At 51.5% G+C, this 57,671-nt stretch carries 59 protein-coding genes (2 of these 59 running past the window's edge); 58 read left to right on the top strand and 1 reads right to left on the bottom strand.

Translation table 11 applies throughout. The annotated features are described in order from the left end of the window. The 25 genes from fabG to E6C60_RS12455 all read left to right on the top strand — a co-directional run. Nucleotides 1–471 carry the 3' portion of a 3-oxoacyl-[acyl-carrier-protein] reductase gene (gene fabG / locus E6C60_RS12570; RefSeq protein WP_138226160.1) on the top strand. It extends 279 nt beyond the left edge of the window, so the window shows 471 of its 750 coding nt (coding positions 280–750); the start codon falls outside the window, past its left edge; the stop codon is at nt 469–471. Between the two features lie 114 nt (nt 472–585). Then, nucleotides 586–819 carry an acyl carrier protein gene (gene acpP / locus E6C60_RS12565; protein ID WP_046677908.1) on the top strand — a complete coding sequence of 78 codons (234 nt, stop codon included), beginning with the start codon at nt 586–588 and terminating at the stop codon, nt 817–819. Between the two features lie 160 nt (nt 820–979). After that, nucleotides 980–2,218, top strand: coding sequence for a beta-ketoacyl-ACP synthase II (gene fabF, locus E6C60_RS12560; RefSeq protein ID WP_138226159.1), 1,239 nt, complete (start codon nt 980–982; stop codon nt 2,216–2,218). 12 nt (nt 2,219–2,230) lie between these two features. Beyond that, on the top strand, nt 2,231–2,929 hold the full coding sequence (rnc, locus tag E6C60_RS12555; protein WP_138226158.1) for a ribonuclease III: 699 nt from the start codon (nt 2,231–2,233) through the stop codon (nt 2,927–2,929). Between the two features lie 176 nt (nt 2,930–3,105). Beyond that, nucleotides 3,106–6,675, top strand: a complete 3,570-nt coding sequence (gene smc, locus E6C60_RS12550) for a chromosome segregation protein SMC (protein WP_138226157.1) — start codon at nt 3,106–3,108, stop codon at nt 6,673–6,675. 112 nt (nt 6,676–6,787) lie between these two features. Continuing rightward, on the top strand, nt 6,788–7,783 hold the full coding sequence (gene ftsY, locus E6C60_RS12545; protein ID WP_138226156.1) for a signal recognition particle-docking protein FtsY: 996 nt from the start codon (nt 6,788–6,790) through the stop codon (nt 7,781–7,783). A 117-nt stretch (nt 7,784–7,900) separates the two neighbouring features. After that, the gene (trhA, locus tag E6C60_RS12540; protein ID WP_138227789.1) at nt 7,901–8,548 is read left to right on the top strand and encodes a PAQR family membrane homeostasis protein TrhA; all 648 of its coding nucleotides are present in this window, start codon (nt 7,901–7,903) and stop codon (nt 8,546–8,548) included. 129 nt (nt 8,549–8,677) lie between these two features. Further along, complete coding sequence (ylxM, locus tag E6C60_RS12535) at nt 8,678–9,028, top strand: YlxM family DNA-binding protein (protein WP_138226155.1); 351 nt, start codon at nt 8,678–8,680, stop codon at nt 9,026–9,028. A 39-nt stretch (nt 9,029–9,067) separates the two neighbouring features. Continuing rightward, a complete protein-coding gene (gene ffh, locus E6C60_RS12530) occupies nt 9,068–10,450 on the top strand; it encodes a signal recognition particle protein (RefSeq protein WP_138226154.1) in 1,383 nt (460 codons plus the stop codon). Nucleotides 10,451–10,497: 47 nt separating this feature from the next. Then, the gene (gene rpsP / locus E6C60_RS12525; protein WP_138226153.1) at nt 10,498–10,770 is read left to right on the top strand and encodes a 30S ribosomal protein S16; all 273 of its coding nucleotides are present in this window, start codon (nt 10,498–10,500) and stop codon (nt 10,768–10,770) included. A gap of 21 nt (nt 10,771–10,791) precedes the next feature. Beyond that, a complete protein-coding gene (locus E6C60_RS12520) occupies nt 10,792–11,022 on the top strand; it encodes a KH domain-containing protein (RefSeq protein ID WP_138226152.1) in 231 nt (76 codons plus the stop codon). 209 nt (nt 11,023–11,231) lie between these two features. Further along, the gene (rimM, locus tag E6C60_RS12515) at nt 11,232–11,756 is read left to right on the top strand and encodes a ribosome maturation factor RimM (RefSeq protein WP_138227788.1); all 525 of its coding nucleotides are present in this window, start codon (nt 11,232–11,234) and stop codon (nt 11,754–11,756) included. Between the two features lies 1 nt (nt 11,757). Further along, nucleotides 11,758–12,507 (top strand): tRNA (guanosine(37)-N1)-methyltransferase TrmD, encoded by a 750-nt coding sequence (gene trmD, locus E6C60_RS12510; protein WP_138226151.1) that lies wholly within the window; start codon nt 11,758–11,760, stop codon nt 12,505–12,507. 139 nt (nt 12,508–12,646) lie between these two features. Then, nucleotides 12,647–12,793: a hypothetical protein gene (locus E6C60_RS20955; RefSeq protein ID WP_175415286.1), complete on the top strand. Its 147-nt coding sequence runs from the start codon at nt 12,647–12,649 to the stop codon at nt 12,791–12,793. Nucleotides 12,794–13,045: 252 nt separating this feature from the next. Beyond that, a complete protein-coding gene (gene rplS, locus E6C60_RS12505) occupies nt 13,046–13,390 on the top strand; it encodes a 50S ribosomal protein L19 (protein ID WP_138226150.1) in 345 nt (114 codons plus the stop codon). Nucleotides 13,391–13,486: 96 nt separating this feature from the next. Beyond that, nucleotides 13,487–14,101 carry a signal peptidase I gene (lepB, locus tag E6C60_RS12500; protein ID WP_407669163.1) on the top strand — a complete coding sequence of 205 codons (615 nt, stop codon included), beginning with the start codon at nt 13,487–13,489 and terminating at the stop codon, nt 14,099–14,101. Nucleotides 14,102–14,148: 47 nt separating this feature from the next. Then, nucleotides 14,149–15,015 carry a ribosome biogenesis GTPase YlqF gene (ylqF, locus tag E6C60_RS12495; protein WP_138226148.1) on the top strand — a complete coding sequence of 289 codons (867 nt, stop codon included), beginning with the start codon at nt 14,149–14,151 and terminating at the stop codon, nt 15,013–15,015. Nucleotides 15,016–15,210: 195 nt separating this feature from the next. Then, nucleotides 15,211–15,861 carry a ribonuclease HII gene (locus E6C60_RS12490; protein ID WP_138226147.1) on the top strand — a complete coding sequence of 217 codons (651 nt, stop codon included), beginning with the start codon at nt 15,211–15,213 and terminating at the stop codon, nt 15,859–15,861. Between the two features lie 75 nt (nt 15,862–15,936). Continuing rightward, entirely contained in the window at nt 15,937–18,009 is a 2,073-nt protein-coding gene (locus E6C60_RS12485) for a M14 family metallopeptidase (RefSeq protein ID WP_138226146.1), read from the top strand. Continuing rightward, the gene (locus tag E6C60_RS12480) at nt 18,006–18,314 is read left to right on the top strand and encodes an EscU/YscU/HrcU family type III secretion system export apparatus switch protein (RefSeq protein WP_138226145.1); all 309 of its coding nucleotides are present in this window, start codon (nt 18,006–18,008) and stop codon (nt 18,312–18,314) included. The genes E6C60_RS12485 and E6C60_RS12480 overlap by 4 nt, the downstream gene beginning before the upstream one ends. Next, the gene (locus tag E6C60_RS12475) at nt 18,304–18,696 is read left to right on the top strand and encodes a YraN family protein (RefSeq protein WP_138226144.1); all 393 of its coding nucleotides are present in this window, start codon (nt 18,304–18,306) and stop codon (nt 18,694–18,696) included. Before E6C60_RS12480 ends, E6C60_RS12475 begins: the two co-directional genes overlap by 11 nt. 377 nt (nt 18,697–19,073) lie before the next feature. Then, entirely contained in the window at nt 19,074–20,477 is a 1,404-nt protein-coding gene (locus E6C60_RS12470) for an alpha/beta hydrolase-fold protein (protein ID WP_138226143.1), read from the top strand. Beyond that, a complete protein-coding gene (locus E6C60_RS12465; protein ID WP_138226142.1) occupies nt 20,452–21,876 on the top strand; it encodes an acyl carrier protein in 1,425 nt (474 codons plus the stop codon). The genes E6C60_RS12470 and E6C60_RS12465 overlap by 26 nt, the downstream gene beginning before the upstream one ends. Beyond that, nucleotides 21,866–23,209, top strand: a complete 1,344-nt coding sequence (locus E6C60_RS12460; RefSeq protein WP_138226141.1) for an ANL family adenylate-forming protein — start codon at nt 21,866–21,868, stop codon at nt 23,207–23,209. Before E6C60_RS12465 ends, E6C60_RS12460 begins: the two co-directional genes overlap by 11 nt. A 63-nt stretch (nt 23,210–23,272) precedes the next feature. Next, on the top strand, nt 23,273–24,031 hold the full coding sequence (locus E6C60_RS12455) for a phytanoyl-CoA dioxygenase family protein (RefSeq protein ID WP_138226140.1): 759 nt from the start codon (nt 23,273–23,275) through the stop codon (nt 24,029–24,031). Nucleotides 24,032–24,103: 72 nt separating this feature from the next. On the opposite strand, the gene E6C60_RS12450 is transcribed toward E6C60_RS12455, so the two are convergent. Then, a complete protein-coding gene (locus tag E6C60_RS12450) occupies nt 24,104–25,726 on the bottom strand; it encodes a YifB family Mg chelatase-like AAA ATPase (RefSeq protein ID WP_138227787.1) in 1,623 nt (540 codons plus the stop codon). A 596-nt stretch (nt 25,727–26,322) separates the two neighbouring features. Here E6C60_RS12450 and sucC point away from each other — a divergent pair. The 33 genes from sucC to E6C60_RS12285 form a co-directional block, all read left to right on the top strand. Then, entirely contained in the window at nt 26,323–27,483 is a 1,161-nt protein-coding gene (sucC, locus tag E6C60_RS12445; protein ID WP_138226139.1) for an ADP-forming succinate--CoA ligase subunit beta, read from the top strand. 104 nt (nt 27,484–27,587) lie between these two features. Next, the gene (sucD, locus tag E6C60_RS12440; RefSeq protein ID WP_138226138.1) at nt 27,588–28,517 is read left to right on the top strand and encodes a succinate--CoA ligase subunit alpha; all 930 of its coding nucleotides are present in this window, start codon (nt 27,588–27,590) and stop codon (nt 28,515–28,517) included. Between the two features lie 131 nt (nt 28,518–28,648). Then, nucleotides 28,649–29,782 carry a DNA-processing protein DprA gene (gene dprA, locus E6C60_RS12435; protein ID WP_138226137.1) on the top strand — a complete coding sequence of 378 codons (1,134 nt, stop codon included), beginning with the start codon at nt 28,649–28,651 and terminating at the stop codon, nt 29,780–29,782. A 32-nt stretch (nt 29,783–29,814) separates the two neighbouring features. Beyond that, nucleotides 29,815–31,914 (top strand): type I DNA topoisomerase, encoded by a 2,100-nt coding sequence (topA, locus tag E6C60_RS12430; RefSeq protein ID WP_138226136.1) that lies wholly within the window; start codon nt 29,815–29,817, stop codon nt 31,912–31,914. A gap of 25 nt (nt 31,915–31,939) precedes the next feature. Continuing rightward, nucleotides 31,940–33,268, top strand: a complete 1,329-nt coding sequence (gene trmFO / locus E6C60_RS12425; protein ID WP_138226135.1) for an FADH(2)-oxidizing methylenetetrahydrofolate--tRNA-(uracil(54)-C(5))-methyltransferase TrmFO — start codon at nt 31,940–31,942, stop codon at nt 33,266–33,268. A 68-nt stretch (nt 33,269–33,336) separates the two neighbouring features. Continuing rightward, complete coding sequence (gene hslV, locus E6C60_RS12420) at nt 33,337–33,879, top strand: ATP-dependent protease subunit HslV (protein WP_138226134.1); 543 nt, start codon at nt 33,337–33,339, stop codon at nt 33,877–33,879. 47 nt (nt 33,880–33,926) lie between these two features. Further along, complete coding sequence (gene hslU / locus E6C60_RS12415) at nt 33,927–35,333, top strand: ATP-dependent protease ATPase subunit HslU (RefSeq protein ID WP_138226133.1); 1,407 nt, start codon at nt 33,927–33,929, stop codon at nt 35,331–35,333. A gap of 405 nt (nt 35,334–35,738) precedes the next feature. Beyond that, entirely contained in the window at nt 35,739–36,146 is a 408-nt protein-coding gene (gene flgB, locus E6C60_RS12410; RefSeq protein WP_138226132.1) for a flagellar basal body rod protein FlgB, read from the top strand. 5 nt (nt 36,147–36,151) lie between these two features. Further along, nucleotides 36,152–36,604: a flagellar basal body rod protein FlgC gene (flgC, locus tag E6C60_RS12405; RefSeq protein WP_138226131.1), complete on the top strand. Its 453-nt coding sequence runs from the start codon at nt 36,152–36,154 to the stop codon at nt 36,602–36,604. Between the two features lie 36 nt (nt 36,605–36,640). Continuing rightward, entirely contained in the window at nt 36,641–36,946 is a 306-nt protein-coding gene (gene fliE, locus E6C60_RS12400; RefSeq protein WP_138226130.1) for a flagellar hook-basal body complex protein FliE, read from the top strand. 31 nt (nt 36,947–36,977) lie between these two features. Next, nucleotides 36,978–38,552: a flagellar basal-body MS-ring/collar protein FliF gene (gene fliF, locus E6C60_RS12395; protein WP_138226129.1), complete on the top strand. Its 1,575-nt coding sequence runs from the start codon at nt 36,978–36,980 to the stop codon at nt 38,550–38,552. Between the two features lie 32 nt (nt 38,553–38,584). Further along, nucleotides 38,585–39,580 carry a flagellar motor switch protein FliG gene (gene fliG, locus E6C60_RS12390; protein ID WP_407669162.1) on the top strand — a complete coding sequence of 332 codons (996 nt, stop codon included), beginning with the start codon at nt 38,585–38,587 and terminating at the stop codon, nt 39,578–39,580. Then, nucleotides 39,573–40,421, top strand: a complete 849-nt coding sequence (locus E6C60_RS12385) for a FliH/SctL family protein (RefSeq protein ID WP_138226127.1) — start codon at nt 39,573–39,575, stop codon at nt 40,419–40,421. Before fliG ends, E6C60_RS12385 begins: the two co-directional genes overlap by 8 nt. Continuing rightward, nucleotides 40,414–41,733: a flagellar protein export ATPase FliI gene (gene fliI, locus E6C60_RS12380; RefSeq protein ID WP_138227786.1), complete on the top strand. Its 1,320-nt coding sequence runs from the start codon at nt 40,414–40,416 to the stop codon at nt 41,731–41,733. The genes E6C60_RS12385 and fliI overlap by 8 nt, the downstream gene beginning before the upstream one ends. A 9-nt stretch (nt 41,734–41,742) precedes the next feature. Beyond that, nucleotides 41,743–42,186, top strand: a complete 444-nt coding sequence (fliJ, locus tag E6C60_RS12375; protein WP_138226126.1) for a flagellar export protein FliJ — start codon at nt 41,743–41,745, stop codon at nt 42,184–42,186. Nucleotides 42,187–42,242: 56 nt separating this feature from the next. After that, nucleotides 42,243–43,151, top strand: coding sequence for a MotE family protein (locus E6C60_RS12370; RefSeq protein ID WP_138226125.1), 909 nt, complete (start codon nt 42,243–42,245; stop codon nt 43,149–43,151). Nucleotides 43,152–43,194: 43 nt separating this feature from the next. Further along, nucleotides 43,195–44,613, top strand: a complete 1,419-nt coding sequence (locus tag E6C60_RS12365) for a flagellar hook-length control protein FliK (RefSeq protein WP_138226124.1) — start codon at nt 43,195–43,197, stop codon at nt 44,611–44,613. A 21-nt stretch (nt 44,614–44,634) separates the two neighbouring features. Further along, entirely contained in the window at nt 44,635–45,216 is a 582-nt protein-coding gene (locus E6C60_RS12360; RefSeq protein WP_138227785.1) for a flagellar hook capping FlgD N-terminal domain-containing protein, read from the top strand. Further along, a complete protein-coding gene (locus E6C60_RS12355; RefSeq protein WP_138226123.1) occupies nt 45,213–45,602 on the top strand; it encodes a TIGR02530 family flagellar biosynthesis protein in 390 nt (129 codons plus the stop codon). Before E6C60_RS12360 ends, E6C60_RS12355 begins: the two co-directional genes overlap by 4 nt. Nucleotides 45,603–45,680: 78 nt before the next feature. Beyond that, nucleotides 45,681–46,499 (top strand): flagellar basal body rod protein FlgG, encoded by an 819-nt coding sequence (flgG, locus tag E6C60_RS12350; protein ID WP_138226122.1) that lies wholly within the window; start codon nt 45,681–45,683, stop codon nt 46,497–46,499. A gap of 57 nt (nt 46,500–46,556) precedes the next feature. Next, nucleotides 46,557–46,784, top strand: a complete 228-nt coding sequence (locus E6C60_RS12345) for a flagellar FlbD family protein (RefSeq protein ID WP_138226121.1) — start codon at nt 46,557–46,559, stop codon at nt 46,782–46,784. Beyond that, nucleotides 46,781–47,242 carry a flagellar basal body-associated FliL family protein gene (locus tag E6C60_RS12340; protein WP_138226120.1) on the top strand — a complete coding sequence of 154 codons (462 nt, stop codon included), beginning with the start codon at nt 46,781–46,783 and terminating at the stop codon, nt 47,240–47,242. Before E6C60_RS12345 ends, E6C60_RS12340 begins: the two co-directional genes overlap by 4 nt. 39 nt (nt 47,243–47,281) lie before the next feature. After that, complete coding sequence (fliM, locus tag E6C60_RS12335; RefSeq protein ID WP_138226119.1) at nt 47,282–48,280, top strand: flagellar motor switch protein FliM; 999 nt, start codon at nt 47,282–47,284, stop codon at nt 48,278–48,280. Beyond that, complete coding sequence (gene fliY / locus E6C60_RS12330; RefSeq protein WP_138226118.1) at nt 48,270–49,565, top strand: flagellar motor switch phosphatase FliY; 1,296 nt, start codon at nt 48,270–48,272, stop codon at nt 49,563–49,565. Before fliM ends, fliY begins: the two co-directional genes overlap by 11 nt. 27 nt (nt 49,566–49,592) lie before the next feature. Beyond that, nucleotides 49,593–49,958: a response regulator gene (locus tag E6C60_RS12325; protein WP_138226117.1), complete on the top strand. Its 366-nt coding sequence runs from the start codon at nt 49,593–49,595 to the stop codon at nt 49,956–49,958. 3 nt (nt 49,959–49,961) lie between these two features. Further along, nucleotides 49,962–50,480, top strand: a complete 519-nt coding sequence (locus tag E6C60_RS12320; protein ID WP_138226116.1) for a FliO/MopB family protein — start codon at nt 49,962–49,964, stop codon at nt 50,478–50,480. After that, a complete protein-coding gene (gene fliP, locus E6C60_RS12315; RefSeq protein ID WP_138226115.1) occupies nt 50,477–51,229 on the top strand; it encodes a flagellar type III secretion system pore protein FliP in 753 nt (250 codons plus the stop codon). The genes E6C60_RS12320 and fliP overlap by 4 nt, the downstream gene beginning before the upstream one ends. A gap of 37 nt (nt 51,230–51,266) precedes the next feature. Further along, on the top strand, nt 51,267–51,536 hold the full coding sequence (gene fliQ, locus E6C60_RS12310) for a flagellar biosynthesis protein FliQ (RefSeq protein ID WP_138226114.1): 270 nt from the start codon (nt 51,267–51,269) through the stop codon (nt 51,534–51,536). Nucleotides 51,537–51,547: 11 nt separating this feature from the next. Continuing rightward, entirely contained in the window at nt 51,548–52,336 is a 789-nt protein-coding gene (gene fliR / locus E6C60_RS12305; protein WP_138226113.1) for a flagellar biosynthetic protein FliR, read from the top strand. Nucleotides 52,337–52,373: 37 nt separating this feature from the next. After that, nucleotides 52,374–53,444 carry a flagellar biosynthesis protein FlhB gene (gene flhB, locus E6C60_RS12300; protein ID WP_138227784.1) on the top strand — a complete coding sequence of 357 codons (1,071 nt, stop codon included), beginning with the start codon at nt 52,374–52,376 and terminating at the stop codon, nt 53,442–53,444. Between the two features lie 24 nt (nt 53,445–53,468). Continuing rightward, nucleotides 53,469–55,502, top strand: coding sequence for a flagellar biosynthesis protein FlhA (gene flhA / locus E6C60_RS12295; RefSeq protein WP_138226112.1), 2,034 nt, complete (start codon nt 53,469–53,471; stop codon nt 55,500–55,502). Further along, nucleotides 55,499–56,932 carry a flagellar biosynthesis GTPase FlhF gene (flhF, locus tag E6C60_RS12290; protein WP_138226111.1) on the top strand — a complete coding sequence of 478 codons (1,434 nt, stop codon included), beginning with the start codon at nt 55,499–55,501 and terminating at the stop codon, nt 56,930–56,932. Before flhA ends, flhF begins: the two co-directional genes overlap by 4 nt. Then, nucleotides 56,929–57,671: the 5' portion of a MinD/ParA family protein gene (locus E6C60_RS12285; protein WP_138226110.1), read on the top strand. The gene runs 139 nt beyond the window's last position; 743 of the gene's 882 nt are visible here — the first part of the coding sequence; the start codon lies at nt 56,929–56,931; its stop codon lies off the right edge, out of view. The genes flhF and E6C60_RS12285 overlap by 4 nt, the downstream gene beginning before the upstream one ends.

The following is a 57,671-nucleotide window of genomic DNA, read 5'->3' as shown; positions in this document are numbered from 1 at the left end:
GGCATCACGAGAGACAACCTCATCATGCGTATGAAGGAAGAGGAGTTTGATCAGGTCATTGAAACGAACCTGAAGGGAGTATTCAATTGTCTGAAGGCTGTCACTCGTCCTATGATGAAGCAGCGCTCCGGAAGAATTATCAACATCTCCTCTGTAGTAGGTGCCTTAGGGAATCCGGGGCAGTCGAACTATGTTGCAGCCAAGGCCGGTGTGATCGGTCTGACCAAGTCTGCGGCTAGGGAATTGGCTTCCCGCGGTATTACGGTCAATGCGGTAGCCCCCGGCTTTATCGATACCGATATGACGCGGGAGCTGCCGGAGGAGATGCGCCAGAAGCTGTTGAACGATATTCCGCTGGCTCGCTTGGGACAGCCGGAAGAGATCGCTTCGATCGTAGTGTTCCTGGCTTCTGCCGGTGCTTCCTACATGACGGGACAGACCCTTCATGTGGACGGCGGAATGTATATGTAACGACCCTGTCAGCTATGATGAATAGCGGGGGCTTGGACAGCCCATGAATTCACAGGGCTTCTATGGTAATTTGAAGTCATATCTCGTATAATGTCCAAAGAGGAGGTGAGCCGGATGTCCGATGTATTAGAACGCGTGAAACGCATCGTTGTCGACCGCCTGGGTGCTGACGAAGCCGACGTTACACTAGAAGCATCTTTCAAAGATGACCTTGGAGCTGATTCTCTCGACGTAGTAGAATTGGTTATGGAATTGGAAGATGAGTTTGATATGGAGATCTCTGATGAAGATGCGGAGAAAATTACAACCGTAGGTGAAGTTGTGAAGTACATACAATCTCATACCTAAGGAATCAATTGGGTCCCGTTCTTTTGGATGAAAGGCGGGACTTCTCCTCATTCTCAGACTTTTTAAAACTCCACTCATGCTTGATGCATGCAGCACATGAAAGATTATTACTGCAGCCCTTCCGATTGCGGAAGTGCAGTCTATATAGAGGTGATCTGTTTTGAAACAGAGAGTAGTAATTACAGGTATGGGCGTTATGACCTCATTGGGTCAGGACCTGGATACCTTCTGGAACAGCCTGATGGAAGGGAAATCCGGTATTTCGGTGGTAGAGGCTTTTGATGTCAGCGACTATCCAACGCAGATTGCGGCGTCGGTGAAGGATTTCAACCCTGAGGATTATATGGACCGGAAGGAAGCGCGGAAGATGGACCGGTTCGTGCAGTTTGCGGTAGCTGCCGGCTCCAAGGCGCTGGAGGACAGCGGCATTGTGATCGGCGAGAATGCAGAAGCGGAGCGCGTAGGCGTGTCGATCGGCTCCGGCATTGGCGGCCTAGGCACCTGGGAGGATCAGCATAATGTCCTGCTGGAGAAGGGTCCGAAGCGGGTTAGCCCGTTCTTTATCCCGATGATGATCGCTAATATGGCGTCCGGCCAGATGTCAATCAACCTGGGTGCCAAGGGGCCGAATACGACGCAGGTTACGGCCTGCGCTACAGGCACGCACTCGATCGGGGACTCTATGCGTATGATCCAGCGGGGAGACGCAGATGTCATGGTGTGCGGCGGTGCTGAAGCGACAATCCGTCCTACCGGCATGGCAGGCTTCTGCTCCATGAGAGCGATGTCGACACGCAATGAGGAGCCGGAGAAAGCCAGCCGACCGTTTGATACGGGCCGTGACGGCTTTGTTATGGGCGAAGGAGCCGGTGTGCTGATTCTGGAATCGCTGGAGCATGCGGAGAAGCGCGGCGCCAAGATTTATGCAGAAGTGATTGGCTATGGCTTGAGCGCTGATGCTCACCATATCACGGAGCCGAATCCGGAAGGTGCGGCACGCTGTATGAACATGGCGATCCGTGACGCAGGCATTGCGCCAGAGCAGGTGGATTACATCAATGCGCACGGAACGTCTACGCCGGTCGGTGACCGCTCGGAAACGCTGGCGGTTAAGAAGGCGTTCGGTGATCATGCGTACAAGCTGGCGGTCAGCTCTACGAAGTCCATGACCGGGCATCTGCTGGGCGCAGCCGGCGGCGTGGAAGCGGTCATTTGTGCACTGAGCCTGACTCATCAGACCATTGCGCCGACGATCAATCTGGAGGATCAGGATCCGGAATGTGATCTGGATTATGTTCCAAACCATCCAAGACCAAGCGACCTGGACGTAGTCATGTCCAACTCCTTTGGATTCGGGGGCCATAACGCCACCATTATTCTTAAAAAATTCAGTAAGTAAGGGGACAGTGCGTTGAGTGGAGATCTGAAGCAGTTACAGCATAAACTCCAGATCCGGTTTCGTAACGGCACGCTGCTGAAGCAAGCCTTTACCCACGCCTCGTATGTCAATGAACACCGGTTCACCCAGAATCAGGACAATGAACGGCTTGAATTTCTGGGTGATGCCGTGCTTGAGCTCACGGTCAGTGAATTTTTGTACAATCAGTATCCGGATCGGCCGGAGGGCGAATTAACCAAGCTGAGGGCGGCTATTGTATGTGAGCCTTCGCTGGTCAAATTTGCCGAGAAGCTGGATTTCGGCCGGTACGTACTGCTGGGCAAAGGCGAGGAAATGACGGGCGGCAGAACCCGCCCGGCTCTGCTCGCGGATGTGTTCGAATCCTTTGTGGGAGCGCTCTATCTGGATCAGGGCCTGGAAGCCGTCAGTGTTTTTTTGAATGATCATGTATTTCCTTCCATTACGCTAAACGGACGCCCGCAGATGAGCGATTACAAGACCGAGCTGCAGGAATTGACACAGCATCACGGCATGGGAACACTGGAATACCGGATTGTAGAGGAGCGGGGACCTGCGCATGAGCGGGAGTTTGTCTCTGAGGTACACATGGGAAGCGAATGTCTTGGACGAGGCAGCGGACGCTCCAAGAAGGAAGCAGAGCAGCAGGCTGCAGCGGTCGCGTTAAAGCGCATCCGAGCCACTGAGGCCTAGCAGCGGTCCTTGCGGACAAACAAAGAGCAAAGAGCAGTCGCGCGAATCATTGGTAAGAGAGAGGCGACGACTGTTTTTTGCTCTTTTTCGTTGTCTGGGAACAAGCAAAGACAGGGGATCGCAGGTGAAGAAAGATCGGGGTATGGTACAATAACGTTTGAGGTGATAGGGAAGATATGTTCTTGAAAAGAATCGAGTTAGCGGGCTTTAAATCGTTTGCCGATAAGACGGAGATGGATTTTGTCCGGGGCATTACCGCGGTCGTTGGACCGAACGGCAGCGGTAAAAGCAATATATCCGATGGGATTCGCTGGGTTCTCGGAGAACAGAGTGCGAAATCGCTTCGGGGCGGAAAGATGGAGGACATCATTTTTGCCGGAAGTGATGCTCGTAAAGCGGTCAATTATGGGGAGGTATCTTTAACCCTGGATAATGCTGACCATGTGCTTCCGCTCGACTTCAGCGAGGTGACAGTGACCCGGCGGGTCCACCGCAGCGGCGATAGTGAATATCTGATTAATCGCCAGCCCTGCCGGCTGAAGGATATTACCGAGCTGTTTATGGATACGGGAATTGGCAAGGAAGCGTATTCCATCATTGGCCAGGGCCGGATTGAAGAGATTTTAAGCACCCGCTCGGAGGATCGCAGAGGGATTTTTGAAGAAGCCTCGGGCATTGTCAAATATAAATCACGCAAGAAGGAATCGGTGCGCAAGCTGGATGAAACCGAGCAGAACCTGCTTCGAATTCATGACCTGGTGACCGAGCTGGAGGATCAGATTGGTCCGCTGAAGGAACAGTCCGCGAAGGCTATGCGATACAAAGAGCTGAAGGAACAGCTCAAATATAAAGAGATTTCTCTGTATGTGTACCAGATCGAACAGATTCATACCGCCTGGAGTGAGGCAGGAGAGAAGCTGGAGCTGCTGAAGCAGGAGCAGCTGTCTCTGTCAACGGTTGTCTCGGCCCATGATGCGAAGCTGGAGAGCGACCGTCTGGCCTTAAAGCAGCTGGAGGAGGAGGTCGAAGGCATTCAATCCCAGCTGCTCCAGTTCAGTCAATCCTATGAGAAGAGCGAAGGCTATGCAGAGGTGCTGAAGGAACGGCGCCGGAATCTCGAGCGTACTAAGGAGCAGCTCACTAGCAGTGTGGATCAAGGAGACTCCCGCCTCAGTGAGCGTCAGGCCGAGCTGGTGTTCATGGAGGAGAAGCTGAAGTCGCTGCACCAGGAGCTTTCCCAGCTTCGGGACAGCCTCTCTGCCGAAGAAGCCAAGCTCGTGGGGGTTAACGGAGGTATCAGTCAGCAGCAGGAGGAGAGCCTGAAGGGCAGCCTGCTGGAGCTGATGAACCAAATGGCACAGGCTCGCAATGAAATCCGGTACGCAGATCAGCGAATGGAAGCGCTGGAGAAGCGAATGAGCCGGGCGCAGGAGGAATCCGGAAAATGGGATGAGCAGAAGGAACAGCTGCTTCAGCGCAAAGAAGACATTGAGCGCAGCATCGAGCGCTGTGCGAAGGAGATTGCGGAGCTTCGGGGCGGCTACATATCGGAGAGCGAGAGATACCACTCGCTGAAGAAGCTGGTGGACGAAAGTCAGCAGGCGCTCCGTAAATGGGAGCAGAAGCGGGAGGCCCAAATCGCAAGACGCGATACTATGCAGGAGATGCAGGATGACTTTGACGGGTTTATGCTCGGCGTCAAGGAGGTTCTCAAGGCCGCGCGCAAGTCGGCACTATTGGGTGTTCATGGGGCAGTTGCGGAGCTGATCACAGTGCCGGAGAAGCTGGAGCTTGCCATGGAAACAGCACTGGGAGTTTCCGTACAGCATATCGTAATGGAAAATGAAGCCGTGTCGCGCCAGGCGATCCAGTTTCTAAAGCAGCGTCAGCTGGGGCGGGCCACCTTCCTTCCTTTGGACGTCATCCGTCCAAGGCAGGTATCCTCTCAGGACCGGTCGCTGGCTGAAGGTGAGCAGGGCTTTGTAGGCTTTGGCTCAGAGCTTGTAAAGTTTGACCCCGCATATAGCAGCATTGTTGGCAGCCTGCTGGGCAATGTGGTCATTGCTGAAACGCTGGAGCAGGCGAACAAGATTGCCGCCAGGTTTCATTACAGATACCGGGTGGTTACCCTGGAGGGAGATGTGGTCAACGCCGGGGGCTCCATGACCGGGGGCAGTCACCACAAGAAAAGCAATAATTTACTGGGTCGTAAACGCCAGCTGGATAGTCTGGATCAGGAAATCCAGGAGTCAGAGGCTCAGCTGTCCAAGCTTCGCCAAGGCATTGACAAGGTGCGGCGGCAGATGACTGAGGCTCAGGAGAAACTCGACCAGCTGCGTCGTGACGGAGATGAGCGGCGTCTGGAAGAGCAGCAGGCTGCAAGTGACCGAAAGCAGCTGGAGCATGAGCTGCGCCATGTTCTGGAGCAGGCCGAGCTCGCGGGCCAGGAGAAGAGCGGCCAGGAGCAGGAAGCGAAGGAGATCGGAGACGCCCGGGAGCGGGCAGTCAAGCTGCTGGCTGAGCTGGAGGAGAAAGAAAAACAGACGCACCAGGCGATCCAGGCAGCGGCGTTCGCCCGCAAAGCGAATGAATCCGCCAAGGAGGAGCTGCAGGGCAGTCTGACTTCTATGAAGGTTCGCGAGGGCAAGCTCGACCAGGAAATCTTCTCACTGGAGGAGAGCTTCAAGCGCCTGAGGTCCGATGTCAGCAACCATGGCCGGGAGCATCGCCAAAACCGGGAAATGCTAACCTCTGTAACCGCTGAGCTGGAGCAAAATGCGCTAGAAAGTGTGAAGCAAACCGAGAATCTGAACCACTACCGCTTGAAGAAGGAAGAAGCGGCAGAGCAGCTGGAGTTTAAGCGGGCTTCAAGGGCGCAGCTGAGCCAGAAGCTGGAGCTGGCCGAGAATGAGACCCGGGAGCAGCGCAATCAGCTGAAGTTTGTAGAGGACCAGCTGAGACAGACGGAAATCGGTGTAAACCGGCTGGATGTGGAGCTGGAGAACATTTTGAAAAAGCTGAGTGATGATTATGAGCTCAGCTATGAGCTGGCGAAGCAGCGTTATGCGGTGCCGGAGGATGTTCCCGCTGTTCAGCTGGAGGTACGGGAGCTGAAGCGGGACATTTCCTCGCTGGGCGAAGTCAATCTCGGTGCGATCGAGGAATACCAGCGGGTGAATGAACGTTATCAGTTCCTGCATGAACAGAAGGAGGATCTCATTGAGGCCAAGACTACGCTCTACCAGGTCATCAAGGAAATGGATGATGAGATGTCCCGGCGCTTCAAAACGACATTCGATGCGATCCGCAAGGAATTCGTCACGGTCTTCGCGAAGCTGTTCGGCGGCGGGCGAGCTGATCTCATTCTGATGGACCCGGAGCGGATGCTGGAAACCGGCATCGACATTGTGGCCCAGCCACCCGGCAAGAAGCTGCAGAACCTTCAGCTGCTCTCCGGCGGTGAGCGGGCTTTGACAGCCATGGCGCTTCTGTTCTCGATCCTCCAGGTCAAGCCGGTGCCATTTTGCGTACTGGATGAGGTGGAAGCAGCGCTGGATGAGGCGAATGTGGTCCGCTTTGCACGTTATCTCCGTGAATTCTCGGAGCAAACTCAATTTATCGTAGTTACGCACCGCAAGGGAACGATGGAGGAGGCGGACGTGCTGTACGGTGTCACGATGGAGGAGGGCGGCGTTTCGAAGCTCGTCTCCGTCAAGCTGGAAAATGAAGAAGCAGTGATTGCTTGACCTGGACAAACAAAAGTACAAATTTTAGGTTGAAGGAGCTGGAACCGTCTGTCTTTGATGTGTTCAGGGCGGTCAGCGGCTTTCACGTAACTTACAGACACGGAGGGAAACCATGAGCTTTTTCAAAAAACTGAAAGAAAGCATCTCCAGCAAAACGGAAAGCGTCACGAAGCAGTTCCGCGACGGCCTGGAGAAAACCCGTAAAGGACTGGTCGAGAAGGTATCTGACCTCGTCATTCGCCGCAAAAAAATAGATGAGGAATTTTACGAGGAGCTGGAAGAAATCCTCATTGGTGCTGACGTTGGCGTCTCAACTGTCATGGAGCTGATGGATGAACTGCGGGCCGAGGTGAAGAAACGCCGCATTGAGGACGCTGCTGATCTGCAGCCGGTGCTGTCCGAGAAATTAATGGGGCTGCTGCGCGGCGACGACAATAACGAGCTGCGGATGAATCCGGATGGAATTACGGTCATCCTGTTCGTCGGCGTCAACGGTGTCGGCAAGACGACAACCATCGGCAAGCTGGCCCACCGCTTCAAGCAGGAGGGCAAGAGGGTCGTACTCGCCGCAGGGGATACCTTCCGCGCAGGTGCCATTGAGCAGCTGGAGGTGTGGGGCCAGCGTGTCGGCGTTGAGGTGATCAAGCAGCAGGCGGGGTCTGATCCCGCGGCGGTCATGTATGATGCCGTGCAGGCTGCCAAGCAGCGCAAAGCGGACGTGCTGCTCTGCGACACTGCCGGCCGGCTGCAGAACAAGAGCAATCTGATGGATGAGCTGAACAAAATCTTCCGGGTCATTCAGCGTGAAATTCCGAGTGCTCCTCATGAAGTGCTGATGGTGCTGGACGCTACTACGGGCCAGAACGCGCTGAGTCAAGCGAAGCTGTTCGGAGAGAAGAGCGGTGTGACCGGACTCGTGCTGACGAAGCTGGACGGGACAGCGAAGGGCGGTATTGTCGTCGCAATCCGCCAGGAGCTGAACCTGCCGGTGAAGCTGGTCGGTCTCGGTGAGAAGGCCGATGATCTCCAGACCTTTGACTCGGAGCAATTCGTACATGCCCTGTTTGCAGGCTTGATCAAGGAAGAAGCACAGGATGAGCCGATCTAGCGTATTCCTGCAAGAAGCTGCAGTCATCAGAGGATCGTCCGCCGGGCAGCTTGCTGGAAAGTGACCGGGGAACCCCTTATAATGAAACCATCGAGCTTTGATGAAAGGACTGTAGATATGGCGAATACGCATACTTATCCCCGCCGTGAAGAAATTGCGAACGCGATTACTCACGGGATCGGGGCCGCGCTCAGTGTAGCTGCCCTGGTGCTGCTGATTGTGTTTTCCAGCCTGAAGGGAAATGCCTGGCATGTCGTCAGCTTCACCATTTACGGCACTACGATGCTGCTGCTGTACATGAATTCAACGCTGGTGCACAGCTTCAAGGAAGGAAAGGCGAAGGATATCTTCGAGTTTCTGGATCATTCCTCCATCTATTTGTTTATTGCCGGAACCTACACGCCCTTCCTGCTGGTTGCCATCCGCGGACCGCTGGGCTGGAGCCTGTTCGGCATTATTTGGGGAATTGCGCTGTTCGGCTGCATTTTCAAAGCCTTCTTCGTCAAAAAGTTTCTGTTCATGTCCACTGTATTTTACGTCGCAATGGGCTGGCTTATTGTTATAGCCTGGGCTCCGCTGAATGCGGTTGTGGCGCAGCAGGGCATGAACCTGCTCGTGGGCGGCGGCGTGCTGTATACGCTGGGGACGATCTTTTATGTATGGAGAGGCTTTCCGTTTCACCACGCGATCTGGCATTTGTTTGTCCTGGCCGGGAGCGTGCTGCATTTCTTTGCCGTACTGCTTTATCTGCTGCCGATTTCCTAATGCTGATGCCTGAAAAAAAACCAAGAGGATGACAAGGAACTTTGCTTGACATCCTTCTTGGTTTTTTGTATGATAAGGTTCGTCAAGTGAACTGTAAAGTATTTACCCTTGACGAGGGGGTGCTTTTACATGAGTCAGCCGACTCGGCTCGAGAAGACGAACCGGATTAATTTGCTCTTTGATTTCTATGAGCCACTGCTCACAGAGAAGCAGCAGATGTTTCTGAAGCATTACTTTCATGAAGACTTTTCCCTTGGCGAAATCGCCGCTGAATTTCAGATCAGCCGACAGGCTGTGTATGAGCATATCAAGCGTGCGGAGCAGGCGCTGGAGGTTTATGAAGACAAGCTGGGACTGCTGAGCAAGCATGAGTCCCGGACCAGAGCCATGGATCAGTTAAAGCGAACCTTAGAACAGAGTTCCCTCAATGACAGCGACAAGCAGGCTGCCAGAGAATGGATGAACGAATTGATGATATAATAGCAGCGTATCCCATCAAGAAAGGATGGAGGTGGAATTATGGCATTTGAAGGCTTGAGCAGCCGGCTGCAGAATGTGTTCAGCAAGCTGCGCGGCAAAGGCAAGGTTTCGGAGGAGGATGTGACCGAGGCTATGCGTGAGGTGCGCCTGGCTCTCCTGGAGGCAGACGTAAACTTCAAGGTCGTCAAGGAGTTTGTGGCGAAGGTGAAGGAGAAGGCTGTCGGCAAAGAGGTGATGGACAGCTTCACCCCGGGCATGGTTATTATCGACATCGTGAACAAGGAGCTCACGGAGCTGATGGGCGGAACTCAGTCCAAGCTCGCGAAGAGCAGCAAGCCGCCGACCGTCATTATGATGGCTGGTTTGCAGGGCGCGGGGAAGACGACGACAACCGGGAAGCTGGCCAAGCTCCTTCAGAAGCAGAACAGCCGGCCGCTGCTGGTAGCAGCAGATATTTATCGTCCGGCCGCCATTAAACAGCTCCAGGTTCTGGGGGAGCAGATTAAAGTGCCGGTGTTCTCGCTCGGAGACCAGACCAGTCCGGTAGAGATTGCCAGACAGGGTCTGCAGCACGCCAAGGATAATCATCATGATTATGTCATTATCGATACTGCAGGCCGACTGCATATTGACGCAGATCTGATGGAAGAGCTGAAGCAGATTCACAGTGAAGTGAAGCCGGATGAGGTGCTTCTCGTTGTGGATGCCATGACAGGTCAGGACGCGGTTAACGTGGCTGAGAGCTTTAACGCTCAGCTGACCTTGACCGGTGTCGTTCTGACGAAGCTGGACGGAGATACCCGCGGCGGAGCGGCGTTGTCTGTCAAGGCTGTGACCGGATGTCCGATCAAATTCGCCGCATTGGGCGAGAAGATCGATGCCTTGGAGCCGTTCCATCCGGAGCGGATGGCTTCGCGGATTCTGGGTATGGGCGATATGCTGTCTCTCATTGAGAAGGCACAGTCGAACATTGATACCGAGAAGGCCAAGGAAATGGAACGTAAGATGCGCAATGCGGAATTTACCTTCGAGGATTTCCTGGAGCAGATGGATCAGGTGAAGAAGCTCGGTCCACTGGATCAGCTGATGGACATGATTCCGGGCATGGGCAAGATGAAGCAGACTAAGGATTTGAAGGTGGATGAGAAGCAGATGGGCCGCATTGAGGCGATCGTGCATTCCATGACCACAGAAGAAAAGCAGCAGCCGGACATTATTAACCACAACCGCCGCAAGCGGATCGCGGCCGGTAGCGGCACTTCGCTGGCGGAGGTCAACCGCTTGATCAAGCAGTTCGATGAAATGCGCCGTGTGATGAAGCAGTTTTCGGATATGATGGGCCCTAAGGGCGGCAAGAACAAGGCGATGAAGCAATTGAAGAGCTTGACAGGTGGTAAAGGCATGAAGTTCCCGTTCCGTTGATTTTGGCGTGACAGGAGGATATTTTTTGAAGGAGGTGAATGTTCAAAATGGCAGTACGTATTCGTCTGAAACGTATGGGTGCTCACAAGGCCCCTTTCTACCGCGTGGTGGTATCGGATTCCCGTTCCCCGCGTGACGGCCGCTTTATCGAGGAAATCGGCTACTACAATCCGGTTGCTCAACCGGCTGAAGTAAAGATTGATGAGGAAAAAGCGCTGAAATGGCTTCAAAACGGTGCGCAAGCATCGGATACCGTTCGCAACCTGCTCAGCAAAGCAGGCGTAATGAAAGCATTCCATGAATCCAAGAACCAGAAATAAGTTGGATCGTGAGGGTTATCTATGGAAGAATTAGTTCGCGTTATTGCTAAGGCTTTGGTGGATCATCCGGAAGATGTAGCCGTCACGGCGGTGGACAAAGGCAATCTGGTCGTTTATGAGCTGAGTGTGCATCCTGACGATGTCGGGAAGGTTATCGGCAAGCAAGGCCGGATCGCCAAGTCCCTCCGAACGGTGGTTGCATCGGCAGCCGTGAAAATAGACAAGCGGGTTACCGTGGACATTATCTCTTGATTGCCGGTCACAGTCAGGCTTCTAAGAATATCATCTCGGCAGTCAAGTGGTTTTTGCGGTCTAAGCGTTCTTTCTACAAGAGATACATGGGCATTTTCTTAAAAATATACGAAAGGGGGTTAGGATGCATGTCCTAGCCCCTTTTCGTACATGCTGAAGAAATCATAATAATATCAGAATGATTATTTTTACCAGGCAGGAGGATTATGATGGCACCAAAGTTGTTTACTGTAGGCAAAATTGTAAATACCCACGGCATCAAGGGTGAGCTGAAGGTGGTTTCTCACAGTGATTTTGCAGAGCAGCGGTTTGCCAAGAACAGCCAGCTATATATCGTATCTCCCCGGGGCGGTGCTCCGCTACCGGTCACCGTGGATACCTCACGGGTGCATAAGAATATGTACATGGTGAAATTTAAGGAAATTGATGGGATTAATGAAGCGGAGAAATACAAAGAGAGCCTGCTGAAAATTGACGAAGCCCTGCAGGAAGAGCTGCCGGACAACGAATATTATTTTCACGAGATTATTGGCTGCAAGGTCATTACAGATGAAGATCCCCCTCAGGAGCTGGGCGTAATTACGGAAATTCTTACCCCGGGGGCCAATGATGTGTGGGTGGTGAAGACCCCGAACGGGAAGGAGCTGCTGCTTCCATCTATTCCTGATGTCGTGCTGGAGGTAGACAAGACCAGCAAGCAGGTACGGGTGCACCTGATGGAAGGGCTGTTATAGGATGAAGGTAGATGTACTGACATTGTTCCCGGAGATGTTTACCGGAGTATTCGGGACAAGCATCCTGGGAAAAGCGGCCGAAAAGGGAATCGTATCTCTCCAGGCTATTAATTTCCGCGACTATGCCGGCAATAAGCACGGCCAGGTGGATGACACGCCTTACGGCGGCGGCGGGGGGATGGTGCTGAAGCCGGACGCAATTTTCGCAGCGGTAGAGGCTTTGCAGCAGTCTTCTTCCCCGGCGCGGATTATTCTGCTCTGTCCTCAAGGGCAGCCCTTTACGCAGTCTAAGGCAGAGGAGCTGTCCAAGGAGGATCATTTGGTGTTTATATGCGGACACTATGAAGGCTATGATGAGCGCATTCGTAAGCATCTGGTGACTGACGAGCTGTCCATTGGGGATTACGTGCTTACCGGGGGAGAGCTGCCGGCGATGGTGATGATTGATTCAGTCGTCCGTCTGCTTCCCGGTGTGCTGGGCAATGAATCCTCGGCGATCACAGACTCCTTCAGTACAGGGCTGCTGGAGTATCCGCATTATACGCGTCCCGCAGAGTTCCGGGGCTGGAAGGTGCCGGATGTGCTGCTTAGCGGCCATCACGCTCATATTGAGACCTGGCGCCGGGAGCAGGCATTGAGACGCACCTGGGAGCGTCGTCCGGAGCTTTTGGAGAAGCTGGAGCTGTCCCCAAAGGATTTGAAGTTTCTGGCTGCCTTGAAGGCGGAAGAGCAGAATCAGCAGAATGAATAGAAAAGAGCCGGGTTCCGGGCTGCTGCAAAAGTATCATCGTTTTAGCAAAATATGATTCAGCTTCCTCGTATGGTGCAAGTAATCAGCAGGTGGGTAATATACTTTTGCAGATGCTTCACCACACTAGGAGGAAAATAAGATGAACGAGAATCAATCCATGAACGAAGCCTATACATCCGCGAAGCCGAAGGAAGACACGTCTTTTCAGTCGGTAGATGATATTTTAGCCTATTATGGCGATCTTCACGGAAGAGACTATAGCGTGCCTGATAAAAGCTCCCGCTAGGGATCATTCACGATCAACGCGTCAGAGTCCGTATTGAAGATGGACGGATATTACAAATGAACAGTGCCGTAAGAGATGCTCTCGTCTCTTTGGCACTTTTTATATGTTTTAATACATTAATAGTTGATTTCGCAATATAGATGTGGTAAAATTCTTTTGTTGTGAATACGGTGGTCCGCTGCAAATGATGATGGAAGACAAACGGTTTTCCGGAAGAGGCAAGAACGCCTGTGTGAGAGGAGGGAGTCCTAGATGAATATCGTTCAAGCGATTACTCAAGAGCAACTTCGCAGTGATATTCCGAGCTTTCGTCCTGGCGACACTTTAAAAGTGCACGTTAAGGTTATCGAGGGATCTCGGGAGCGTATCCAGCTGTTCGAAGGTGTTGTGATTAAGCGTCGCGGTGGCGGAATCAGTGAGACTTTTACAGTACGTAAAGTGTCTTACGGTGTAGGTGTGGAAAGAACTTTCCCCATCAACTCGCCTAAAATCGAGAAAATCGAAGTGGCTCGCCGTGGTAAAGTGCGTCGTGCGAAGCTTTATTATCTTCGTGAACTGCGCGGTAAAGCAGCGAGAATTAAAGAAATTCGTCGTTAATCATCAGACGATCAGAAAAGGGCTTGTTATACAAGCCCTTTTTGTATATTTCAGATACATAGGTGTCCGTGAAACATCATGGCAGGAGGACGGTGAATTATGCAGGAATCCAATCAGGATGCTGTCAGCTCCCATCAAGCTGGCAAGCCGAAGGCCAAGAATGAGCTGCTGGAATGGATCAAGGCCCTTCTCATTGCGTTGATTCTGGTGGTTCTCATTCGCTGGCTGCTTTTTAAACCCTTTGTGGTGCAGGGGCCGTCCATGGAGCCCACCTTTGTCTCCAATCAAAAGCTGATAGTCAACGAGATTTTGTACGATATACGCAAGCCGGAGCGTGGTGAGGTCATCGTCTTTCATGTTCCATCCGAGGGCAGAGACTTTATCAAGCGAGTGATTGCGGTGGCGGGAGATACGGTGAAGGTGGAAGGCGACCAAGTGCTTGTAAACGGAAAGCCTGTGGAGGAAAGCTACATCCAGGAAGCGGTCGATGCAGCAAATGCTGAAGGACGGCTGTACAATCCAGTGACGAATTTCCCGAATGAATATGTTTCTGAAGATACAGTGCCGGAAGGGCACGTTTTTGTTCTTGGCGATAACCGCTCGAACAGCACGGACAGCCGTATGATCGGCTTTGTACCGCTGGGGGATATCGTCGGACGAGCTGATGTTATTTTCTGGCCGCTGAAGGACATCGGATTTATTAGCCAATAGAGGGGTATAGTACTCCTAAAGCAGCAGGATTGTGAGGTGGTCACAGCATGGCGATTCAATGGTTTCCGGGACATATGACCAAGGCACGGCGCCAAATCGAGGAGAAGCTCAAGCTGATTGATTGTGTTATTGAATTGATCGACGCTAGATTGCCCTTGTCCAGTCGAAACCCGATGATCGATGATATTTTACAAGGAAAGCCGCGGCTGATTCTAATGAATAAAGCCGATCTGGCGGATCCGGAAGTGACCCGGCAGTGGATTCAGTATTTCAAGGAAGCCGGAACTCCGGCATTCCCGATTTATGCAGCTACCGGAACCGGGGTCAAGGACATCCCGGGTCAGGTGAAGCTTCTCTTGAAAGAGAAGATTGACCGGCAGATTGCCAAGGGTATGATTCCCCGGGCCATGCGGGTGCTTATTGTAGGCATTCCGAACGTAGGCAAGTCTACACTGATTAATCGTCTTGCAGGGCGCAGTATCGCCTTGACGGGTGACCGGCCAGGTGTGACAAAAGGACAGCAATGGATCAAGGTGACCGGCGGAGAAATGGAGCTGCTGGATACCCCGGGTATTCTGTGGCCGAAGTTTGAGGATCAGAACGTTGGATATCGGCTGGCCGTGACCGGAGCGATTAAGGAAGAAATATTAAATGTGGAAGATATCGCGTTTTTTGCGGTGAAATACTTCTCCAGATATTACTGGGAACCGATGAGTGAACGTTTTGATCTGAAGCGCCGTCCGGAGGATTTCGAGGATGGCGATCAAATCGTGACCGTAATGGAAGATATCGGACGCAAACGGGGCTGCATTGTCAGCGGCGGCCGAGTGGATCTGGAGAAAGCCTCCAGCCTCTTTTTGAGAGAGCTGCGGGCAGGCAAGATGGGACGCTTCTCGATGGAAGCCCCTTATTAATAGAATGCTGAAATATGGCCGCTGCCTTGCTTCGCGAGGTGGCGGCTGTTTTGTTGTGCACCCTTATGCTCTCGTCTCATTGTCAGAAGGTAGTAGAACCTTTCCGTTAAAATAGATGCAAACCTGTGTTAAGCTAGTAAGTAGCCCGCATGAAGGCGCTAGATTAGAAAAGCTTGAGAGAGTAGGCGTTCAAGAATGAAAAAAAGAGCGGAAAACAGCAAAGGTGAAGCAGTTGATCTGCTGGCCTATGAAAAAGAATACGGAGATCGTTATGTACATATAGCAGGCATTGATGAGGTAGGGCGCGGCTGCTTATTCGGAGACGTCGTTGCGGCGGCGGTGATTCTTCCACAAGGACTGCTCATGGAAGGGATCAACGATTCGAAGAAGCTGACTGCCAAAAAAAGAGAGGTGCTTTACGAGCAAATTATGGAGGAGGCTCTGGCAGTCGGTGTGGGACGCGTGGATGCGGCGAGGATTGATGAGATCAATATCAAGCAGGCGGCAAGAGAAGCGATGAAGCTGGCTCTGGATGCACTGCAGGTGCAGCCTCAGTTTCTGCTCGTAGATGCAGAGCATGTTGACAGCCGCATCCCGCAGCTGGCGATCGTCAAAGGCGACGCCCGCAGCCAGTCTATAGCGGCAGCTTCCATTGTAGCGAAGGTAATCCGGGACCGGCTCTGTGAGCAGGAATGGGAGCAGGCTTATCCGGAATATGGCATTGCTGTTCACAAAGGCTATGCCACGAAGCAGCACCGGGAGCAAATCTTGCTGCACGGACCGACGGCAATGCATCGGCGAAGCTTTTTGAAAAACATAGAAGCGGAGCAGCTGGCCTTATTCTGAAGACGGCAGCAGCCCTTTCCAAAAGGGAGGCTGCTGCCGATATATAGGTAAACGAAATGTTTGGAGGTTTGGGGCGTGAACATCGGATCTTTAATTCGCGGACTGCTCGGAGAGCAAAAGCCGGGAGATGCCAAAGCCTTGGAGATGAAGCCCGGCCAGGTTGTCAGAGGCTTGATTGTTCATGTTTCAGAGGATAGCCAGGAAGCGGTCGTGCAAATTCAAGGGGTGCATGTCAAAGCCCGTCTGGAGGCTAATTTGCGTCCGGGAGAATCAGCGATGCTGCAGGTACAGCAGCCAGGCGCAGACGGTGCCATCGTGCTGAAGCCGTTTACAGGTCAGGGAGCAGCCCTGACCACAGCCTCCATAGCAGATTTACTGCGGCAGGCGGGTCTGCCGGATACGCCAGAGGTGCGTGAAATTCTGCGCAGCATTCAGCATGCGGGAGTAACCTTGAATAAGGAGAATGTTACGGTACTGAAGGAAGCCTTGGCGCTCAGGCCGATACAGCTTCCGGCCGCAGAATGGGCTGAGTCGGCTGCGATCGCTCTACAGCGCGGCTTACCCGTAACCCGGGAAAGCGTAATAAGCCTGCATCAGGCTGTGTTCGGCCCTCCGCTGCACCAGCTGCTTCAGGACGTGGAGCAGCAGCTGAGGACGGCTGTAAATCAGCTTCAGCAGCAGGCAGGGGCGGCTGGTGGCAGTGCAACGACAGGAGCGGTGGCTGGCGGTAGTGCGCTGACGGGACAGGTGTCTGGCGGTAGTGCGACGGCGGGAGCGATGGCTGGGGGGAATGCGCTGACGGGAGCGGTGGCTGGCGGGAATGCGCCAGCGGGAGCGGTGACTGGTGGGAATGTGCTGACGGGAGCGGTGGCTGGCGGGAATGCGGCAGCGGGAGCGGTGACTGGCGGCAGTGCGCAAGCGGGAGCGGTGGCTGGTGGCAGTGCGCAAGCGGGAGCGGTGGCTGGTGGGAATGCGGCAGCGGCCCTGCTGGCAAAGCTGCAGGGCCTGCTTCAGGAGCTGCGCAGCGAGCATGCGCAGCAGGGACCTACGGCCGGCGGCACTGCCGCGCCGGGCCCAGCGCCCTCCACCCTCACGGCAGAGCCGTGGGTGGGGCGGCTCTTAAAGCTGCTCGGTGCAGAGCACGAGCAGCAAGTGCTGCGCGGCGGCAGCGCGCCCGCGCAAGCGGCGCCAAGCGCCGCAGCGGGCGCCGCGCCAAGCGCCGCAGCGGGCGCTGCGCCAAGCGCCGCAGCGAGCGCCGCGCCAAGCGCCGCCGCGGGCGCTGCGCCAAGCGCCGCCGCGCCAAGCGCCGCCGCGCCAAGCGCCGCCGCGCCAAGCGCCGCCGCGAGCGCCGCGTCAAGCGCCGCCGCGAGCGCCGCGTCAAGCGCCGCCGCGAGCGCCGCGCCAAGCGCCGCAGCGGGCGCTGCGCCAAGCGCCGCAGGAGGCGCCGCGCCAAGCGCCGCAGGAGGCGCTGCGCCAAGCGCCGCCGCGGGCGCCGCGCCAAGCGCCGCAGGAGGCGCCGCGCCAAGCGCCGCCGCGGGCGCCGCGCCCAGTTCGCCGCTGATGCCTCCCGTCCTCACCGGAGCCGGTACACAGCCTGGAAGCGAAATCCAGGAGACGGTAAAGGGGCTGCTGCTGCAGCTCTCGGCAGCGGATTTGCCGCCGGCATTCAAGGAAGCAGCACAGCAGTTATTGCAGCATTTGACCGGCCAGCAGCTATTGCTGAATACAGATCGCACGGCGCCTTTTGCCCAGATCACAATGTTCATTCCTCTTCATGGTCCGGACGGTGAGCAGACTGCAGCCGTCCATGTGCAGTCGAGGCGGGGCCGCAAGGGCGAGCTGGATCATCATAATTGCCGGCTATGGTTTGATCTGAACATGAACACACTGGGACACACTGTGATTGACGTGCAGGTCGTAGACAATATCGTGAGTATCCAGATGAAAAATAATGAGCCTTGGGCGGAGGAGCTGTTCCAATCCGGGCGTCAGGAGCTGGCACAGTCGGTTGAAGACATCGGATATCAGCTGCTGAGCATGAAAACGACTCCATTTCCGGAAATTACTCCGGCTTCAGACAAATCTCAGAGCCGTGTTGCAGATGAATATACACCGGATATTTACAAAGGAGTGGATCTGAAAATATGAAGGACCTCTCCTCAGAAGCTCCCGCATCGCTCAAAAAAGCCGTAGCTTTAAAATACAGTCCAGGTGACAGTGAAGCGCCAGTCGTCACTGCCAAAGGACAGGGAAAGCTGGCCGATACAATTCTGGAACGGGCCAGAGAGCATGGCGTCCCGGTGCAGGAGGACGCAGCCTTGGTAGAGGTACTCTCCAAGCTGGATCTGGATCAGCAAATTCCTCCAGAGCTGTACCAGCTGGTTGCCGAGGTGCTGACCTATGTGTACCGGGCGGAGACTAAAGCCAGGGAGGGGCGAATCCATGAATCCTAATGGAGAGCCTGTCAAAGCCACCAGGCAGCAAAAAGGAGCAGCCGCAGAGCAGGCCGCAGCATGGTATTTACACACACTAGGCTATACAATCCGCGAGCGAAACTGGCGCTGCCGTTATGGGGAACTGGATCTGATCGTATCCTCCCCGAAAGGAGATACCCTGGTGTTTGTGGAGGTTCGAAGCCGCAGCAGCAAAGGGATCTTCGGCACCCCAGCAGAATCTGTCAATATTCGAAAAATGCAGCAGGTTCGCGCCATTGCCGGCTATTACCTGCACTATAAAGGCGTCAATCCGGCACAGACACGCTTTGATGTTATTGCTGTATCGCTTCTGCCTGATTTGAGCACAGAGTCGCTGGAGCATATCCAGGATGCTTTTTAATTCCAGTCTGTCGTCAGATGTAGGATAGATTTTTTTTCATCCTCCGTATAAAAATGGTTTACAAAAACCTTTTCCAGGATTTAGAATAGACCTTAAGCAAGCAACAATCTGAGGGCCATGTTTACCATAGCACATCAGGTGCCTGGTACAACCCCGTCTCTTTCACAGAGGCGGGGTTGTTTTAATTTCTCTTCCTGAAGCCCCAAGGAGGAGTGAATCCAAGAACGTGAGCCGAATTCGCTTGCTTAGAGTAAGCAGTCAGTAAGTAGCCTGACATGAAAGGAGGCGCCGGACCACAATCATCACAGACACGGCTTCCATTTTGCGCAAACGTTTGAACTAATGGAGGTTCCTCAACGAGAAAAGGAGAGTGACCATTGACGACATCATCAGTCATTGAGAGGCTGGACGGCTTTAAGGCGAAGCTTTTGAACAATGAAAGGCGTATTTTTGTGTATTTGCCGCCAGGCTATCATTATGATCGAAGCAGACGCTATCCGGTGCTGTATATGCATGCTGGTCAGCGAGCGTTCGAGCCCGCTTCACCTGGCACCGAGGCATGGTATATTCATGCGGCGGCGGACCGGCTCATGGAGCAAGGGTATATAGACGGCTTGATTATTGTTGGTATTGCTCACCTGCGCCCGCTCACGCATAACGAGTTCTATCACTATAAAGCGCCGGAGAGCGAAGCAGGGCATATAGGGTGCTCCGGACTTCAATATGAGGATTTTATTATTAACGATCTCAAGCCTTATATTGACAGCCATTATCGAACGTTAAGGGATTCATCTAACACAGGGTTAATTGGAGCTTCGGCGGGAGGGCTATCGACTTATCATATCGGCATGCGACGGCCGGACGTGTTCGGCAAGCTGATCATGATGTCCCCGTATTTTGTCAAACCGACCCTGCATACAGATCCGGAACCATTTCTTGAGGAGGAGGTACTGGTTCTCGAAAAAGACAGCAAGCCGGACGTCTCCATGTGGATGGATATCGGGGATGCAGAGGGCCTGTTTCTTCCCTCTCAGGTGCGCAGCATTGTGACCCGTTGTATGGAGCGTGGCAGCCGGTACATGGAGGATATTGCTTATCTGGAAGAGCCAGAAGCCGCCCATCAGGAGAAAGATTGGGGAGATCGGGTACATATTCCGCTCCTTTACATGTTCGGCAGAATAGGTAATCCGTCAAGTCTAATGCTGCATGGTCGGGACCAGATCGGTTTGGACGGGACAGGCTCGGTGATGAACGGCGTGCTTCGTTACGACAGCGGCTTTGCCGTCAGCGTCCTGGACGGGCAATATACCTCATCAGATCCCCAAGTGCTGCAGGTCGGACCTTATGGTGAGCTAAAGCCACAGAAACCGGGGACATCTGAGATCACGCTCAGTACCCGGGGACTGACCGCCACCAAAATAATTACCGTCATCCCTCAGCTTCCAAACTTTGTCACCATCCATATCAGCGCCCAGGCGCCTGTTGAAGAGCAGCCTGCGGCGAGCATTTACGGCGGGATGGGAATGAAGCTGGATTATACCGGTGAAGGCCGATATGAGGGGAGCTTCAAGGTTCCACGGAATGCAGGCTTCCATTTTCGGTTTACACGAGGCTTCCGTCGCTTTGAAACGGGGAAGCAGGGACAAGTCATGACCAATCGAAGACTGCGCGCGGATCAGGATCTGAAGCTGCATTATACAATTTCGGGATGGGACAGCTTCATGAATAGAGCATCCATCGAAAAGGGGGCAGAGCATGAACCGTCAAATACCATCTTTTAATCCGGTCATGGAGATCCCTTATTACTATCCTTGCCATTTTCCACTGATTCATGAGGTACTGCAGCGACAGGGATGTCACAGCAGCCTCAGTCTGCTGGCAAATTCGCGGCTGTACGGCCTGCCCTCCTGCTCCAGTGAGGGTCTGGTCAAAACCTATCATCACAAGCTGAATTATGGTGAGCCGGTATGGAGGATGAAATCGCGCAGAGAGCTGCCCGGTTTTCAAGAGGGCCTTGGCGAGATTAAGCGCTGTATCGACCGCGGGGAGCTGTTTCTGGCGACTGGCAGCAGCTATTATCTGCCTTACTGCGACGACTATATGAATCCCAATTACATTGAAAAGCTGGTCCAGCCGCAGTCCCGGCTGTATCTGGTCGATCATTGGCTGGCTGTTTACGGAATCAAAGAAGACGAGCTGCTCGTATATGATCCTGTCCCGGCAAAATATCAGGGCAGTATTTCTATGGAGAACTTTCAGGCGTTCTGGAGAGGCAACAAATGCATCCCTGAGCTTGCAGCTGCCAAAAAGAAAGAAGAGCTCTACACCTATTCCACCCTGGATATTGAAGCGGATGAAGGGCTGCATGCCCAAGGATATCTGGACATTTTACTGCAAACCGCTGCAACCACTGTGCAGGAATTTATGGCCGGCCGCGAGGTCCATCAGGGGGGCCGCACGTATTTCTTTGGCCAGCGTGTCACCCGCGAGCTGCTGAATCAGCTGCACAGCTTAAGCGAGAATGATGAGAATGGGTTGAGGCTTGCAGCGGCATTTACCTTTGATATGAGATGGAGCCGGTATTTTTTTCGCGATTTAATGCTGGAGATTGCTTCTGTTGCAGGGTCGCCTTTTACAGAACTGACCTCACGGTATGAACATCTGCTTTCCAGCTGGGAGCAGGCACACAAGCTGCTGCAGCTCAAGCACAGTCTGCGCCGTCCCGGATGGCTGCAGCCCGCGCGGCAGACCATCCAGCAGTTGGCGGAGGATGAGCTGCGCTGGTTTGAGGAAATGGGAAGGGTCTTGAAGCACCGAGGTCATTTTCAGCAATGGAGTACGGATGCAGAGGCGAAAGATTTGGACAAGCCGGCGTTAACCCGAATTATTCTGGACAGCTGTGCAGAAATGAACCGCTATCAGAATACAGGCATCCCCGTAGAGTGCGGGCTTCAAACACCGCTCTATGGCCGGGATGGCAAGCTGGATTCCTTAGGCCTGGTTACCTTGCTAGTGGCTGTGGAGCAAAGTATTGAAGAAGAATTTGAGGTCAGTCTGTCGTTATCGGAGCTGGCCGCTGCTTCGCAGAATGAGAATCCATTTCAATCCGTGGCCTCCTTGGCAGGCTATGTCAGCCGGCAGCTGTCTTTGCAGAGGGAGGAAAGCCATCATGGAGTGTGAGGAGCTGCTGCAGCGGTTCACCCGCTGGAAGGAACGACCGGCTTTAGTTTGCAATGATGAAATATACACGTATGGCTGGCTGCTTCAGAACATACATTTCATCGGCCAGCAGGTTCAAATGAAGGGGATGGCAGGCTCCATAGTAACGCTGGAAGAGCCATATTCCCCCGAGGCTGTCGCCGCTCTCCTTGCACTCTGGAAGATGAACTGCATTACTGCGGTAATGGATGCACAGCTCCCGGAAGCCAAGCGGATCGAATATGCGGTTCTAACACAGGCTGCATTTCGCTGCAGCGCCGGGCGGGAAGGGCTTCTTGCCCTGGAGGCTCCGGGATTCACGGTGACCCATCCGCTGCTCCTTCAGCTGCAAAGAGAAGAAAGCGGGGGCTTGATTATTTTTTCATCCGGCTCTTCCGGCGCGAGCAAAGCTGCAGTGCACCGGACATCGGCCCTGTTATCCAAGTATGAGCGGGAGGGAAGAGCACTCAAGACGATTCCCTTCATGCTTCTGGATCATATCGGCGGGATGAATACGATGCTCCGAACGCTAAGCAGCGGCGGCACCTTGTATATTTTGAAGGACCGCTCTCCATCAGAAGTGTGCCGAACCATTGAACAGCACCGCATTCAGGCGCTGCCGGTCTCTCCCACCTTCATGAATCTCCTTCTCATGAGTAAAACGTACGAGGCGTATGATCTGTCAAGTCTAGAGGTGGTATCCTACGGATCCGAGGTGATGCCGCCCTCAACACTAAAAGCCTGGCATCAGGCCTTTCCTGGGGTCAAGACGAATCAGGCCTATGGCATGTCTGAGCTGGGAGTACTGCCGACACGCTCTGCCGGCTCAGAAGGATTAGCTTTTTCTATACAAAGCGAGCAGGTGAAGTACCGGATTGTGGATGGATTATTGGAAGTCAAATCCCCCTGGACCATGATGGGGTATTTAAATGCACCGGATCCCTTTACGACTGACGGCTGGTTGAAGACGGGGGATGAAGTTTTAGAGGAAGAGGGCTTTATCCGGATTCTGGGCCGGCGTTCAGAAATGATCAATGTCGGGGGCGAAAAGGTGTACCCGGCGGAGGTGGAGGATGTGCTTCAGCAGCTTCCCTTTGTAGAAGCAGCCGTAGTCAGCGGAGAGGCCAGTGGAATTACGGGACAGCTGATCAAGGCCACGCTCTCGCTCCGGGAAGAGATGAAGCTTGCCGAGCTGCGCCAGAAGGTATGGGAGCATTGCAGAGATCGGCTTCCTGCTTACAAAATACCGCAAAAAATTGTGATCGCCGAGCATTCACTGACCGGAAGCCGGATGAAGAAGCTCCGTAACCTATAATCCTTAATTCATGTAACGAATACAACAAATGAATGCCAATTTAGAAAGGTGGATCATGAAAAGATGAAAATTGCAGCGGATCGATTTACAAGAGAGCTGGAGCAGCTTCACAGAGACGGATATGTTTTGTTTGAGGGGGTATTAAACGCTGAAGAAACCGCTCAGATCAAGCACGGGATTATGGCTGCTTTTGAGGGCAAGGATGAACGTGTTATGCTGCAGGGTCCGATGTTTGAGCACGGGGAAGTGTTTGAGGAGCTTGTGGATCATCCCGTCATCAGTGAATTTATTGAAGAGGTGTTGGGTCAAGACTGCCAGCTTAGCAGCATGAACGGGATGAGAACCCAGCATCATAATGCGGTGAGCAAGTGGCATGTGGACGAAGCGTTATTTTTCCCGCTCCCTGAAGGTGTGGAGCTGGATGCACGGATTCAATTACCGGTATATCTCATGAATGCCCTCTATTATTTGGAGGATGTGACCGAGGAGCTTGGACCGACCCAGGTTGTGCCGGGTTCTCACCGGGCCGGCAAGGATCTGGGATTTACCGAGCATATTGAGAGCTATAACGGTCAGGGACCGGTATCCATTCTGGCTAAAGCAGGAGACTGCCTGGTGTTTAACAGCCAGATATGGCATCGCGGTGCTCCTCACACGAGCCATTCGCCCAGGTATGTTCAGCAGGTGATATATCGCAAAAAATTTATCGTCCCCCATTTGAGTCACGACAACAATGTGTTTTATAAAGCGCCGGAAGATGTCATTGCGCGCGCCAATCCCCGCCGCAGACGATTACTTGGCCATAATTCACAAATTTTCTAAACCTGATATCGAGCCCTATATAATTAGCGCCGGCCAGCCGTCATTGTGACGCCGCCGGCGCTTTTACATGCTTTAGACCTCCTCCTGGTTGACGGGTGACAGATCCAGCTGGCGATACTGTACAGCCTCTGCCACATGTGTAAAGCGAATGATGTCAGAATGCTCTAAATCGGCAATCGTTCTTGATATTTTTAGGATACGATCATAGGCTCTCATACTCAGGCCCAGCGCTTCCAGTGTGGTATCCAGCAGATCGGAAGCCTCTCGCTCCAGCTTGGCGAAGGTACGCAGTGCGCTGCCCTGCAGCTCACTGTTCCATGAAAAGCGGGTGTGGCGGTATCTGCTCAGCTGAATATCCCGGGCGGACAGGACAAGCTGCTTCATATCCGCAGAGGATAAGGCTTGGCTTTCACTTGGGCGCTCTTTAGGTCTTGGTACGTCCACTTGAAGATCGATGCGGTCCAGCAGCGGTCCGGATATTTTGGCACGGTAGGCTGAAACTTTAGGAAGACTGCAGGTACACCGATGAAGGCCTGTCGGCTCAGCTCCGAAGTAGCCGCACGGACACGGATTCATCGAGGCAGCCAGCATAAACCGGGCAGGGTACGTAAAGACGGCTCTGGAGCGGCTGATCGTCACCTCATAATCCTCCAGCGGCTGGCGAAGCACTTCCAGGACGCTGCGCGAAAATTCCGGCAGCTCATCCAGAAACAGTACGCCGCGGTGAGCCAGGCTAACCTCGCCGGGCTTCGGTATTCCTCCTCCACCAATGAGGCCGCCGGGAGAGATCGTATGATGAGGAGAGCGAAAAGGGCGCTTGCGGAGCAGCGCATCATCCTGCTTCAGCTTGCCGGCGGCGCTGAAAATTTTGGTCGCCTCCAGCGCTTCCTCTTCACCAAGCTCTGGTAAAATAGTCGGCAGCCGCTTGATCAGCATCGTCTTCCCGGTGCCGGGCGGACCAATAAGAATGAGATTATGCATGCCTGCAGCAGCAATGGTCATCGCTCGCTTGACATGCAGTTGACCGTAGACATCACTGTAGTCCTCTGCAAACGCAGATTCTGCAGATGAAGGGACCGTCCCAGAGGCAGAAGAAGAGTCAAAGGTAAGCCTTCCAAGATCCACAACAGGAGGCCGTCCCTTGCGTGATGACGTAGCTGCCTCCGTCTTCGCTATGTTCTCACTTGAGCTGGAACAGGTCTCCAGCAGCTGACTGAGATGCTCCAGGCTATAAATAGGTATGCCCTGAATCAGAGACGCTTCCTGCGCGTTGGCCTGCGGCAGCAGAATGCCTTGAAAGCCTTTGGTTCTCGCTGCTTCTGCGATGGACAGCGCTCCCTTTACCGGGCGAAGACTACCGTCAAGTGCGAGCTCTCCGATGATGAGCAGCTTCTCTGCTGCCGGGAGCACCAGCTGTTCGCTCGTGGTCAGAATCCCGAGAGCAACTGCCAAGTCAAAGGCGGCGCCCTCTTTCCGTAAATCAGCCGGAGCAAGATTGACAGTAATCCGCTGCAAAGGATAGGTGAAGCCGCAGTTCTTGATCGCAGCCCTTACCCGTTCGACGGATTCTCGAATCGAGGAGTCCGGCAATCCGATAATGTTAGTTTGGGGCAGGCCATTAGCCAGATCTACTTCAACCTGAATGGGTACCCCCTCAATGCCATACAAGCATGCGCTGTGCAGCTTGCCATACATAAAAAGCACCTTCTCTCTGAGATCCATTTCACTTTTGCACGTCAAAAGTGGGGTTGCATCAGAAAAAAGGTGCTTCCTTATTTTCATAGATACCTATTATAGTAAGAAAAGGTGGATTTAAAGTCAACATAAACGTAGTTAGCCGTAGCTCAATATTGTTTTATTAGTAATTATTATTTAACCGTAACTACCATCTCCTTACAAGTGTTATAGGTGTAAAGCTTTCGATGCTGACTGATCGAGAGCAACACCTGAAAGGGGCTGGGATCCGTTGACCATAGTATGGAGCAATGTGTTTCTATTTTTATTTGTACCGGCAGCGCTGCTGGGAACAATTCTAGGCATTATCCTCTATCTTATACTTCGAACGAAGAAGCACTAAGGAGATCTCTTTGATCTACAATTAAGGAAAATCCATTCATTAAATAACTTATTTTCCCAAATATTCTCTAGAATGAATCATATCCATATCAAAATACTTTAGATGGCTGAAGCGATTTTTAAGGTAAGCGTTTTAAAATCGTGTTACAATAGCTTGGGTTTAAGTATAGGTGAAAAAGGCCTTGTTCCAGTCAGTTTGATAGGAGGATTCCAGAATGAATATCCATGAATATCAAGGAAAACAAGTACTGAAGCAATATGGAGTAGTCGTTCCAAACGGAAAAGTAGCATTCACGGTGGATGAAGCTGTGGAGGCCGCTCAAGCACTCGGCAGCCCGGTTACAGTGGTGAAGGCTCAAATTCACGCAGGCGGCCGCGGTAAAGCGGGCGGTGTTAAAGTAGCGAAGAGCCTGGATGAAGTACGTGCTTATGCAGAGGAAATCCTGGGCAAAGTGCTCGTAACACATCAGACAGGACCGGAAGGCAAGCAAGTTAAGCGCTTGCTTATCGAAGAAGGCTGTGATATCCGCAAGGAATATTACGTCGGCGTCGTTGTGGACCGAGGTACAGGACGTGTAGTCATGATGGCATCGGAAGAAGGCGGCACCGAGATTGAAGAGGTAGCAGCTGCAACGCCGGAGAAGATCTTTAAAGAGGTTATCGATCCTGCGGTAGGTATGCAGATGTTCCAGGCACGGAAGCTGGCTTATGCCATCAACATTCCGAAAGAGCTGGTCAATAAGGCCGCTCAATTTATGATTGCGCTTTACACTGCATTTGTCGAAAAGGACTGCTCGATTGCCGAGATCAATCCACTGGTTGTAACCGGAGACGGGAATGTTATGGCTCTGGATGCGAAGCTGAATTTCGATTCCAACGCCTTGTTCCGTCATAAGGACATTCAGGAGCTGCGCGATCTGGAAGAAGAGGATGAGAAGGAAATCGAAGCGTCCAAATACGATCTCAGCTACATAGCTTTGGACGGAAATATCGGATGTATGGTTAACGGAGCCGGATTGGCGATGGCAACCATGGACATCATTAAATACTATGGCGGCGACCCTGCGAACTTCCTTGATGTTGGGGGCGGTGCTACAACGGAGAAGGTAACCGAAGCTTTCAAGATCATTCTGTCTGATCCACAGGTTAAAGGAATTTTCGTCAACATTTTTGGCGGCATTATGCGTTGTGACGTTATTGCTACCGGTGTTGTGGAAGCGGCCAAGCAGATCGGACTTACTCGCCCTCTCGTTGTGCGTCTGGAAGGAACAAACGTGGATCTGGGCAAACAGATTCTGGCCGAATCCGGACTGAATATTGTACCTGCTGATTCAATGGCGGATGGAGCGCAGAAGATCGTTTCTCTCGTTCAATAATATTCATTCCTGCAGAAGCATGCATGTGAGGCACGAAGGAAGAAACATTCCGTCCGTGCGATTGCTGTCCTTTTCAAATAACAGTTAGGGGATGTGAATCAATCGTGAGTATTTTGGTCGACAAGAATACAAAAGTGATTACCCAAGGAATTACCGGCAAGACGGCTTTGTTTCATGCCAAAGGCGCGCTCGATTACGGCACGCAGATGGTAGGAGGAACTTCTCCGGGCAAAGGTGGAACTCAAGTAGAGATTACACTGGAGAATGGCGAACTGGTGAGCCTGCCGGTATTTAATACCGTAGAGGAAGCCAAAGCAGCTACAGGCGCTACAGCAAGCGTCATTTATGTACCTCCAGCATTTGCAGCCGACTCCATCATGGAAGCGGTCGACGCTGAGATGGAGCTTGTCATCTGTATTACTGAAGGCATTCCGGTGCTTGATATGGTGAAGGTTTCCCGTTACATGGAAGGCAAGAAAACCCGCCTGATCGGCCCTAACTGCCCAGGTGTGATCACACCAGGCGAGTGCAAGATCGGTATTATGCCTGGATATATTCACATGCCAGGTCATGTTGGTGTCGTTTCCCGAAGCGGAACGCTGACTTATGAAGCGGTTCATCAGCTGTCGGCTCGCGGTATTGGCCAGTCCTCCGCTGTCGGTATCGGTGGAGACCCGGTGAAGGGCTCTGAATTTATCGACATCCTGAAGCTTTTCAATGAGGATCCTCAGACAAAAGCCGTGATTATGATCGGGGAAATCGGCGGAACCGCAGAGGAAGAAGCGGCGGAGTGGATCAAAGTGAACATGACCAAGCCTGTCGTTGGCTTCATTGGTGGCGCAACAGCGCCTCCAGGAAAGCGCATGGGACATGCCGGTGCGATTATTTCCGGCGGTAAAGGTACAGCAAGCGAGAAGATTTCCGTTCTGGAATCCTGCGGCATCAAGGTTGCGCCAACACCATCCGAGATGGGCTCCACCTTGGTTAGCGTTCTGGAAGAGAAGGGCATTCTGAATCTCTGCACAACGCACTAGGATGAATTGAATGCTTCTACATCGCAATAGTTAAACAATCGCAGTACAGGTAAGCAACCTTTTATTTCCTGATGGAAATGAAGGGTTGCTTTTTGCGTTTTTTTACTACTATATATATGGGAGGAATAGCTATGTCAACAAGTCCGCGGTACGAAAAAGCAATGCTGGTAGCTTTGCATGAAACGGAAGGTATTGGCTGGAAAACGATAGATAATCTCTATGCTTCTGGCTTGCATATGGACATGTGCAGTTATGGAGTCAAGGATTGGACGGCGATGGGGATTCGTGTCGAGGCTGCTCATCGGCTGTCCCTACATTTTGCAGAGGCTGTCGAGAACGCAGGCAATCGGCTGTCGAAGGAGCAGAATGAGGGAATCAGGGTGATCTGTATTCTTGATTCCATGTATCCGGATATGTTAAAGTCTTCTCCCCGGCCGCCTTGGGTCATGTATGCCCGCGGAAGCCTGGATTTACTGAACGGTCCGTCGCTTGCCGTGGTGGGCACCCGCGTTCCAACGGCGTATGGACGCAAAGTAGCCACGCTGCTGACGGAGGATCTAGTTATAAAAGGAGTGACTATTGTCAGCGGCCTTGCCCGCGGTATTGACAGCATCGCCCATGCTGCAGCGCTAAAGCAGAACGGAAAGACTATTGCCGTCCTGGGTGCGGGCGTGGATACGATTTATCCGCCGGAGAATCGTACCTTATATGAAGAAATCGCTCAACAAGGACTGCTGTTATCGGAATATCCGCCAGGCACCGGGGCCCATCCGGGCTATTTTCCACAGCGCAACCGGATTATTGCCGGGATTACATTGGGAACGCTCGTGGTAGAGGCCGACATTCGAAGCGGCTCTTTAATTACGTCGGATGCAGCGCTGGAAGCAGGACGGGATGTTTTTGCAGTTCCGGGTCCAATCACTTCCCCCAAAAGCAGAGGAACGCTTGAGCTGATCAAGCAGGGTGCCAAGCTGGTTACCGGGATTGAGGATATTACAGAAGAGTATCAGCGCCAGCTGAAGGAGGCTGCGGAGAAGTCTTCTGTAGGTGCCCATACATACACAAAAGATTATGCCAGCAGTGTCGATGGGTTGACAAAAGAGGAAATGGAACTATACCATATGTTGCAGCAGGGTCCCGGATCTGTGGATGAGCTGCTGGAGCGTACCCGGTGGGAATTTGGACTTTTGCATTCAGTTCTGTTATCTTTAATCATAAAAAAGCAAATTACCCAATTACCCGGTGCTATATATAAACTAATATAATAGGTAGTTAACTTTTGGAGGAGGATGAACCTGTGGCGGATTCACTCGTCATCGTCGAATCGCCGGCCAAGGCGAAAACGATTGGCAAATATCTCGGCAGCAAATATATCGTGAAGGCTTCAATGGGCCATGTTCGTGATCTGCCGAAGAGCCAAATCGGCGTTGAGGTCGAAAACGATTTCAACCCGAAATATATTACGATCCGCGGAAAAGGTTCGGTTCTTAAAGAGCTGAAGGATGCCAGTAAAAAAGTGAAAAAAGTATACCTGGCAGCTGACCCCGATCGCGAAGGAGAGGCCATTGCCTGGCATTTGGCGCATGCGCTTGAACTAGACGAAACTCAAAGCCTGAGAGTCGTATTTAATGAAATTACCAAGACGGCGGTGAAGGATGCATTCAAAACACCGCGTAAAATTAATATGGATTTAGTAAACGCACAGCAGGCGCGGCGGATTCTGGATCGCCTTGTGGGATACAAGATCAGCCCTCTGCTGTGGAAAAAAGTGAAGAAGGGGCTCTCTGCCGGCCGTGTTCAGTCCGTTGCGGTCAAGATTATTCTGGATCGGGAGCATGAGATCAGCGCTTTCGTACCTGAGGAATATTGGACGATTACAGCGAAGCTGGCGGTGAAGGGCAGTGCTTTCGACGCCAAATTTCATAAGCTGGACGGCAGCAAGAAGGAGCTGGGCAGCGAGCAGGATGTTAACGAGGTGCTTTCGATCATTCAGAAGGCTTCCTTTGAAGTGAGTGAAGTGAAGGAACGAGAGCGCCAGCGTCACCCGTCGCCTCCATTTACGACTTCTTCTTTGCAGCAGGAGGCAGCACGGAAGCTGGGCTTCCGCGCGGCAAAGACGATGTCGGTGGCCCAGCAGCTGTATGAGGGCGTAGAGCTGGGGAAAGAGGGAACGGTCGGCTTGATCACCTATATGAGAACGGACTCCACGCGGATCTCGGAGACCGCCCAGGGTGAAGCCAAGGAATTTATTACGGGTAAATATGGTACGGATTATGTGCCAGAAAGCCCGCGTCAATATGCCAAGAAAGCTTCTAATGCTCAGGATGCGCATGAAGCTATTCGTCCGACCTCGATCGAGCGTGATCCGGAGAGCATGAAGCCATTCATGAGCCGTGATCAGATGAGGCTGTACAAGCTGATTTGGGATCGGTTTATTGCGAGCCAGATGGCGTCCGCAATCCTGGATACGATGTCTGTAGATATTGCTGCAGGCCGGGCAACCTTCCGGGCAACGGGATCGAAGGTTCGGTTCCCGGGCTTCATGAAGGTATATGTGGAAGGGAATGATGACGGTACGACAGAAGAAGAGAACTTTCTTCCTGCTCTGCAGTCCGGTGACAAGCTGGAACATGACAGCATTGAACCGAAGCAGCATTTTACACAGCCACCGCCAAGGTATAGCGAGGCACGGCTCGTCCGCACGCTGGAGGAGCTCGGCATTGGCAGACCAAGCACTTACGCGCCAACGCTGGAAACGATTCAGAAGCGCGGCTATGTCGCAATTGAAGAGAAGAAATTTATGCCTACCGAGCTCGGTGAATTGGTCATCGAGCAGATGGAGCAATTTTTCCCGGAGATTCTGAACGTAGAGTTTACAGCCAATATGGAAGAGGACCTCGACCATGTAGAAGAAGGCGCGGAGGATTGGGTAAAGGTTCTTGGAGAGTTCTACAAGTCCTTTGAGAAACGTCTTACGGTAGCTGAGGAAGAGATGAAAGAGATTGAGATTGAAGATGAGGTCTCTGATGAAATCTGCGAGAAGTGCGGCAAGCCGCTAGTGTACAAGCTTGGCAGATTCGGCAAGTTTCTGGCCTGCTCCGGGTTTCCAGATTGCCGGAATACGAAGCCGATCATTAAGGACATTGGAGTAACCTGCCCGAGCTGTAAGGAAGGCCATGTCGTGGAACGGCGCAGTAAGAAAGGCCGGGTGTTTTATGGCTGTGACAGATATCCGGAATGTGAATACGTTTCGTGGGATAAACCGTCACTGAAGCCCTGCCCGAATTGCAGCAGCCTGATGACGGAGAAGAAGACGAGACAAGGAATTAAGCTGCAATGTACGTCCTGCGATCATTCTGAAATGATGGAAGAGCCGGAGGACGGTTCAGATTTTTAAGGCATAACAGGGGGTAAAGGCAAACGTGAAGGATATACAAAGAGTTACCGTGATTGGAGCAGGACTTGCGGGAAGCGAGGCGGCCTGGCAGCTGGCTAGCCGCGGGGTTCCGGTTACATTATATGAAATGCGTCCGGTCGTCAAAACGCCGGCACATCATACCGATCAATTTGCGGAGCTGGTATGCAGCAACTCGCTGCGTGCGAATGGCATGAGTAATGCTGTTGGGGTACTGAAGGAAGAAATGCGCATGCTGAATTCCCTCGTGATTGGGTCGGCAGACCGCAATGCCGTTCCGGCCGGTGGAGCGCTGGCTGTGGACCGTGACGGCTTCTCCGGTGAAATTACAGAGACGCTGCATCAGCATCCGCTGATTGAAGTCGTAAATGAAGAGCTCCAGCATATACCTGAAGAAGGGATTGTCGTCATTGCTACAGGTCCGCTGACCTCTCCTGCGCTGTCCCAGCAAATTCGGGAGCTGATGGGCGAAGATTACTTTTACTTTTATGATGCCGCAGCACCGATCATCGAAAAAGATTCCATTGATATGAGCAAGGTGTATCTCGCCTCCCGATATGACAAGGGTGAAGCGGCCTATCTGAATTGTCCTATGACCGAAGAGGAGTTTGATCGCTTTTATGAAGCGCTGATCTCGGCTGAGGTTGCCGAGCTGAAAGAGTTTGAGAAAGAAATCTATTTCGAGGGCTGTATGCCCATTGAGGTCATGATGAAGCGTGGCAAGCAGACGGCGTTATTCGGCCCTATGAAGCCGGTAGGCCTTCCTAATCCGCATACCGGTACTTTGCCTCACGCTGTAGTCCAGCTCCGTCAGGATAATGCTGCAGGTACGCTCTACAATCTCGTCGGGTTTCAGACTCACTTAAAGTGGGGCGAACAGAAGCGGGTATTCTCGCTGATTCCTGGACTTGAGAATGCGGAGATCGTCCGATATGGCGTTATGCACCGCAATACATTCGTGAATTCGCCGAAGCTGCTAGAACCGACTTATCAGGTAAAGGGGCGTCCGAACTTATATTTGGCCGGGCAGATGACTGGTGTCGAGGGCTATGTGGAATCTGCGGCATCCGGGCTGATTGCAGGAATTAATGCTGCAAGAGCAGCGCTTGGCAAAGAGGGGATTGTATTTCCTGAGGAAGCCGCCATCGGCAGTATGGCTCAGTATATAACGAATGCCGACCCGGAGCATTTCCAGCCGATGAACGCGAACTTCGGTTTGCTGCCGGTTCTGCCCAAGCGAATTCGCAACAAGAAAGAGAAGAATGAAGCGTTGGCGAACCGGGCTATTGAGAAGCTGAATGAATTTATTCATACACACGAGCTCCGTCGATCTTAATCCGGTAGTGACAACCTGACAGCAAATTTCATCCACTCGATTGAAGTATGTGAGGAGGCGGTTATACCATGGAAATGAGTTTTCATGCGACGACCATCTGTGCGGTTCGCCATAATGGCAAATCGGCGATCGCCGGAGATGGTCAGGTGACATTTGGACAAAATGTTGTGATGAAGCAGACCGCCAAAAAAGTACGCCGTTTATACCGGGGACAAGTTGTCGCCGGTTTTGCCGGTTCTGTGGCCGATGCTATCACGCTGTTTGAGAAGTTTGAAGGAAAGCTGGAGGAGTACCAGGGAAATTTGCAGCGGGCTGCCGTAGAATTGGCCAGAGAGTGGCGTCAGGACCGGATCCTGCACAAGCTGGAGGCCTTGATGATTGTGATGGATCAGAGCGGGATGCTCCTGATCTCGGGCGGCGGCGAGATCATCGAGCCGGATGATGAGGTGCTGGCGATCGGTTCTGGCGGAAATTTTGCCTTGTCCGCAGGCAGAGCACTGAAGCGCCACGCTGTTCATCTGGAAGCCGCAGACATTGCCAAAGAGGCGCTGTTGATTGCGTCTGAGGTATGTGTATATACGAATAGTAATATCATCGTAGAAGAAGTGTAGATATCGCTCAGTAACGATTGCTGCGACATGCAGGGTGGAGGAATGAGATGAATAACGAATCGATGACGCCTAGACAAATTGTAGCCGAGCTGGATAAGTATATCGTCGGTCAGAAGCAGGCCAAAAAATCCGTGGCTGTAGCACTCCGCAACCGCTATCGGCGCAGCCGGCTCAGTGAAGCCGAGCGCGAGGAGATCGTGCCTAAGAATATTCTCATGATGGGACCGACCGGTGTCGGTAAGACCGAGATTGCTAGGCGCCTGGCTAAGCTGGTGCACGCGCCGTTCGTGAAGGTGGAAGCGACCAAATTTACTGAGGTGGGCTATGTCGGTCGTGATGTGGAATCTATGGTCCGGGATCTCGTCGAAACCGCTATTCGAATGGTCAAGGCAGAGCGGACTGAGAAGGTGAAGGATAAAGCGGAAGAGATGGCGAATGAGCGGATTGTCCACATTTTGGTGCCGTCCTCCAAGGGTCAGAAAACGCAAAAGAATCCGTTTGAAATGCTGTTTGGCGGCAGTCAGGGCCAAGAAAACGAAGAGCCGGAGAACAAGAGTGAAAATGACAGCAGTATAAAGGAGAAACGTCGTCAGGTTCGCTTCAATTTATTATCCGGGAAGCTGGAAGAGGATCTCATTGATGTGGATGTGGAGGATCAGACACCTCCGATGTTTGGTATGTTTGCCGGTCAAGGGAACGATCAAATGGGTATGAACATGCAGGAAATGTTTGGAAACCTGATGCCTAAACGCACCAAAAAGCGAAAGCTTCCAATCAAGGATGCCCGCAAGGTGCTGATTCAGGAGGAAGCTGCCAAGCTGATCGATATGGATGATGTGATCCAGGAATCGGTGAGAAGGGCGGAGCAGTCCGGCATCATTTTTATTGATGAGATTGATAAGGTTGCCAGTCAGGGGCGTGCTTCAGGGCCAGATGTGTCTAGAGAAGGGGTACAGCGAGATATTCTCCCGATCGTAGAAGGCTCTACCGTGATGACTAAATACGGACCTGTGAAGACCGATTTCATCCTCTTCATCGCTGCAGGTGCATTTCACATTGCTAAGCCTTCAGATCTCATTCCGGAGCTGCAGGGACGCTTCCCGATCCGGGTAGAGCTGAGCAGCCTTACTCTGGATGATTTTGTGTCCATATTGACCGAGCCGCAAAATGCTTTGACTAAGCAATACACAAGCCTGCTCCAGACGGAGGATATTACGGTACAATTCTCAGATGAAGCTATTCGGGAAATTGCGCAGATTGCTGCCTCCGTCAATCAGAATACGGAAAATATCGGAGCAAGACGACTACACACGATCCTGGAGAAGCTGCTGGAGGACCTGTCCTTTGAAGCCCCCGAGCTTACACTGGATTCCATGGTTATTACGCCGCAATATGTTCGCGAGAAGCTGGGCGAGATTGCTCAGGATCGGGATTTAAGTCAATATATCCTGTAGATGCATCTTTAACAGCGCCATTTGACCCAGGAAATTTAGAACATAAACGTACTTTCGAGTATGTCATTTAGCCAGTACTATGTCGCGGGTCATGTAGTAAATTGGAAATTTGACGAACCTGATCAAGGTCAGAAATACTCAGATTCTAACATAAATTTCAATAATTTAGGATAAATAAGCGCGAAAATGAATCCTAAGCCCTTCTTTGTGGTAAAAGATAGGGCTTTTTTCTTATTGTAAAAAGTTCCAATGTTTAAGAAACTTAGTTTAGGTGACAGCATGTTGTCTTTTTCAACTAAAGTCCCAGGTTGACACGAGTGAATTATTTTTTTTGTCGAATAAAGAGGATTTTAGGTAAAGATGTTGAATTGGTTGTGCAATGACTATGAAGAGAGGATGGGTCTGGTGAACTTGTTAGGGAGCAGCAGCTTTCAACGGCTGCAGGGTGGTTTGGACGCAGCAAACGCTAGAAATGTGGTTATTACCAACAATATCGCGAATGTGGACACGCCTCATTTCAAGCGTTCCGAGGTAGCGTTCGAGAGTATTTTGAAAATGGAAATGAGCGGAATGAAAACAAGTCTGACAGGTAAAAGAACCGATCCGCGTCATTTTGTGATCGGCCCAAGCAGCAAGCTCCCGAGCTCTACCCTTCAAATGGATCAATCCAGTGCAATGAACAATAATGGCAATAATGTCGATATTGATCGGGAAATGTCTTTATTGGCCGAAAATCAGCTTAGATATAACTCTTATGTACAGGCAGTAAACGACCAAATTCGATTAATGCGTGCAGCAGTAGAAGGGAGATAGGTCATTTGAACTTCACAGGAAGCTTTAACATCAGCGCTTCGGCCTTGACGGCCCAGCGGTTCCGGATGGATGTCATCTCCTCGAACATTGCTAATGCAGAAACAACCCGGGCCAAGGTGGAGAATGGTGTGTCCGTGCCATACCGCCGCAAAACCGTCGTTATGGAGCCGATGAAGCAGAGCTTTGATGCCATGCTTCAGGCCAAGATGAATGGCAGCAACCAGCCGGTGCAAGGGGTGAAGATCAGTCAGATCCGCGAGGATCAAGCCCCGCTTAAGCCCGTATACAATCCGGAACATCCCGATGCCAATGCGGAGGGCTATGTCTTTATGCCTAACGTGGATATTACTAAAGAGATGGTTGACCTGATTTCTGCAAGCCGATCCTATGAGGCCAATGTAACAGCATTGAATGCGACAAAAGCCATGGTGATGAAGGCGCTGGAAATTGGAAGATAAGATTTTGTTACATAACATGCGACAGGAGGAACCATTTTGATCCAGAATACTATGTTCAATCCCGGGAGCTTGCCTCTGCAGGCATCAACCTTGGCCAAGCCCGCAGCTACACCTTCGGATTCCATTCAGCAGTTTGGTGCATATTTGCAGGAAGCGATTCAGTCCGTGTCCGCCCAGGAGAAAAGTGCAAGCCTCATGAGTGACAAGATGATCACCGGGCAGGTGAGCGTGGATCAGACGATGATTTCTGCTCAACAGGCTTTGCTGAGCGTACAGCTCACCACTCAGGTCCGAAACAAAGTAGTAGAGGCCTATCAGGAGATTATGCGTACGCAAATGTAAGCTACAGCAATGACTGTGATGAGGTGACAATGTGAATGAGCGATTAACCCAGTACCGGGAGAAAGCTTCCGGTTATTGGAATCAATTTAGCAGCAAGCAAAAAATCATGCTTGTATCGACGATCGTTTTTATCATAATTGCGATTGTCGCATTAACCATAAGGTTCTCGAAGACGGAATATGAAGTTGCCTTCCGAGACCTGGATGCTGCAGATGCAGCCGGAATTATGAGTCATCTGGATTCGCAAAGCATTCCTTATCAGCTGGGACCTGACGGCACAACGCTCTCCGTTCCAAGCAAGGATGCAACTCGCGTTCAGATTGATGTAGGCTCTCAAGGTCTCGTACAGAACGGGACGATTGGACTAGAAACGTTCGAACAGAACTCTTCCGCAATTGGGATGACGGATAATGAGTTCGAAGTGAAATATGTAAATGCTCTAAATGGCGAAATAGAGCGCATGCTCAGGAAGATGAGCGGAGTACATGACGCCACAGTCCTATTGAATCTTCCGAAAGAGAGTCTCTTTGCATCTCAAGCCGACCGTGAGAAAGCAACGGCTTCTGTGGTCATGAAGTTCAAGCCGGGCTACCGTCCAAGCCAGGAAATGATTGACAGCTATTATAATCTCGTCAGAACCTCAGTGCCGAATTTACCGGTTGAGAACATCACAATTACAAATGATGAAGTAGAGCTGCTCGCTACTGCCAAAGGCGGTCAAGGTGGTTTGATTGGCAAAGTCGAAGAAAACTTCGCACTGCAGAAGCAGTTTGAGAACAATGTACGCCAGAATGTGCAGCAATTTCTATCCCAGTACATGGGTCCGAATAAGGTCAACGTGCTCGTCATGTCCACACTGAACTTTGATCAGATTCAAAGCAAGGAAAATTTAGTTACGCCGGTCAATGAAGAAGAAATGAAGGGAATCGAGATCAGTGTGCAGGAAATCCAGAAAAATTATTCCGGTACTAGCAATCCTACAGGCGGTGTTGCAGGGGTAGGCGAGGAAGAAATTTCAGGATATCCCAGTGATTCTTCAAGCGGCGAGAGTAACTCGGAAGAAAGCTCAAGCACTATCAATTATGATGTTAACCGAATTACAAGAGACGTGATCTCCAGTCCTTATTCTGTAAAAGATTTAACCATTAATGTCTCTGTTGAACCACCCGGCGGCGAGGAAAATTTGGATGAAGCTACACGCGGGGCGATTGAGAACATATTGATCAATATCGTCAGAGCCTCGTTAGCGGAGTCGAGCCTTGCATATACAGATGCTGATTTGGCTAAAAAAGTTTCGGTCGTGTCGCAGGTTACAGATAACAGCTTGGCTGAAGAATCTGATTCTCTTCTATCGAATCCGATCATTTGGGGAGCAGCCCTGGCGGCAGCCGCTTTGCTGGCCGGAGGGATTATCTTTATGGTTCGAAGACGAAGAGCGCAGGACGAAGAAGAGGAGCTGGAGCTACCTCCGATTACCGAATTGCCTTCCATTAATCTGGAAAGCGTCACGAACGACAGCCAGGTTCGCAAGCAGCTGGAAACCCTGGCGAAAAAGAAGCCGGACGAATTCGTCAATTTACTTCGCACGTGGCTTGCTGAGGAATAGGAGTGGAAGCATTGTCCAGAGTTACAAATCCCATGTTAAGCGGCAGGCAAAAGGCTGCCATCCTGTTGATTACACTCGGGCCGGAGGTATCCGCCCAAATCTTCAAGCATCTGAGAGATGATGAGATCGAACAGCTTACTCTGGAAATTGCGAATGTGCGCAAGGTAGACGGTGGCGAGAAAGAGCTCATTATGTCGGAGTTTCATCAGATCTGTCTTGCCCAGGAGTATATTTCTCAAGGCGGCATCACGTACGCCAAAGAAATTCTGGAAAAGGCTTTGGGAAGTGAAAAAGCGCGGGAGGTTATCAACAGGCTGACCGCGACCCTGCAGGTCCGTCCGTTTGATTTTGCGAGAAAAGCAGACCCGAGCCAAATTCTCAACTTTATACAGAACGAAAATGCTCAAACGATTGCTCTGGTGCTGTCGTACCTCCAGTTTGAGCAGGCTGCTTCGATTCTGTCGGCTTTGCCGCAGGACAAGCAGGCAGAGGTTGCCCGCCGGGTTGCGGTTATGGATAGCACCTCGCCCGAGGTCATTGCTCAGGTCGAGCGGGTGCTGGAGCAGAAGCTGTCATCAACCGTCACGCAGGATTACACGAGTGCCGGCGGTATTGAATCAATCGTTCAGATTCTGAATGGAGTCGATCGGGGAACTGAAAGAACGATTCTCGATGCGCTGGAGATTCAAGATCCGGAGCTGGCGGAAGAGATCAAGAAACGGATGTTTGTCTTTGAGGATATTGTCAATGTGGACAACCGCTCGATTCAGCGTATCATCCGCGATATCGAGAATGCGGATCTGCAGCTGGCACTGAAGGTGGCAAGCGAGGAAGTTCGAGATGTTATTTTCCGGAATATGTCCAAACGGATGGCGGAAACGTTCAAGGAAGAGATGGAGTATATGGGTCCTGTGCGTTTGCGTGACGTTGAAGAGGCGCAGACGCGCATCGTAAGCACGATCCGCAGACTGGAGGAAGCTGGAGAAATTATCATCGCCCGTGGCGGAGGAGATGACATCATTGTCTAATTTGATCAAGCCTTCTCAGTACATGCCGATTGATATGCTAAAGGAACTGGATTTGTCCCGGAAGTACGCTTCAACGGAGCCGGAAGAGAGAGAGACGGCAGTATTTGAAAGTGAGCTCCAGCCCGAAGTACAGCACACTTTGGAATCGGCTCAATTGGCCAAGCAGGAAATGCTGCAGGATGCAAAGGAGTTTGCCGAGCGTCAAATCAGGGAGGCTGCAGAGGCTGCGGAGCAGCTGCTTTCCCAGGCGCAGGAGCAAATTGCAGTCTGGTGGGAAGAGCGTCGAAGTCAGGACGAAAGCATTGCGGAGGGTGCTCGCGCGGAAGGCTTCCAACAAGGCTATGAGGCCGGGTCGCTCAAGGCTCAGCAGGAGATGAATGAGCTCCTGCAGCAAGCGGCCCAGGAAGCCCAGGGCGTCTTGAGCCAAGCTTATTCAGCCAAGGAAGAGCTGATTCAGGAAGCCGAGCCGTTTCTTGTAGAGCTCAGCTGCTCGGTCGCCGAGAAGATTGTCGATCACCAATTGACATTGGAGCCTGATTTCGTGCTGAAGCTAATTCGAAAGAACTTGGCCCGCAAGAAGGAGAAAGGGATGATTTCGCTCTGTGTGGCTCCCTCCCAGTTCGCATTCGTTCACGCCGCCCGGGAGGAGCTTGCATTAAGCGTCGACTCCCAGGCGGAGCTTCAGGTGCTGCCGGACTCCACTGTAACGGATTTGGGATGTGTGATTAGGTCATCCTTCGGCAGTGTAGATGCCAGAATTGATACACAGCTGTCCGAGATCAAGAAGGAATTAATTCGGATATCCCTAGATGACACGCAACGGAGAGCTGCCGATGAGTAAGCTGGACAGCAGTCGTTATAAAGATCATCTGCAGCATGTGGATCCTGTGCGGATCAACGGTAAAGTGACTCAGGTTATCGGCCTGATGCTGGAATCAGAAGGCCCGGATGCAAGTATTGGCGAGGTGTGCTACATCTATCCCTCCAAGCAGAGCAAACCGCTGCAGGCTGAAGTCGTGGGTTTTCGTGATAATAAGGTGCTGCTGATGCCTTTGGGGGATCTGCATTCAATTGGTCCAGGCTGTGATGTCGTTGGCACCGGCAAGCCGCTTAATGTTCAGGTGGGATCGGAGCTGTTAGGTAAAGTGTTGGACGGCTTGGGACAGCCTTTAGACGGTTCTGTGCTGCCCGCACGAATGTCTCACAGCTCTACCAATAATATCCCGCAGAATCCGTTGAATCGTCCGCGTGTGCAAGAGCCGATCAGCATCGGGGTGAGAGCTATTGACGGCCTCCTCACGGTCGGTAAAGGGCAGCGGGTCGGGATTTTTGCCGGCTCAGGGGTCGGAAAGAGCACCTTGATGGGCATGATCGCCCGGAACACCTCCGCAGATGTGAACGTCATTGCTCTAATCGGAGAGCGGGGCAGAGAGGTGCTCGACTTTATCGAGCGCGACCTGGGACCAGAGGGCTTGAAGCGTTCCGTAGTCATCGTGGCCACCTCGGATCAGCCAGCGCTCATTCGGATTAAGGGCGCATTGATTGCAACGACCATTGCTGAATATTTCAGGGACCGCGGCTTAAATGTCATGCTTATGATGGATTCGGTCACCCGTTATGCAATGGCACAGCGTGAGGTCGGGTTAGCGGTTGGCGAGCCTCCTGCAATGCGGGGATACACCCCGTCCGTGTTTGCCAGCCTGCCGAAGCTGCTGGAACGAGCCGGTACAGGTCCAAGCGGCTCGATTACTGCTTTTTACACGGTGCTTGTTGACGGCGATGATATGAATGAACCGATTGCTGATGCTGTCCGCGGCATTTTGGATGGACATATTGTGCTGAACCGCAGCATTGCTAACAAAGGGCATTTCCCAGCGATTGATGTGCTGGCGAGCATCAGCCGTGTCATGAAGGATATTGCACACGAGGACCAGCTGGAAGCGGCCGAGAACGTAAAACGGCTGATGGCCGTATACAAAAATTCCGAGGATCTGATCAACATTGGAGCTTACCAGCCAGGCTCTAATGCGGAGATTGACGAGGCTATAAATATGATCCATCAGATTTGGGATTTTACGAAGCAGAAAGTCAATGAAAAGGTAAGTCTGGAAAAGGTGCAGGAGCGTCTAATTGCTGAATTTTCAAGGAGATGACGATGATTCATGAGGTTTCACTATGCATTTCAAAAAATCGTAGATCTTAAAGGCAATGAGAAGGCACAGGCCGAGTGGATGCTGTCTGCGGCAATTGGAGAATTGAAGGCGCAGGAGCAAAATCTGCATCAGCTGCTTCAGAAGCGGGACGAGATTGGCCATTCCCTTCAACAAGCAGCCCAGAAAAGTACTCCGATCTCGGAAATGTGCCGCCTGCAGTCTTATGCAGAGTATCTGGACACCCTCATCGAGCAGAAGAATACGGATATTGAGCAGGCCCACAGCAACGTGAAGCATAAGCAGGGAAAGCTGACCGAGAAAATGCTGGATGAAAAGGTCTGGATGAAAGCAAGAGAAAAATCACTTGAGAAGTTCCGGCACGAAAGTCTCCTGCGGGAACAAAATGAGCTGGACGAGCTGGCTACAGTCCGTTATACGGTCCAAAGCCGCTAGATCGGAGGCGTTTTTCGAATAAACGCGTCCTTAGCCCGCAGAGGAGGATAACATTAATGGCTCGCAAGGATATGCCGCTGGATCAAGAGGAATCAAGCGGAGGCTTGGAGAAAAGCCTGCTGTTCCTGATCCCGATTATGTTCACAATCGTTTTGGTGGGCGTTCTGCTCACGCTGTTTAACATTGATTTTCGCAATAGTGCAATGAATTTAGGAAACAAGATTCCTATCGTGAAGGATTGGATACCGGGCCCGGAGCTAACCCCGGAAGAAGCAGCTGCCCAGGACAAGGAAGATAGCACGGCAAAGGAATTGGAGGCTCTGAAGCAGCAACTGGCCGAACGGGAGCAGGAGCTTGAAGAAATGACCAGTCAGAAGAACTCCCAAGAGACCAAAGCTGCGGAGCTGCAGGCGCAGTTAGATGCAGCCCAGAATGAGGCTGCGGCAGAGGAAACAGAGGATCCCTATTTCCAGCAGATTAGTGACCTGGCTAAAATGTATGCTGGCATGAGCCCCAGTAAAGCAGCTCCCATTATCGAGAGCTTGATGAAAGAGGAAATGGTGCTCATCCTGGGAGCCATGAAGAATGATCCACGAGCGGCGATTTTGGAAAAAATGAACCCTCAAACCGCAGCGGATGCAACGATGCTGTTAAAGGATGCAAAGCCGGCGAGGGATCAAGCGATTGCGGCGCTGCAATCCCGTCTAGCTAAAGAAGAGCAGGATGTATCGGATAGCCAGCGAAGCAGTCTGGATCAAAATGAGCTAAGCCAGACCTTCTCCAGAATGGCACCTAAGAGCGCTGCAGAGCTGCTGATTCAAACCTATAAGATTACACCTGATAAAGCGATTACGATCCTTAAATCCGTCGATGATGCAGCCAGAGCCAAAATTCTGGATGAGCTGTCTGGCGCTGAGCCTGAAATGGCTGCCAGAATCCTGAATCGTCTGATGGGTGCCCAGTAGTTTTTTATCCCGGGAAAGCCATGGGAAAGGAGGTGAATAATCCATGTCATTAATCTTTCAAAAGCTGACGGCCTCATCCGGTGCATCCTCCAGTCCGTTAGGCAAAGTCTCTGAAGCGGGTCAACAGGGGCAAGGTGTACTGCTCGGGATGTTCGGCGAGGCTTTAAATCTCCAAATGGGTGCGGAAGGCAGCAAGAAATCGATGCCTGCCGATGTCAGCGGCAATGGCTTGAATCCGCTGCTTGCGTGGTTACGCAGCACGCCGGCTGAAGGCTCTGAACTGATTGCCGCGGGAGAGAGTGCACTCTATATAGAGAGTGATATTAGCAGGCTGGCCGAGCTGCTTCGTACTTCCGGGAGTCTGGCAGATGCGTTAAAGGACCTGAGGCTTGCCGGAAGCCAGGAGCTGGATCTATTAGAAGGGGCACTGCAATACACCGAGGTCCCTCATTTGGAACAGCTGGAGCAGGCATTAGAAGAGAATTCAGACCTGCTACAGGAGCTGCAGGCCTGGCTGGCTACGGCTCAGCTGGTCATCCAACGCTTCCAATCCATGCAGCAAGAACAGGGCTCGGCAGGCTCGGCCAGTGCTGCTTGGACATCAACCGAGGAATCAATGGTTCAACTGCCGGCGCTGGCTGCACATAAAGAAACGATACGCTTTGCCGTTCAGGACATACTGACACAGCTTTCTCAGCTCAAGGTAAAGCCAGAGGCTGCAGAGGAGTTCAGCTCCCAGCTGCGCAATCTGTTAAAGGGCTATGAAGAGATGCTTCATGCTGCGGTCCGCGGCAAGTTCACGAAGCAAGAATTCTCTGAGGTTTCTATTAAAGCAAATGCATCGACAGCGCTGCCGCTTATGGAAGAACAGTCAGAATTTTCTGAGCTGCTGCCGGAGCCGGAAGTATTAACAGCCGGACAGCTGGCTATTCGTTCGGGAGGCAGCACGCCGATCAAGACGACAGAACCGATGCCAGTGCATCAATTTGCAAGGGAAATGACCCAGTTTACGGTAAACAAGCTGGAATTTATCAAGCAGCAGGGCTTCACTGAAGCCAGAATTTCTTTGAATCCAGAGCATCTGGGCAAGGTCGACATCAAAATAATGATGCAAAACGGCCAGCTGGTGGCGCAGTTTATGACTCACAGCGCTGAAGCCAGGGAACTGCTTGACCAGCAAATGACCCAGCTGCGTACGGCATTGCTGGGACAAGGTCTGCAAGTCGAGAAGCTGGAGGTTACTCAGAACAGCCAGACCTCCACGTCCCAATTTCATATGCAGGACGGCAGGCAGTCAGGTTCAGGACAGCAGCAGCCGGGCAGACGCTCCAAAGAAGCCGATACGACGACTGACGACGCTTTACTCACCGCAGAGCTGACCGAGGAATGGAACGAGCGGAAGGCCGAAGCGGAGCAACTCAGCCAGTTAGGCCGGGAGGGTGGCTTCCAGGCTAAAGCTTAGAACACGGAGGTGAACACAATTATGGCCTCAGGCTACATCAATCAAGCAGTATGGCCTCATTATTCGCCAAGCAATATCCAGCAGGCCGGCAAGGCCGAAGATACGAGCACGATGGGCAAGGATCAATTTCTGAGTATTTTGATTGCGCAGCTTCGTTATCAGGATCCTATGCAGCCAATGCAGGATAAGGAATTTATTGCCCAGATGGCCCAATTCACTTCCTTGGAGCAGCTTATGAATATCTCATCCCAGTTGACCGATATGAGGCAGTCTCTTGGCAGTGCGTCCGGTCTAATCGGGCAAAAGGTAAGCTGGATTGCGGTGGATCAAAGCGGAAACTCTTCCGTTAAATCAGGCATCGTGGACTCGATCCTCATCCGGGGAGGCATGCATTACGCAAGTATCGGAGCGGCAGAGATTGCGCTGGAGCACATCGTGCAGATCGAGAACGCACCGGCATCAGCCCCTTCCCCATCACCAGAGACGCCAACACCAGCGCCGGGTGAGAGCAGCAATGAGGATATTCAGCTGGCTGAAGATGACGGGAGCTATAGTGATAATACAGCGGATTCTCAACAGCCTGCTGACGGTACTGAAATATGAATGACCGGATAACCATTGGATCGATGTATCCAGGCACCCTTCATCCTGCTTCTCTACACAACAAAAGACAGTCTTCTCCTCCAGGCAGCTCTGCAGAGAACGGGGTGTTCAAGGAGCTTCTAAGAGAGAATCAGATCAAAATCAGTCAGCATGCTGCCAAACGAATGGAGCAGCGAGGCATTCAGCTTCAAAGCGACCAGCTGGCTCAGATCAGCACCGCAGTCGAGCAGGCAGCAGCCAAAGGCAGTAAAGAATCACTGATTCTGCTCAAAGACATGGCATTTATTGTGAACGTGCATAATCGCACGATGGTGACAGCGATGGATGGCAAGGCCATGAAGGACAATGTGTTTACACAAATTGATAGTGCGGTCATCATTTCTTAATTATTAAACGGCTGGCCCGTAAGGAAGCCATAGACCGTGGATCGACAGAAGCGGTCTTTATAAGGAGGATAAATAAACATGCTGAGATCAATGTATTCAGGCGTATCCGGGATGAGAGGATTTCAAACCAAGCTGGACGTGATCGGTAACAATATCGCGAACGTAAACACGGTGGGCTTTAAAGCCAGCCGCGTAATGTTTAAGGATATTTTGAGCCAAACGGTTTCCGGTGTCACTGCTCCGGTTGAAGGGGAACAGGGCGGCGTCAACGCCAAGCAAATCGGTTTGGGTGTCACGATTGGCTCCATTGATACCGTGCACACTCCGGGCAGCGCGCAGACAACGAACAATCCGACGGATCTTCGTATCGACGGTGACGGATTTTTCATGGTCAAGATGAGTGAAGATCAGGAAGTCCCGTTCCTGACACGTGCCGGTAACTTTATGCTGGACGGTAACCGGGCTCTGGTCACTTCCGACGGGATGTTCGTCTGTGATATTGATGGGGCACCGATTGTACTGGGAGCGGAAGTAACCAGCTTCTCGATCGGACTCGACGGATCGATTCTGACGCAGGGCGGAGACGGTGACGCGGTTCAGATTGGCGTAGCTAAGGTTGCGAATCCTTCTGCTCTGGAAAAGGTCGGAGGGAACCTCTACCGCGTAAATGCAAATGCACTGGGTGAAGACGGAGACGCAGAAGCCATGGGCCTTGCAGCTAACAGTGAAGAGAACGGAACGGGTGCTATTGTTGCCGGCCAGCTTGAGATGTCCAATGTGGACCTGACGGGCGAATTTACGGAAATGATCGTGGCCCAGCGTGGATTCCAGGCAAATTCCCGGATCATTACAACTTCGGATGAGGTACTGCAGGAAGTTGTTAACCTGAAGCGTTAAGCATTGAATGACTAAAGGGGGGCTTGTTCCCCCCTGATGATCTGGAGGAGGCTTTCAATGATCCTGGTAACAAGATTAAACGGTTCACAAATGTGGCTGAATGCGCTGCTGATCGAGATGGTGGAGGAAACGCCGGACACCTACATTACGCTGACAACCGGCAAAAGATTAATTGTGCTGGAGAAAGCGCCTGAAGTAATCCAGTCCATCAAAGCTTATCACCAGGAGATCGGCATGCAGCAGGCATCCATTAAAGTGCAGCATCAGACGGAGGAATCCCCATGAAAAAAATGCTTCCCTGGCTCATTACCATACTGGTATCCATCACTTTGATTGTGTTAGTCGTCTTTTTATTATCTGACAAGCTGCTGGGCGGAGATGACAAGCAAGCGGCTCCGATAAAGCAGGAGGAGCCTGTAATGACGGCAGATGAAATTGTCGAGGTAACTTCAGAGCTGGTGGATATTACGACGAATATGTCCGATCCCAGCTATATTGCGAAGATCAGCTTCGCTTTTCAGCTGAGTGACAAGAAGGCGAAGGAGGACTTTGATAAGATCAAGGAAATTCGCATCAAGCCGATCATTATTAAGACTCTGATGGATACCAAGCCGGAAAGCTTGAAAGATTCTAAAGGAGTCGAGCAGCTCACCAAAGTATTGCAGGACGAAATTAACAAGAATGTGAAGCAAGGTGAAGTCGTGCAAGTGGACGTTACGAACAAGCTGGTCACTGGCATTTAAAATGAGCATCCACAGCTTGCACATAAGGGGGTGAGGTAATTGGTGGACGTATTATCGCAAAATGAAATTGACGCCCTCCTGGCTGCACTCTCGTCCGGTGAAATGGATGCAGATGAGCTGAAAAAGGAAGATACGCAGAAAAAAGTCCGCTCGTATGACTTTAAACGCGCCGTGCGATTTTCGAAGGATCATATCCGAAGCCTGACACGGATCCATGAGAATTTTGCTCGTTATCTGACGACCTATTTTTCAGCCCAGCTGCGCACATTTGTCCAGATAAATGTCGTTCAGGTGGAGCAGCTCCCTTATGATGAGTTCATCCGGTCCATTCCCAAAATGACGGTCCTGAATATCTTCGAAGCGGAGCCGCTGGAAGGGCGGATGGTGCTGGAGGTTCACCCCAACATCGCCTATGCCATGCTGGATCGCCTCTTAGGCGGATCGGGAAGTGCACCATCCAAAATTACATCTTTGACTGAAATTGAAACGATTATTATGGAACGGATTTTCAGTCGTGCATTTGAAAGCCTTCAGGAGGCCTGGAAGACCGTGCTTGATATTTCACCGCGTCTAGAGGCTATGGAAACTAACCCGCAGTTCATGCAGATTGTATCACCGAACGAGACGATTGCCTTGATCTCTCTCAGTACCAAAATTGGAGATACCTCCGGGATGATTAACCTTTGTATTCCGCATGTGGTACTAGAGCCTATCATGTCCAAGCTCTCTGTTCATCAATGGTTTACATCAGAGAAGAAGGTCAGGGATCCCGAAGAGGTAGATGCACTAAAGGCACGCGTAAATAAAGCGGAGCTTCCGATTATTGCCGAGCTGGGCGAATCGCGAATTACGATATCCGAATTCTTGGGATTGAGCACGGGCGATGTAATTACGCTGAACAAGCCTGTACATAACGGGCTGTCGATCAAGGTCGGTGACAAGGTGAAATTTATGGGAAGCCCGGGCACCTTAAAGGACCGGATTGCGGTGCAGATTGATGAAATCGTCAGCGAAGGAGATGAAGAATTTGACGAGTAAAGATTATTTATCCCAGGAAGAGATTGACGCCCTGCTGCAGCAATCAGGAATGTCTTCGACTCCATCCTCCCCGCTGAGTGTGGATGATGTGCTGACACCGCTTGAACAGGATGCTTTAGGCGAGATCGGAAATATCACATTTGGCAGCGCAGCTACGGCCTTGTCCACACTGCTGGGCAAAAAGGTGGATATTACCACACCAAAAGTATCGATTATTACAAGAGATCAGTTCGAAGCGGAGTTTCCGAAGCCTCATGTTGCGGTCCACGTCACTTATGTAGATGGCTTTGAAGGAATTAATTCGCTGGTGATCAAGACCAGAGATGCTCAGATCATCGCAGATCTTATGCTGGGCGGAGAAGGGGCACCTCAGGATGAAGAGCTGAATGAGATTCATATCAGTGCCGTTCAAGAAGCGATGAACCAGATGATGGGCTCGTCAGCCACGAGTATGTCCACCATTTTCAACCGGTTCGTCAATATTTCTCCACCGGGAATTGACATCCTGAACATGTCGAATGGAGATGGCGTCAGCAATCTGCCAGGGGATGAGACATTGATCAAAATTTCCTTCCGGCTTATTATCGGGGATTTGATCGACTCCACCATCATGCAGCTTCTCCCGGTACAATTCGCCAAGGATATGGTGAACATTCTTATGAATGGCGGTGAAGCTGAGGCCGAAGAGCCAGCTGCCGCTGAAGCCGCTCCTGCTGCTCAAGCCCCAGCCGCCCCAGCACAGCCTCCGCAGCCAGATCTGGCGCCGCCAGGACAGCCTGCGCCAGGCTATGGATACGGTCAAGGGATGCCGGGTGCAGAGATGCCGGGTCAACCAGGCTACGGCCAGCCACCATATGTGCAGTCGCCGTACGGCCAGCCAGGGTATGGACAAGCGCCGTATGGTCAGCCGCAAATGCCTTATCCTCAGGCCCCGCAGCATTTTGGAGGAGTACCAAACCGGAACGTAAATGTGCAGCCGGTGCAGTTCGCTAATTTGCAAAATGCACCTTTTGGCCCAGCCGATGAAAACAATTTGAACTTACTGATGGACATTCCTCTTAAAGTCACCGTAGAATTAGGAAGGACCCAGAAGCAAATTAAGGATATCTTGGAAATGTCACAAGGCTCTATTATTGAGCTGGACAAGCTTGCGGGAGAGCCTGTAGACATCCTGGTGAACAACAAGCTGATTGCTAAAGGCGAGGTCGTCGTGATTGACGAGAACTTTGGCGTCCGTGTGACAGATATCGTAAGCCAATGGGACCGAATACAAAAATTACAATAGCACACATTTAGGGAGGATTTTAAATCAATGGCAAATCGAATTCTGATCGTGGACGACGCTGCATTTATGAGAATGATGATTCGTGACATTTTGACCAAAAATGGGTTCGAAGTGGTAGGAGAGGCGCAGGACGGCGCGCAAGCTATTGAGAAGTTTAAGGAGCTGCGTCCGGATCTGATCACAATGGACATTACAATGCCTGAAATGGACGGTATTGCGGCATTGAAAGAAATCAAGAAGAATGATCCCAATGCGAAAGTCATTATGTGCTCGGCGATGGGCCAGCAGGCCATGGTTATTGATGCCATTCAGGCGGGTGCAAAGGACTTTATTGTGAAGCCATTCCAGGCTGATCGGGTCATTGAAGCGATTAACAAAACGCTCGGCGTGTAAGACATGCCGTTGTCATCCGATATACCGAGACCGGATACGTCGGGCTTTTATCTGCAATTGTTCTACGTATTCATTGTGCTTGCCATCATTGTGTTCCTCATTATTACACTGTTCCGCTATTTAGGCCGGAAGAATCAAAGCTGGATGAAAGGACGCTCCATCAAGACATTAGGTGCCTTGGGAATGGGGCCGAACAAATCTGTCCAGGTCATTGAGGTGGGAGAGAGCATTTATGTTGTCGGTGTCGGTGAGGATCTGTCACTGCTCGACAAGATCACCGACCCTGATGAGGTGGCACGGTTAAGGGCAGCAATGGAGCAGGAACAGCATCGCGCGGCGGGCACCATGCCCCCGTTCATCAGTAATTTTGCTGCCAAGCTAAAAAAGAATCGTCCTCCGGAGGATGTTGAACTTGAGGATACTTCATCATTTCATGAAGTGTTTGAATCCAAGCTGCGCAATGTACCGAACCGGAAACAAAAGGTCGAAGAATTGCTGCGGGAGGATCAAAAGGATTCATGAACAAACGAATTGCTAGTCTGATGCTACTGATCCTCCTTGTCGGTGCGGCCTGGGCCACTCCCGTCTTGGCGGATCCCATTCCGAATATTGATATTCAAATTGGCGGAGAAGGCGAGCAGCCCGGTACAAGTGCACTGTCCCTGATCCTGCTAATCACCGTACTAAGTGTCGCTCCAGCCATTCTGGTGCTCATGACGAGCTTTACACGGATTGTCATTGTCCTCGGGTTTGTCCGTACTTCCCTGGGGACACAGATGACACCTCCGAATCAGGTTCTCATCGGGCTTGCGTTATTCTTCACACTGTTTATCATGGCGCCTACGTTCTCAACAATGAACGAACAGGCACTGCAGCCCTATCTGCAGGGAGAAATTACGCAAAGCGAAGCCTTGGAGAGAGCAGAGGATCCCATTAAGCAGTTTATGTTCGCTCATACACGTGAGAAAGATCTTTTACTGTTTATGAAATATACCGGTGAAGATAAACCGGAAACGTACGAGGACATCCCATTAACGGTTCTTGTCCCTGCCTTTGCGATCAGTGAGCTAAAAACAGGATTTCAAATGGGCTTTATGATTTTTATTCCGTTTCTGGTCATTGATATTGTCGTAGCCAGCGTTCTTATGGCCATGGGGATGATGATGCTGCCACCGGTCATGATCTCATTACCCTTCAAAATTTTACTGTTTGTGCTGGTAGACGGCTGGTATCTGGTTGTAAAGTCCTTGCTGATGAGCTTCAACACATAGCTGCAGGCAGCAGAAATAATGATCAGGAGGACAAACCGTGAATGCTGAATTTATTATCGGCTTAGCCGGTCAGGCTGTGTATACCGTTTTGAAGGTGAGTGCGCCGATGCTGATCCTTGCTCTTTTAGCGGGTCTGGCTATCAGTATTTTTCAAGCAACAACACAGATTCAGGAGCAAACCCTGGCCTTTGTTCCCAAAATTATCGTGGTTCTGCTGGCCTTGCTCATATTTGGGCCCTGGATCTTAACCACATTGGTGGATTTCACGTTTGGGATTCTGGACAATCTCTACAAATATATCGGATAGGCTGAATGTCCATGGAATGGTTAGAGCAAAGTGTTCCCGTTTTTATGCTTATGTTTTGTCGAATAACAGCATTTTTTGTGGTCGCTCCGGTCTATTCTTCGCGAACGGTGCCGACCACCCATAAGCTGGGCTTGTCGTTTATTGTCACGCTGCTCGTTTATCTTTCGTTTGGCTTAAGTCAGACAGTGACAGACAATATGTCCTATATCTTGCTGATCCTTCAAGAAGTGCTGATTGGACTGCTGCTGGGCTTTACGGCCTACCTGATGTTTGCCGTCGTACAGACGGCAGGAGCATTGATTGATATCCAGATTGGCTTTGCAATGGCGAATGTGATTGATCCTGTATCAGGCGTATCCTCGCCACTGATCGGCAACTTTAAGTATATGCTGGCCATTCTGGTATTTCTGAGCATGAACGGCCACCACTATCTACTGGATGCCATTATGTACAGCTATGAGTGGGTGCCTGTAACGGGAAATGTGTTTTTCAAATTTGAGGACGGCAGCACTTCGGAATTTTTGATCAAGACCTTTTCGTATTCATTTGCACTGGCGCTGCAGATGTCGGCTCCGATTGTCGTATCTTTATTTTTAACGGATCTGGGATTGGGCTTTCTAGCAAGAACAGCGCCGCAGTTTAACGTGTTTGTCATTGGAATTATTGTCAAGATACTGGTTGGTTTGGGCATGCTCTTTCTTTTAATGCCTGGAATGGTGACGCTGTTTGATCATCTGTTCGACAAGCTGTTCAGGGCGCTGCAGGGACTGCTTGGTGTTCTGGGGCAAAGGCCGGAATAGCGGCAGGGGAAAGCGAGGAATACAATTGAGATTTGAGATGGATCTGCAGCTGTTTGCGGGGGAGAAGACCGAGAAGGCCACGCCGAAAAAGAGGCAGGAAACACGTAAAAAAGGACAGGTTGCTAAAAGTATGGAGCTTTCCGGCGCCTCCATCCTGCTTGCTGCTTTCATTTGCCTTATTTTTTTCGGAGGCTATATTCAGAATCATCTGGTCCGGCTGTTTACGGATGTATTCATCAATCGTCTGGAGATGGCGGTTACTACAGATAATGTAGTCATGCTTCTGGGAGAGTATGGCATACAAATTCTGATTCTCGTGGCTCCGATATTTATTAGCGTGCTCGTTATTGCGATCATTGTAAATTACATGCAGGTCGGGTTTCTGCTTACGGGAGAGCCATTGAAGATGAAGCTGAACAAGCTGGATCCCATTAAAGGGTTCAAGAATATATTCTCGCTTCGTTCATTGGTTGAATTCTCCAAATCCATACTTAAGCTGGCCATTATCGGATACCTTGTATACACCTCACTTTGGAGTGCGAAGGAAGACCTGTCCAAGCTGGCCACTACCAGTCCGGGACAAATACTGCATTTTACAGCTGATGTTACGCTTTGGCTGGGGATTAGGATCGGGGCCGGCCTACTCGTTCTCGCGGTCTTCGATTATATGTATCAGAAATACGATTACGAAAAGAACATCCGCATGTCCAAGCAGGACATCAAAGACGAGTATAAAAAGATGGAAGGCGATCCCTTAATCAAGGGAAAGATCCGGGAACGCCAGCGGCGGATGGCACTGCAGCGTATGATGCAGGAGATTCCGAAGGCGGACGTCATCATTACGAACCCGACCCACTTTGCTGTAGCACTGAAGTATGACGGCTCCAGCATGGAAGCGCCGCAGGTGCTTGCCAAAGGGCAGGATTATATGGCTTTGAAAATCAAAGAAATTGCCAAGAATCATGGCGTGATGACAATGGAGAACAAACCGCTTGCACGGGCATTATTTCAACGGACTGAAATTGGCGACGCCATACCGGGAGACTTGTTTCAGGCCGTAGCTGAAGTGCTGGCATATGTATACAAGCTTAAAGGCAAGGCGAATTAAAGCAGGGAACGGAGGCCGGCAGCAGTGAAGGTGAAGGATTTATCGGTTTTAGTGGGTGTCATCGGAATCGTGCTTATGATGATTCTTCCCATTCCGGACTGGCTTTTAGATGTGCTCCTCGTGATCAACATCTCGCTGGCCCTGATCATTTTGTTAGTTGCAATGAATACCAAGGAAGCGCTGGAATTTTCCATCTTTCCTTCATTGCTTTTGATTACAACCTTGTTCCGGCTTTCTCTGAATGTATCCACAACCAAGCTGATCCTGTCGGAAGGAGAGGCCGGTGAAGTGGTATCGACGTTCGGAAGCTGGATTGCCGGCGGACAGATCGCGATTGGCTTCGTCGTTTTCCTGATTCTGGTTGTGGTTCAGTTTATCGTGATCACAAAAGGCTCGGAGCGGGTAGCCGAGGTAGCAGCCCGCTTTACGCTGGATGCGATGCCAGGCAAGCAGATGAGTATTGATGCGGATCTGAATGCCGGGATGATCAATGAATCACAGGCCAGAGAACGCAGGCAGAAGGTTGAACGAGAGGCAGACTTTTATGGAGCAATGGACGGTGCCAGTAAATTTGTAAAGGGTGATGCCATTGCCTCTATTATTATCCTGCTCATCAATCTGATCGGCGGCTTTATTATCGGGATGTCCATTCACGGTATGCCCTTTGGAGAGGCCATGAGCACGTACTCCATCCTGACCATTGGCGACGGCTTGGTCAGCCAGATTCCGGCATTGCTGATTTCAACAGCAGCGGGCCTGATTGTAACCAGAGCCTCCTCCGATGGAAACCTGTCTGATGACTTGGCAGGTCAGCTTCTCTCCTACCCTAAGCTGCTGTACATCGTTGCCGGAACGGTTGCCCTCTTGGGACTGCTGACCCCAATTCATTTGATTACAACGTTGCCTATTGCTTTCGTCTTGTTTATCGCCGCTCGAACGATGCAGAGCAGCCTAGATCGTAAGCAGGTAGAGGTGGAGCAGCTAGAGGAAGAACAGCAGATTGAAGAGGTCCGCAGTCCGGAAAGTGTCATTAACCTGCTGCAGATCGACCCGATTGAGTTCGAATTTGGATACGGATTGATCCCGCTGGCAGATACCCAGCAGGGAGGAGACCTGCTGGATCGTATTATTATGATCCGGAGACAATGCGCTTTAGAAATGGGACTGGTTGTTCCTGTCATTCGGATTCGGGACAATATTCAGCTCAAGCCGAATGAATACGTCATCAAGATCAAGGGAAATACCGTGGGCGGCGGAGAATTGCTGCTGAACCATTATCTAGCGATGAGCCCCGGCTACGAGGATGATACGGTGACAGGCATTGAGACGATGGAGCCGGCCTTTGGCCTTCCAGCACTTTGGATTGATGAGGCGGCAAAGGAACGCGCTGAGCTTGCCGGATATACGGTTGTAGATCCTCCTTCGGTAGTGGCGACTCATCTGACAGAGCTGATAAAACGTCACGCGCACGAGCTGATTGGACGTCAGGAAACGAAATCACTGATTGACAATCTTCGCGAAACTTATCCGGTGCTGGTGGACGAGCTCATTCCTTCGATTCTTTCTGTGGGGGATGTACAGAAGGTGCTTGCGAAGCTGCTCAAGGAGAAGATTTCAATTCGGGATCTGGTAACGATCTTCGAAACCTTGGCGGATTCAGGACAGTATTCGAAGGACCCAGACGTCTTAACAGAGTATGTCCGACAGGCATTATCGCGACAAATCACCCAGCAGTACGTTCGGGAAGGCGAAGCCATGCGTGTGATCACCGTGGGGCCGGCGCTGGAGAGGAAAATCGCAGAAAGCGTACAGCAGACAGAGCAGGGAAGCTACATTGCAATGGACCCGGCTGCGACGCAGAGTATTTTCCAGAAGCTGAGTGAACAGGTGAACCGCATTATTCAAATGGGACAGCAGCCAATCCTTTTGACCTCTCCAGGAATCCGGATGTATCTTCGGCAGGTCATTGAGCGCAGCATGCAGGATATCCCGGTGCTTTCTTATAGTGAGCTTGAGCCCAACGTAGAAATTCAGAGTGTCGGAGTGGTGAACTTATGAGAGTAAGAAAGTATATCGTGGACACCATGCCGGAAGCTATGCTAAGCATTCGGAAAGACCTGGGCAGTGATGCTGTCATTCTTAGCTCCAAAGAAATTAAAGTGGGCGGCTTCCTCGGTATGTTTACAAGTCGAAAAATTGAGGTCATCGCAGCTGTAGAGAAAAATGAGACCGTTAAGACAGAGAAGGCTCAGCCTAAGGCAGTCAAGCCAGATGGAGATCAGCGCGAAGCTGAGGCGGCAGCCATTGCGCCAAAGCCTCACATTCCCCGGCAGGCAGCAGCCAGCGTCTACAAGACATCAGCCAGGGTGAACACTGAAAGTCTGAAATCGCCGGAGGAACTGGATGGCAAAGCAAAGACGCCTCAGCAAAGCGAGCCTCAAGCCCCAAGAGCAGATAAACACTTGGAACGTGAGGACGAAAGCCAATCAAGTGCAGCTGCGGAAACGGCGGCAGGAGCTCTGAACACCACGGGATCTCGTTCAGGTGTTGCCTCGGCCAAATTCGAAGCGTGGAGCACTGAAGAAGAGCCATCCTTTAATCGAAGTGCAGCGGAGCAGAAGCTATTTGATGAAATTCGGGAAATGAAGGATTGGATTGCACGTCTGTCCCGCCAAACGGCAGCCAAGGAGGTGCTCCCGGACGCAATCGCCTCCATCCGTGACAGCTTGATCGGACAGGGTCTCTCACCGGCAATTTTCCAATTATGGGTTGAGGAAGCCGTCATGAAATGGAATGAAGCTGGCGGTGAGCTGAGTGCAGAGGAGTTAAAAGACTTGTTTATTTCTCAGGCCGCCAGCTTTCTAGAAGGTAGAATCGGTGGGGGGATTCAGCCGGGTACCCGTATTGTTTATGTGGCTGGCCCGACGGGGGTCGGAAAGACGACCACGATCGCCAAGCTGGCAGCGGAGCAGATGTTTAAATATCGGCGAAAGGTTGGCTTTATTACAGCGGATACGTACCGAATTTCGGCGGTAGAGCAGCTGAAGACCTACGCTTCAATCCTCAATTTGCCGATCGAGGTAGTTCAGACTTCTGAAGACATGCAGAGGGCACTGGAGAATCTAAAAGCGTGTGATCTGATTCTCATGGATACGGCAGGACGTAATTACCGGAGTGAGCTGTTCGTCTCCGAACTGCATAGCCTGCTTCCTGAGAATCATGAAAGTGAGACTTATCTTGTGCTCAGCTTGACATCAAAAAGTGAGGACATGGAGCACATTACAGGTCATTTCAGCAAGTATGGACTCGATAAGGTGATATTTACAAAGCTCGACGAAACGGGAAGCTGCGGAGCCATCTATAATCTGTTATCCTCTTTCCCGGTTCAGCTATCCTACATGACGAACGGACAGAATGTACCGGATGATCTGCTAATGCCGGATAAGAATATGCTGGCTAGGATGCTGTTCGGGGAGACTCCCGCATGAGCGATCAGGCAGAAGCGCTGCGGCAGTTAGCAACATCACAGGCCTCTGCAGACATGACTGCGGTTCCGCGTTCAGCCCGATTCATTACTGTCTGCAGCGGGAAGGGCGGCGTAGGCAAATCCAACTTTACTTTGAATTTTGCGCTGGCACTGCAGCAGCAGGGCAAGAAAGTGTTAATTTTTGATGCAGATCTTGGCATGGCGAACATTGACGTTCTCATGGGCGTTTCCTCAAGGTATAACGTGTATCACGTGCTGCGCCAGGAGAAGAGTCTTGCAGAGGTGATTCATCACGGACCCTATGGCCTGCCATTTATCGCCGGAGGCTCCGGCATCGCAGATATGTTTGCAATGACCGATAAGGATGTTAGCCGCTTTATTCAGCAGATGGAAGCGCTGGCCAGTGATCTGGATTATATTCTGTTTGATACGGGAGCAGGGTTGTCCCGGGAGAACATTAATTTTATTACGGCTGCGGATCAATGTCTGGTCGTGACGACACCGGAGCCCACGTCGGTTACGGACGCTTATGCCTTGATCAAGGTGGTTCATAATAACCATCCGGAAGTTCCCTTTACCTTAATGATTAACCGGGCAGGGGATGCTCAGGAAGCCCAGGAAACGTCCAGCAAAATCATTCTAACTGCGAAACGGTTTTTGCAGCTGGATATTTCTCTTCTGGGATATGTCCGTGATGACCAGTCCGTATCCAGGTCTGTGAAACGGCAAGTTCCCTTTCT

It is taken from the genome of Paenibacillus algicola, assembly GCF_005577435.1.
Taxonomy (GTDB): domain Bacteria; phylum Bacillota; class Bacilli; order Paenibacillales; family Paenibacillaceae; genus Paenibacillus_AQ; species Paenibacillus_AQ algicola.
This window is presented reverse-complemented; position numbering and strand designations above follow the sequence as displayed.

What these genes read in the sequence shown, in the direction of transcription:
- trmD (WP_138226151.1), top strand. Translation starts at nt 11,758, where the DNA reads ATGAAGGTAGATGTACTGACATTGTTCCCGGAGATGTTTACCGGAGTA.
- hslU (WP_138226133.1), top strand. Translation starts at nt 33,927, where the DNA reads ATGAATAACGAATCGATGACGCCTAGACAAATTGTAGCCGAGCTGGAT.
- fliI (WP_138227786.1), top strand. Translation starts at nt 40,414, where the DNA reads ATGAGTAAGCTGGACAGCAGTCGTTATAAAGATCATCTGCAGCATGTG.
- E6C60_RS12325 (WP_138226117.1), top strand. Translation starts at nt 49,593, where the DNA reads ATGGCAAATCGAATTCTGATCGTGGACGACGCTGCATTTATGAGAATG.
- fliJ (WP_138226126.1), top strand. Translation starts at nt 41,743, where the DNA reads ATGAGGTTTCACTATGCATTTCAAAAAATCGTAGATCTTAAAGGCAAT.
- flhF (WP_138226111.1), top strand. Translation starts at nt 55,499, where the DNA reads ATGAGAGTAAGAAAGTATATCGTGGACACCATGCCGGAAGCTATGCTA.
- ffh (WP_138226154.1), top strand. Translation starts at nt 9,068, where the DNA reads ATGGCATTTGAAGGCTTGAGCAGCCGGCTGCAGAATGTGTTCAGCAAG.
- hslV (WP_138226134.1), top strand. Translation starts at nt 33,337, where the DNA reads ATGGAAATGAGTTTTCATGCGACGACCATCTGTGCGGTTCGCCATAAT.
- rpsP (WP_138226153.1), top strand. Translation starts at nt 10,498, where the DNA reads ATGGCAGTACGTATTCGTCTGAAACGTATGGGTGCTCACAAGGCCCCT.
- E6C60_RS12520 (WP_138226152.1), top strand. Translation starts at nt 10,792, where the DNA reads ATGGAAGAATTAGTTCGCGTTATTGCTAAGGCTTTGGTGGATCATCCG.
- E6C60_RS12475 (WP_138226144.1), top strand. Translation starts at nt 18,304, where the DNA reads ATGAATCCTAATGGAGAGCCTGTCAAAGCCACCAGGCAGCAAAAAGGA.
- ftsY (WP_138226156.1), top strand. Translation starts at nt 6,788, where the DNA reads ATGAGCTTTTTCAAAAAACTGAAAGAAAGCATCTCCAGCAAAACGGAA.
- rimM (WP_138227788.1), top strand. Translation starts at nt 11,232, where the DNA reads ATGGCACCAAAGTTGTTTACTGTAGGCAAAATTGTAAATACCCACGGC.
- fliG (WP_407669162.1), top strand. Translation starts at nt 38,585, where the DNA reads ATGTTAAGCGGCAGGCAAAAGGCTGCCATCCTGTTGATTACACTCGGG.
- E6C60_RS12465 (WP_138226142.1), top strand. Translation starts at nt 20,452, where the DNA reads ATGAACCGTCAAATACCATCTTTTAATCCGGTCATGGAGATCCCTTAT.
- E6C60_RS12355 (WP_138226123.1), top strand. Translation starts at nt 45,213, where the DNA reads ATGAATGACCGGATAACCATTGGATCGATGTATCCAGGCACCCTTCAT.
- E6C60_RS12320 (WP_138226116.1), top strand. Translation starts at nt 49,962, where the DNA reads ATGCCGTTGTCATCCGATATACCGAGACCGGATACGTCGGGCTTTTAT.
- flhB (WP_138227784.1), top strand. Translation starts at nt 52,374, where the DNA reads ATGGATCTGCAGCTGTTTGCGGGGGAGAAGACCGAGAAGGCCACGCCG.
- fliP (WP_138226115.1), top strand. Translation starts at nt 50,477, where the DNA reads ATGAACAAACGAATTGCTAGTCTGATGCTACTGATCCTCCTTGTCGGT.
- fliR (WP_138226113.1), top strand. Translation starts at nt 51,548, where the DNA reads ATGGAATGGTTAGAGCAAAGTGTTCCCGTTTTTATGCTTATGTTTTGT.
- E6C60_RS12365 (WP_138226124.1), top strand. Translation starts at nt 43,195, where the DNA reads ATGTCATTAATCTTTCAAAAGCTGACGGCCTCATCCGGTGCATCCTCC.
- trhA (WP_138227789.1), top strand. Translation starts at nt 7,901, where the DNA reads ATGGCGAATACGCATACTTATCCCCGCCGTGAAGAAATTGCGAACGCG.
- dprA (WP_138226137.1), top strand. Translation starts at nt 28,649, where the DNA reads ATGTCAACAAGTCCGCGGTACGAAAAAGCAATGCTGGTAGCTTTGCAT.
- acpP (WP_046677908.1), top strand. Translation starts at nt 586, where the DNA reads ATGTCCGATGTATTAGAACGCGTGAAACGCATCGTTGTCGACCGCCTG.
- E6C60_RS12360 (WP_138227785.1), top strand. Translation starts at nt 44,635, where the DNA reads ATGGCCTCAGGCTACATCAATCAAGCAGTATGGCCTCATTATTCGCCA.
- ylxM (WP_138226155.1), top strand. Translation starts at nt 8,678, where the DNA reads ATGAGTCAGCCGACTCGGCTCGAGAAGACGAACCGGATTAATTTGCTC.
- E6C60_RS12480 (WP_138226145.1), top strand. Translation starts at nt 18,006, where the DNA reads ATGAAGGACCTCTCCTCAGAAGCTCCCGCATCGCTCAAAAAAGCCGTA.
- sucC (WP_138226139.1), top strand. Translation starts at nt 26,323, where the DNA reads ATGAATATCCATGAATATCAAGGAAAACAAGTACTGAAGCAATATGGA.
- E6C60_RS12455 (WP_138226140.1), top strand. Translation starts at nt 23,273, where the DNA reads ATGAAAATTGCAGCGGATCGATTTACAAGAGAGCTGGAGCAGCTTCAC.
- rplS (WP_138226150.1), top strand. Translation starts at nt 13,046, where the DNA reads ATGAATATCGTTCAAGCGATTACTCAAGAGCAACTTCGCAGTGATATT.
- E6C60_RS12370 (WP_138226125.1), top strand. Translation starts at nt 42,243, where the DNA reads ATGGCTCGCAAGGATATGCCGCTGGATCAAGAGGAATCAAGCGGAGGC.
- E6C60_RS12345 (WP_138226121.1), top strand. Translation starts at nt 46,557, where the DNA reads ATGATCCTGGTAACAAGATTAAACGGTTCACAAATGTGGCTGAATGCG.
- flgG (WP_138226122.1), top strand. Translation starts at nt 45,681, where the DNA reads ATGCTGAGATCAATGTATTCAGGCGTATCCGGGATGAGAGGATTTCAA.
- ylqF (WP_138226148.1), top strand. Translation starts at nt 14,149, where the DNA reads ATGGCGATTCAATGGTTTCCGGGACATATGACCAAGGCACGGCGCCAA.
- smc (WP_138226157.1), top strand. Translation starts at nt 3,106, where the DNA reads ATGTTCTTGAAAAGAATCGAGTTAGCGGGCTTTAAATCGTTTGCCGAT.
- E6C60_RS12460 (WP_138226141.1), top strand. Translation starts at nt 21,866, where the DNA reads ATGGAGTGTGAGGAGCTGCTGCAGCGGTTCACCCGCTGGAAGGAACGA.
- E6C60_RS12490 (WP_138226147.1), top strand. Translation starts at nt 15,211, where the DNA reads ATGAAAAAAAGAGCGGAAAACAGCAAAGGTGAAGCAGTTGATCTGCTG.
- E6C60_RS12450 (WP_138227787.1), bottom strand. Translation starts at nt 25,726, where the DNA reads ATGTATGGCAAGCTGCACAGCGCATGCTTGTATGGCATTGAGGGGGTA.
- E6C60_RS20955 (WP_175415286.1), top strand. Translation starts at nt 12,647, where the DNA reads ATGAACGAGAATCAATCCATGAACGAAGCCTATACATCCGCGAAGCCG.
- E6C60_RS12340 (WP_138226120.1), top strand. Translation starts at nt 46,781, where the DNA reads ATGAAAAAAATGCTTCCCTGGCTCATTACCATACTGGTATCCATCACT.